The sequence below is a fragment of the Pseudoalteromonas sp. TB64 genome (genome assembly GCF_000498095.1).
In the GTDB taxonomy this organism is placed as follows: Bacteria; Pseudomonadota; Gammaproteobacteria; order Enterobacterales; family Alteromonadaceae; genus Pseudoalteromonas.
On record NZ_AUTQ01000207.1, the window covers coordinates 1 to 41,794 of the forward strand.

Here is a 41,794-nt window from a genome sequence, read left to right on the forward strand (position 1 = left end):
CCGCCGTTAGAATCGGTTTGTATAGTGCATTGATTGCCATTGCCAGCTGGATAACAAACAGTCCCAGAACCACCGCCAACGCCAAAAGAGTAACCATCATTTTCAGTAGGATAAGGACAATCAGGATCTACTTCATCTAAAGGAATTGCACATAAAAAACCTGAAGGATGGCCCTCATCTGGATAAGGAAAAACATGCTCAGGTTTACCGACAGGCGGGCAGCTATAAGAAATTATATCTTCAAGTCGCGCATATACGACAGGGTAATCTTTATATCTATCACTCCAAGAGTCAGTAAATATATTGTAAAGCTCATAACTATAGTGGTGATATGGTTTTCCAGAATTAAAAGATTGATTTTCTATAGAGCATTCAAAGCTATGATTACGTTCCCCAGAATTAGGCTCATAAACTCTTGAAGAAATAGCAAGTTCGCAAGAAGCAAATTCAGCAACTGAAACAGATAAATCGGAACATGCTTTATATGAAGGATTATTTTCAGCTTGTACGCAGTAAGTCACTTTACCAAGGGGCGGGTGAAGGTCATTTAAATTATATTCAGTTGAAAAAACAGAAAAAACGCTAAAAAGCGCCATAAATAAAAGTATTCGCATTTTAGCGTCCTTAAAAAAAAGCGGCTTTTACACCGCAATTTATTAACTGGTTCTTACGCCACTGGAGAAACCTTCTACAAAGCACCAAACCAGAAATGAAGCGAGACCAATTGATGTAACCATTTTAGTTACGTAGTTTTGAAGTAATCATACCAATTGCAAAACCAACAGCAGCAACAACAATTACGCCAGTAATTATGGCTGTATAGTTGGTAGTACCATCAGCAACAGCGGCTTCGATTGCAGCAGTATGGTCAACTGCAAAAGCAGAACCAGATGCAATAACTGAACTTAAAAGTAAACCAGCTTTAGCGCGTTTTGAAACTAAGATATTTTTAACAGTTTTCATAATTTTTATTTCCATGTTGTTATGTTTTGCCCATTGTTCGAACGACACGTCCAATACAATGTGCAGTTATAAAAGCGACTAAAGCCGCCGTATTAATTAAGCCAAAAGTGGCTGCATCAAAAGCAAATAATTCATTAAGAACATTTACTAATCCTGTTTGCTGAAATTGTTCAAATTCAGCTTGTGTAATTATTACAAAGTCACATGCGCCACTAACGACTTTTAAAGTTTGGTCGGGTTGAATAGCTACGCATTGAGACATTGTTATTTAACCAATGAAACGTCAGCAACAATATTGCGTGACATATTTCTAGGGTCTGGCTGTAAAACTAAATCAACTTCACAGATGCCGTTATCATCTGTAATTTGTTTAAATTTGTTGTAAAGCGTTTGGTCTTCAGTCATTTCTACACTCTTAGGTTCAAAGCCACATTTTTGTATATTGTGATCACCTTGGATGTAATCTTGCTCTGGTACTAAGTACGAGATAGACGAAAAAGAGTAAGGTTTTGCAGCGCCTGATTTACTAGAAACACCACGACCCATAGCCGCTGATAATAAAATTACTTTCATGTTGTTAACTCCATTTGGTTGGGTGGGGTAATACAGGCTTGATTAATAGATTTGGGTATATCCCAAGGGTTTAAGCCTTTTGTTAATTGGTTAATTATGTCGGTATCCGATAATTCCTTGATATGACGTAAAAAATTTAAGTATTTTCCGTAAGACTGAACACAATAGCGTTCTAAACGTTCGGCAATTAAAGCGCCGTTATTCTGTCTATTTCTGCTTGTTGTTCTGATTTCAAGACGTTCAGCAGTAATAAAAGCAAAAGCGGGATAGGCAGCAGCAAATACTGCATCGGTATTGAGAAGTGCATCCAAGGAGATAACACGGTCAACACTGCGAAGCTCAAGCTCAGCACGAACCCAATTAGGCTGGGATTCACTTTCCATTTGCTTACCTTTTTCATACATACGCGACATTTTTCCATTTTTACGACTTCCTACGTAAAGGGTGTTACCGCCATTGGCTACACAGTCATAACGCTTTTGCCAGCCGTGTTTTTTTCTCCATAGAGCTTGTTCTTCGGTACTTATTTTTTGTAACTCACCTGTTTGAATGAAAGACCACTTAGGTTTTTGATTGGTTTTACAAAAAGCGCCTTCCTCTAAATTTTGAAAATAATCCAGTACGCTTCTTTTACCTTCGTAATCATCGTAGGCAATATCTAAACGAGTAATTTTCACGTTAGGTATTTTTTTTAGCATGTCGTGTAATTTAGGGATATCTAAACCAGCACAACCAGTGCCTGTAAATGAAATCATTACACCGCCATTGTTAGCGCCCCAAGCAATAACACCAGAGTTAACATCGTGACGATAAAGCGTTGCTGATTTTTCATAAGTGAACATGCCGCCTGAATTGTCACGGTAAGACCAGCTCAATGTATCACTGGTTAAACGGTCAGCAGCGGTTGCAACTTCTGTGTTTAATAGGTGCATAAACTTAGAGATATCACCTTCAATTAATGATGTAAGTGTTTTATAACGCTTTGTTTTTCTTACTACATTTTTTAAAAAGTGTTTGCGTTCATCGGCTGGTATTTCATCAATTGATTTGTATTGACGATACTTTGAAGAGCCTGAAAGGTTAATATCAAATAATTCGTTACAGTAATAATCAGAGTTGAAAACAACGGTTTCGTTTACATCGATTTCTAAATCTGTAGAGTTATCATCAAAAATATCAGCGCATAACATAGCGTTATAGGCTTCTTTGTATGATGAAAAGTCACCATTACCAAATGCTAACCTTGCATTAAAACGAAGTCGGGCAACTTCATCAGGTGTAAATACGATAGTTAAGTAGTCAATTTTTGTTATTTGCTCTACTGGGGTTTTAGCATTCAGGTTCATAATCAAATACTCCTGAATCAAAAAGTTCTTGCCAGTTGCTTTCATCTACATCAATAATTTCAAAGTTTTCACCGTTACAGTAATCAATGCAAAATGCCATTGCTTCTGAACGTGAGGAATACATAAGCGGGTGTTCAATTTTATTGAAACCTAATGCGTATTCTTCTATGCCTGAAATGTAATGAAGGTAGAATTTCAATTCCTGAGTCCTTTAGAAAGATAGTGCACAAGTTTGTGCAATAGCTCAGAATGTAGCGCACAACATTGTGCAACGTCAAGAATATATTTTAAATTTTTGTGCGCTATAATTGATTTAGAGAGGAGATATATATGTCATTTAGTTACCAACTCATTGAAAAATACAAAGAATTCAAAGGTTATTCACAGGACAAACAAGTTGTTTCTGATTTGGATGGAGTTACGTCGGGTTCATTGTCACAAATTAAGCGAGGCGAGAGACATTTAACTGCTAATCAGTGTATTTTTTTGGCTAATATTGTTGGAACTGACCAAAAAGAAGCTTTATTAAACTTAGCAATTGAGAAATCAAAAACTAAAGAAGAAAGTAAAATATGGTCGGATATTGTAAAAAAGATTAGCGCTGCATGTATTGCGGGCATTATTGCAGCTGCGTGTCTAACTGGTCCAGTAGTGACCCCGCATTTGCGGTATAAGAGATAGCCCATAAATTACGTTATGTTAAATAGGCTTGGTTTTAATAAAGCGAGCGTGATTATACAAACCAGCTCGCTTTTAGGAGAGTAATTTAGGGGCTAATTAAGCTCTGAATCGACCCAAAACTTAGTTCCTTTTAAAACGGCTTGCAATGCAAGTCCATTTTCGGTTAAAGAATATACAGTTACTTGATCTGCAATAGCTTCGGCAACTACAGCGCCACCTTTATCACCATATTTAGCAGCAGCATCTGCATTGCCACCAAATGTCCAACCGTTTTCAATAAATCTATTTAGTGCTGCTTGGTTATGAAAAACCATTACAACATTAAAATCTTTTACGCCTAAACCAAGCCCTAAACCGGCTTCGCCCATATTCATGTATGTCGATTTACCCGTAAGGTTATTTCTAATAACACCATAGCCACCACCAAAACTAGCAAGCACTACATTTACATTCGCGTTATCGAATACAGCATAACCAGCCGAGTTAGCAATTTGTTTTTTAACATCAGGTTTTTCAGCGTATAATTTATCTAATGTGTTTGCTTTCATACTTTGTACAAGTGAACGTTTTTCGCTTGGTGAAGCACTGCCAGTTGTAGCGCAGCCCGACAATGTAACACTTAAAGCTAATACGCTTAAAATAATAAATTTTTTCATAATTTTTTCCTTAATAAAACATAGCAACTAATAGGCATAAATTTAAAATAATAAAGCTATACTATGTCCAATACTAGACAGTATCGGACTTTACAAGTAAAATGTAAGTCTCTTATTTAATTGAATATTTATATATTATGCTTGTCGCTTTAGTTGATACGTTAAAACAATTAAGATATCAAATTGCTCATCTTGATGATGATACTCTAAATTCAGAATACCCAGAACTTGCGTCCTTTATACAGGAAATCGGCTTGACTGTAACTGAATCAAAAGCCGATCTGGTATTCTTGTATCAGTTTTTATATGTTTATGGTCGAAAATCTGAAGCAACCTATAGTCGTTTTCGAAATGAGCTTGAACGCTTTCATTTATGGTCTTGGTTAGTGGCAGAAAAATCAGTTTTTAATTTAAAACGCGAAGATATCGAAGCTTACGTAGATTTTATGGTTGAACCAGATAAAGCATGGACAGCAACTTCAGTGCAATGGCGCTATAAAGATGAGCAAGGAATTCGTCGACTTAATAAAAGTTGGCGCCCTTTTATGCTTAAAGAATCCATTGCAAGCCAACAAACATTATCGTCTATGTTTACAGCATTAAATGTTTTTTATAAGTTTGCCTTACTAGAAGAAAAAACGTTTGCTAACTTTGTCCCTGTTGTTAAAAAAAATAGTCCTTACTTAGTCGTACAATCACAAATTCAAATTCCAGACACATTAAGCGATATACAATGGGAATATGTTTTTGGTGTTACGCGTGATATGTGCGAACAAAAACCAGAGTTAGAGCGGAATTTATTTACGCTCGCATGTTTAAAAGGATTATATTTACGAATATCAGAATTATCTGAACGCCCACAGTGGTCTCCAGTTATGTCTCATTTTTGGCAAGATAATGATGGATTTTGGTTTTTACGTATTATGGGTAAAGGAAATAAATTACGTGATGTAACGTTAAGCGATGATTTCGTTGAATATTTAAAGCGTTATAGAGTGTATAGAGGTTTACCTGCCCTTCCCCGTGTTGATGAATCAGATCCTTTAGTTCATAAAATACGTGGTCAAGGTGGTATGACTGTAAGGCAAATTAGACGTTTAGTTCAACAAAGTTTTGATTTTGCACAACAATCATTACTTGATGATGGTTTTAAAGATGACGCTGAACAACTTGGTGCAGCAACTGCGCACTGGCTTCGTCATACGGGTGCTACACATGACGCACAAACCAGACCGCTTAAACATTTATCAGAAGATTTAGGTCATTCTAAAATTGCGACTACCGATCAAATTTATATTCAAACAAATATTAAAGAGCGAGCAAAGTCAGGGCTAAAAAGGAAAATTTAATGGAGTACTTAGTAATAGCATTTATTGGCGGACTATTTTTAATTTATTCTATAACATTTCGCCAGCTAGAAAAAACAGAAGTAACAGGTCCAATGTTTTTTGTTGTTGGCGGAATATGTTTAGCAATGTTACTCCCCAATGAAGAGCAAAAAATAAAAGAAGGTGTAGATCTTCTATTGCCGTTTATAGAACTAACGCTAAGTATATTTTTATTTTCTGATGCAGCTAAATCAAAATTAAGTGTATTAAGACATAGTTTTCAGTATCCAAGTTTATTATTGTTTGTAGCCCTGCCCTTAACTTTGTTACTTGGTATTGCTGTTGCGTTATTTTTATTTGCTGAGCTTTCACTTATTCAAGCGGCGTTACTTGCTATTATATTAACACCTACCGATGCAGCATTGAGTAAAGGATTACTAGCAAGTACAAAGGTGCCCGAAAAAATACGCGAAGGAATAAATACTGAAAGTGGATTGAACGACGGTTTATGCGTACCCGTATTTTTGATATTTATATTACTCGCAAAAAATCCTGAATCAGCTATTACTGCAACGCAAACATTAAGTGTATTTGGTCGAGAGCTTGGACTTGCTTTATTAGTAGCAATTACAAGCATTGTTATTTTTATACCGTGTTTAAATTTTGCAATGAAACGACATTACTTTGCACAAAATACAAGCCCATTTTTATTACTTGGTTTTGCTATGGCTGTGTTTTCTGTTACGCAATATTTTCATGGTAGTGGGTTTATTGCGGTATTTGTTGCAGGTTTATTATTTGATAAATTTTCGACTGAAGAAGTAAGAACAGAATTAATTGAAGACTCAGAGCATATTGCAGATTTTACATCTCTTATGATTTGGTGCTTGTTCGGGTTTGTTTGCGCTTACTTAGTCATTCCTAAATTAAATACTGAGATTATAATTTACGCTTTATTAAGTACAACATTAATTAGAATAATTCCAGTTATGTTGTCACTGCAGTTTACGGCACTGAGTATTAAAGAGCGTTTTACATTTGCGTGGTTTGGACCAAGAGGATTAGCATCGATTGTTTTTACATTGATGGTAATAGACACACAAATAGAAAATAAATATCAAATTTCGACGATAGCTATGACGACTATTTTATTTAGTGTATTCATACATGGAATTAGCACTAAACCTATTGCAGATAGTTTTGTTAAAAAATAGTTTTTAAAACAGTTATTTAAATTAGATAATTAAAATAATACATTAAAAAAGGCGTAACGGTTATTTTCATCACTGATGAAGTTAATCGTTACGCCTTTTTGTATTTAATAAATAATTTATTGAATTGTGATTTAGGTAAAATAATTTAAGCACTTTTATTTAAGTTCACATATTTATTTAAGTGCACTTATCTAAGTACTCTTATTTTATAAAGTTATTTAAGAACCTGTGCTAGTAGTTCAATTGGGTGTTTTGGTTTAAATTGTTCAAAACGTTTTACTTGGCTACGACAAGAAAATCCAGTAGATAAAAGTTGCTCTGGTTTATTTTTATCAACAATTGGTTTCCAACTCATTTCGTAAAGTGCACGTGAGTTATCTTGATTTTGTGCTTCGTGTCCATAAGTCCCCGCCATTCCACAGCAACCTGTATTTGTTGTTTTTAATGTTAAACCAATATCATTAAAAATTGTTTGCCATACATTTGCCGCTTTTGGCAGTGCAGTTGTTTCAGTACAGTGACTCAGTAATGTAAATTCGGTATCTGTATTTTTATTTGCGCTTAGTGATTTAAACGATTGTGTTTCTAACCACTCATGCGCAAGTTGCACGTTAAATTCACCACGGTTACTTTCTAAAATTGTATTATATTCATCGCGATAACACATAACGAGTGAAGCATCTAAACCGACTAACGGCGAATTTATATCATTTAATTTATTTAAAAACTCAGCAGCATTTTTAGCTGTAACTTTAAATTCATGCAAAAAACCTTTTACGTGTTGCGGTTTACCATTTGGTTTAAAAGGTAACAACATTGGTTTTTTGCCAAGTTGTGTTATTAAAGTAATAAAGCTTTCTACTAATTCGGCTTCGTAAAAACTCGTAAATGGGTCTTGTACTATTAATACATAGTCACTTTGTTGTTCTGCGTTTAATTTATTTAGTAAATCAAAATCGAATTTTTGTGCTTTAGTAATACGTTTTGAAAGTGCAGGAATACTTAACTGTGGTGTATCAACATAACCAACTGTTTTTTTAATAACATTGCTTACTAATGATGTTTTAACAATTGGATTTATAACTTTAGCGAACTTTGCCATTAATGGCGCGCTGTTTTCTATATTGCCAACAAGGTAATCTTTTAGCGGGCGTGCATAGTAACTATGATAATAATTTAAAAAGCGCGAACGAAAAGTGGGTACATCAACTTTAATTGGGCATGCAGTTGTACATGCCTTACACGCTAAACATTCATCCATTGACGCTTTTACTTCGTGAGAAAAATCGTAAATACCTTTTCGTTTTTCGCGGCTATGAACAAAACGTTCCCACCAGGTAATTACTTCACCTTTGTTCAGTTGCTTTTCTACTTCGAGTAAATCTATATCTTTTGACTCTTGTAGTCGCAGCCATTCACGCATTAAACTTGCGCGACCTTTTGGTGAGTTTCGTCGGTCGCCGGTCACTTTATACGATGGGCACATTGGCGAGTTTTCATCGTAATTAAAGCATATGCCATTACCATTACAGGTCATTGCGTTGTTAAAACTGGTTTTAACTTCTATTGATATTTGCTTATCGAAGTGCGCTCTCTTTTGTCCATCCACACTAACTAGTGAGTCTTCACTATCAATAGGAGTGCATATTTTACCAGGGTTGATACGATTATTAGGATCGAAAGCTGTTTTTATTTTTCGAAGTTGCGTATATAAATGCTCACCAAAAAACTCAGGGCTATATTCACTACGGTAACCTTTACCGTGTTCGCCCCACATTAAACCACCGTACTTAGCGGTTAGTTTTACGACCTGATCTGAAATAGTTCGCAGTAGTTTTTCTTGTTCTGGGTCGCACATATCAAGTGCCGGTCGCACATGTAAAACGCCCGCATCAACATGACCAAACATACCATACTGTAAATTATGGCTGTCGAGTAATGCTCTAAATTCGACAATATAATCTGCTAAGTTTTCAGGCGGTACAGCGGTGTCTTCTGCAAAGGCGAGTGGTTTTTGACTGCCTTTTACATTACCTAATAAACCCACTGACTTTTTACGCATTGCGTAAATTTTTAGTATATCGCTTTTATCACTGGTTAACTGATAACCAATAACGCCATTAGTTTGATTTGCTACGCATTCGTCTAGAAGCTTACAAAGCGTGTCTACTTTGTCTTTTATTTCATCGTTTGATACTGCATTAAACTCGACCATGTTAAGGCCTTGCATATCTTTATTTGGCACGTCGGTTATTAAGTCCGATACTAAATTCCAAATGATATCTTCACGCGCTAAGTTTAAAACTTTGCTATCAACGGTTTCTACCGATGTTGCGCGTGCATCGACTAAAAATGGTGAATGACGAAGTGCGGAATCAAAACTATCATACTTAATATTAATAAGTGTTTTAAATTCGGCAATAGGCGTTAGGTTTAATTTAGCTTCAGTTACTATACCTAATGACCCTTCTGAGCCAGTTATTAAGCGGCTCATATCAAAAGTAAGTAAGTCATCACTTAGCACGTGCTCTAGGTCGTAGCCGGTTAAAAAACGATTTAACCGAGGAAACTTAGCTAAAATAGCATCACGTTCATTAACTGAAATATCTAAAACTGTTTTATATAAACTACCAATTAATGAGTCTTGATTAGCTATAATTTGCGCTTTGTCGATGTCTATTGGGGAGGTACACATAGGTGTGCCATCAACTAAATAAGTTGTTAGCCCTAAAACATGATTGCTTGTTTTACCATAAACTAACGAGCCTTGCCCCGATGCGTCAGTACTTATCATGCCACCAATAGTTGCCCTGTTACTGGTAGATAAATCGGGTGAGAAGAAAAACCCATAAGGCTTTAAAAAATCATTAAGCTGATCTTTTATTACGCCGGTTTGAACACGTACCCAGCCTTCTTTTACATTTATTTCGAGGATTTCGCGCATATAGCGAGACAAATCTACAACAATACCAGGCGTTAACGATTGACCGTTAGTGCCTGTTCCACCGCCACGAGGACCAAAAGTTAATGATAAAAACGGGTCGCGAGATGCAGTTTGCAGTGCGAGCTGAATATCTTTTTCATTTTTTGGAAAAATAACACCTTGCGGTATTTGTTGGTACACACTGTTATCGGTTGAAGCAGTAATACGCGTCGCATAACTTGCGTCGGTATCTCCGCTAAAACCTTGGTTTGCAATAGTATTTAGGTAGTTAGCGACAAGTTCTGTCGCGGCATCTTGCTGTGTAATTGTTGCTATCATGACGGCGATATTTTAGGGCATTTGCCTAATTATATCATGGTGATGGCGAATAGAAATTGAAGATTTTACAGTTTGTAACACTCTTTTAGTCGATTTTAATGCAGCTTAAATTATACTCATACTAACGAGTAATGAGGTGCGTTATATGAAAAAATTACTATTACAGATCAGTGGCGTGTTATTTATTTTGCTAGGATTATTTTTTGCGATTGTACCTGGCCCTTCACTTATATTTTTTATGGCGGGTTTATTGTGTTTTTCGTTTTACTACCCTAAAGCGCGACTTTATTTATCACTTTGTCAAAAGGCGTTAACTAAATCATGTGCTTATTTAGATAAAAAATTAGCCCGTTAATTTACTTTTAATTGAGCATAAAAAAATGCCAGCAATAAATTGCTGGCATTTTTTATAGCTTACATATTTGTTACTTTGCTAATTTTTTAGCTAGGTACAACCATGTTTCTATTACTGTATCTGGGTTTAACGAAACAGAGTCAATTCCCTGCTCTACTAACCATGCTGCAAAGTCTTCATGATCTGAAGGACCTTGACCACAAATACCTACATATTTACCTTTTTCTTTGGCTGTTTTAATAGCCATAGAAAGTAGCTTTTTAATTGCAGGATTACGCTCATCAAATAAATGTGCGATTAAACCTGAGTCTCGGTCAAGACCAAGCGTTAACTGCGTTAAATCGTTAGAGCCGATAGAAAAACCATCAAACATTTCTAAAAATTCATCAGCAAGTAATGCATTTGAAGGCAGCTCACACATCATAATTACTTTAAGACCATTATCGCCGCGTTTAAGGCCATGCTCTTCTAGTAATTCAATTACGCGTTTACCTTCTTCAAGGGTACGTACGAATGGGATCATGATTTCGATATTAGCCATATCCATGTCGTTTCTTACGCGTTTTATAGCTTCACATTCTAGTGCAAAACAATCGCGGAAGTCTTCAGAGATATAACGGGCTGCACCACGAAAACCAATCATTGGGTTTTCTTCTTCTGGCTCGTATTGCTGACCGCCAACTAGGTTTGCGTATTCGTTTGATTTAAAATCAGACATACGAACAATTACACGCTCTGGTGCAAATGCACACCCTAGAGTAGAAATACCTTCAACCAGTTTTGTTATGTAAAACTCTACTGGTGATTCGTAACCGGCAATCATGTCAGTAATTTCTGCTTTTAATGCATCTGTTTGAGCATCAAAATTTAATAACGCTTTAGGATGAACGCCAATCATACGGTTGATTATAAATTCAACTCGCGCAAGGCCAACACCTGCATGCGGTAAGCGTGCAAAGTCAAATGCACGATCGGGGTTACCCACGTTCATCATAACTTTCATTGGTAGTTCTGGCATTTTATCAACGCGTGACGTTAGTATTTCAAAATCTAAAATACCTTCGTAAATAAAGCCGGTATCGCCTTCGGCGCACGATACAGTTACTTCTTGTCCCGCTTTAATTAAATCAGTTGCGTTACCACAACCTACAACAGCCGGAATACCAAGTTCACGTGCAATGATTGCCGCGTGACACGTACGTCCACCACGATTTGTAACAATCGCTGCAGCACGTTTCATGATTGGTTCCCAATCAGGGTCGGTCATATCGGTAACTAAAATGTCGCCTACTTGTACCTGATCCATTTCTTTGATTGAATCAAGAACACGAACAACACCGCTACCAATTTTATGACCAATTGCACGGCCTTCAACAACAACGTTGCTTGTACCGTTTAATTGAAAGCGCTCCATTACGTTAGAGTCTTCGTTTGAGCGAACAGTTTCTGGACGTGCTTGAACTATATATAGTTTGCCGTCGTTACCGTCTTTTGCCCATTCGATGTCCATAGGACGACCGTAATGTTTTTCGATGATTACAGCTTGCTTGGCAAGTTCTTGCACTTCTTCATCTGTAATCGAAAATTTATTTGAAAGCTCAGGGGCAACATCAACGATGTCTACTTGCTTACCGTGCGCTTTATCTTCTGAGTAAATCATTTGAATGGCTTTAGAGCCAATATTACGACGTACTACTGAAGGTTTATTTTTAAGGAGTGTTGGTTTATGAACATAAAACTCATCAGGGTTAACTGCGCCCTGTACAACCATTTCACCTAAGCCGTAGCTTGATGTAATAAATACAACGTCTTCAAAACCAGACTCTGTATCAATACTAAACATTACGCCAGATGCTGATTTATCTGAACGTACCATGCGCTGAATACCAGCCGATAACGCCACACCACGGTGATCGTAACCTTGGTGAACACGATAAGAAATTGCACGGTCATTAAATAATGAAGCAAATACGTGTTTAATAGCGACCATTACTGAGTCAATACCAACTACGTTAAGGAAAGTTTCTTGCTGACCTGCAAATGATGCATCAGGCATGTCTTCAGCGGTAGCTGATGAACGCACTGCAAATGAAACATCTGCTGTTGTATCGCCGTGGAGTTGGCTATATGCGTCGCGAATGGCTTGGTCTAAGTTTGGTTGGAATGGTGTGTCGATTATCCATTGGCGGATATCGGCACCGACTTTAGCGAGTGTATTTACATCATCAACATCGAGTGTATCTAAAATGTTGTGAATTTTTGCTGTGAGTCCTGATTGATCTAAAAACTCATTAAAAGCATCTGCGGTAGTTGCGAAACCACCCGGTACTTGCACACCAGCGTTTGCTAGGTTTGAAATCATTTCGCCAAGTGAAGCGTTTTTGCCGCCAACTCGAGGAACATCTTGCATACCAAGCTCTTGATACCAGAGAACGTATTCTTGCACGGATCTTTCTCCAAAAAAAACAAATTGTAGGTCTAACTGTGAGAGTTAAGAAAGAAAACCTTTTATAAAGGTCACCATCATTCTACACTGGCAACAGTCCTCACGTAAACCGTGAGAAACCCATTTTAGGGATTTAAATAAAATAAAAAGGTTAATTATGAGAACTGCTTTTTATATATCAGATGGAACGGCTATTACTTCAGAGGTATTTGGTCATGCAACATTGTCGTTGTTCCCTATTGATTTTAATCATAAAACGATTCCTTTTGTAGAAACCGAAGAAAAAGCACAAGAAGTTAAAGCATTAATTAATGCTACTGCTGCGAGAACAGGAGAAAAGCCTTTTGTATTTTTTACTTTTGTTAATCACAATTTGAGTGAAATTATTAATTCGGCTGATGCGGTTACATATGATTTTTTAACAACATACAGCGAAAAAATTCAAAAAGAGTTAGATGTAGCACCTGTTCCAAAAATGCACCGTACGCATTCTATTCACGAAAAAAGCTATGACTTTAGAATTGATGCAGTTAACTATGCACTTATGAACGATGATGGCGGAAATATTAAGAATTTTTCCGAAGCTGATATTATTTTAATAGGTGTTAGCCGAAGTGGTAAAACACCAACAAGCTTATATTTAGCACTGCAGTACGGGATTAAAGCTGCTAACTACCCTATTACTGAAGACGATTTGGATAATGAAGGATTGCCAAAATGTTTAGTGCCTTATAAGCATAAATTATTTGGTTTAACAATTGACCCAGAAAGGTTAGCTGCCATTAGACACAGGCGTATGGCTAACTCTAAATATGCTTCTATAAAGCAATGTCGTATTGAGGTGCGTGAAGTTGAAATGCTTTATAAACGCCATAAAATTGCATGTTTTAACTCTACTCACCATTCGGTTGAAGAAATATCTGCAAAAATAATGATTGAGGCCGATTTAGAGCGCCGTAAGTATTGATAAAAGCTTTATTGGAACATGATTATTGAATTAAATAACTCATTAAGCGTGTTAAAAATTATTTATATACAACTCGATGTATGCAGAAGATAGAGCAATGCAGGGAGTAATTGCCGAAAACAGTCTTGTTAAAGTGATATTTTATTGTTGTTTTAATAACTCATTAATTTAATGTGATTTGTATAAACTGCTCATTTAATCTAAAACAAAAAAGCCGTAATTAAACGGCTTTTTTAATGTTTTAAATACTATTTACGTGCGTTTTTTAGTAAATCAGCAACTAAAAATCCTAGTTCTAATACTTGGTCTGCATTAAGACGTGGGTCACACTGCGTTTTGTAACGCTGTGCTAAGTCATCGTCAGATAATCCATAAGCACCACCAGTACATTCAGTTACGTGTTGACCTGTCATTTCAAGGTGAACACCACCGGCGTAAGAGCCTTCTGCTTTGTGTACTGCGAAAAACTGACTGATTTCGCGCATAATGTTATCGAAGTTACGCGTTTTGTAACCTGATGTCGCTTTTTCAGTATTGCCGTGCATTGGATCCGAGCTCCAAATTACCTTACGACCTTCTTGTTGAACTTTACGAACGAGTGCTGGAAGCTTTTCTGGCAGCACATCTGCACCCATACGTGTAATTAACGTTAAACGACCAGGAATGTTATCTGGGTTTAGCGCGTCAATTAAACGAATTAAATCGTCAGGTTCCATACCTGGACCCACTTTTACACCAATTGGGTTTTTAATACCTTTGAAAAACTCAATATGTGCATGGTCTAACTGGCGTGTACGCTCACCAATCCATACAAAATGGGCAGAACAATCGTACCAATCACCAGATAAGTGATCACGACGAGTTAGTGCTTCTTCGTAGCCAAGTAATAAGGCTTCGTGAGAGGTATATAAATCGGTTTCTTTTAAGCTTGGTGCAATTGTAGAATTTATTCCACACACTTCCATAAATTCTAAGGCGTCTTGAATTTTATCAGCAAGTTGTTGGTATTTTTCTTTAAGTGGATTGGCTGCAACAAAGCCCATATTCCAACGATTAACTTGGTGAAGATCGGCAAGACCACCTTGTGCAAATGCACGTAGTAAATTTAGCGTAGCTGCACTTTGATGATATGCGGTCATTAAACGTTGTGGATCTGGTATACGCGCTTCTTCAGTAAACTCAATGTTATTGATGATGTCGCCACGGTATGATGGTAAAGAAACACCATTAATTGTTTCTAAGTCTGCCGAGCGAGGTTTAGCATACTGACCTGCCATACGTGCAATTTTAACTACTGGGCATTTGCCACCGTAGGTTAGTACAACTGCCATTTGCAAAATTGTTTTAAATGTATCGCGAATATTAGCAGCATTAAAATCACTAAATGATTCGGCACAGTCACCACCTTGAAGTAAGAATGCGCGACCCTCACATACATCTTCAAGTTGTTTAAATAAGCTTCTTGTTTCTTCAGCAAAAACTAAAGGCGGAGCTGTCTTTAATTGGCTTTCTACTGATTTTAGTATGTCTTGATCTGGGTATTGTGGTTGCTGCAGTATTGGCAGCTCTCTCCAGCTATTTGGGTTCCACGATTTCATGTTCTTTCCTCATTCCTACTTTACCTGATATAAAGAAATTAACGTATGGAGCCCCCTTTGTTCAAGGACTAAATTCACTATTTACTAATTATTTAGTTATGAGATAAGTATAAGTGTAAAACTATGAAAGTAAGATGTTCGTTTTACATACGATTAACTGCAACTTATAAAATTACAAAATATTTAAATACAGTGAGTTAGGGGTACTTACTTATAGTTTTGAAGCGTTAAAGACTATCTATCTACAAGGCTAGATTATACATGCTTTACTTAAGAACACATCATACATTAATTAAGGCCAATGTAATCTTAACTTTACAGTGGTTTGTAAGTAAAAGTAAGCAAGGGCTATGTGCTATTAAAAATTTGTGCTATGGCGCATATAAATAGAAATATTGTGGACTACTGTCAGCGCCGATAAATTGTTTATAAACAGGGTTACCTCCTATTTCAGTTTCAATATGCAAAATTGAATTTGGTAAATACTGTTAAAAATGATGGCATTATTTTAACAGTAGACCTTTTTGGAGTAAGTTAACTTAATTAGCTGCGGCGTTTGTACAAGAGGTATTTATACTTTATCTGGTGGTTCCTCAAAGTGCTGATCTCGCTCTATAAATAGTTCTGTATACATCACTCACAGTTTACCAGTTCCCTGCAGTAAAAGAGGCTATGGGCATCAGTTGAATGCATTGGCTTGCTTTACATTAGCCAATTAAAGTTAGTATGACTGATGTAAAATAAGCTTTAGTTGTTAGTTACTTTAATCAATTTACTTTGTGTATATTTAATCACATAACTCTAAAAATATTCATACTTTGATTGGGTAGGCATAAATATACAACATGATAATGAAGTTGCTTCCTCTCTACTTAAAACGTAACACCTATATATTATATTAGTATTCTCTACTCTATTTCAATCGCAAATACTCTCCGATATGGTCATTCGTATATTCAATGTGTTGTTTAGTAAAGGTAAACAATCTCCTTTAGCTACTAATTAATTATCGGACTTTTCTAGATCAGTATATTGATATTTCAGACTTTAGTTCATTTCACACATACAAAGAACACATCATACTTAAATTAGTTATAGTACTAACTTAGCCCTGAGTAAATATTCATATTAGGATAGCCAAAGCAAAGCGCGTGGATTATAATTAGATCTGTAAGATGTGTTCTTTAGGATTGTAATGGTAACCAAAGTACAAATTAGAAGTCAGTTTGATTTAATGAACGAATTAACCATAAGGTTAATTGAAGAACTAAAAGAATGTGAATTCTCCAAAGCCGAATATTATCAGTTACCTGATGTAAGTAGCTTAGATGAAAAAAAAGTTCCCGAAACTATATCAGTTTCAAAAATATCTGGTGAGCTAGCTCAAAAATCTATACTTAATTCTTTCTCAGATATCTATACTAAATCAGGACTAAGTAGCCGTGTTTTAAAAAGACACCCTGGTATATTAGTTATTAAAAATGCAGATAAACAAGCTCTAAATAACCGCATAGCCCAAGTAAATAAAGCTAAAGCAGCATTTAAAGAGTGTATTTTAGCCATAGATAACAACGATGCCAGATTTGAAGCTGTTCATAATGCAATACCAAATTTAATAACCCTTGCCGCATATCGGAAAATCCATAGCGAGAGTGAATCCCCATTTTCAGTTAGATTCACATGGATGCATAAACATGCAACTAAAACACTGACAAAAAAAATGGCATTGGAAATGTTAGAAAAATCGGCAGGTTATCGAAATCCTAGAATGATAGATCAACAAAAGTGGCAAACACTTGTAGCACAAGAACAATTACGGGTATCGAGTTTAGCCGAAAAAGAAAAATTAAGAATTAGGCGCCCTACTCGCGTAAGTCCGCAAGTAAACGTCAGATACACAGCTCAAAATAGGTATCATGTTAGTGCAGCTTTACCATTTATTCTGATTAACCCAGAACCCGATGTAAAACTAGGTATATTGCCTAACTACGAAAAACCGTTAAGTCATCCACGAAAACGAGATTATGATTTTTTAGTTGATAGGCTTTACTTAGAACAAGTTGATAAGTAATTATGTTAAAAAGACCACAATATGTGGTCTTTTTGGTTTAGTGCTTAATTAATTTAAAATAGAGTGTGTATTACTTCTTTACAATCTCATCTAATTTATCTTCATCAATTAATACTGCATTTTCTACAATGCGTTTACCACCTTGAATTTCAATACGCTTGTTATGCTTATTCAATGTGAGTATTTCATCGCAAAACTGATCAGATGGATGCATCTCATAAGTGTAATCAATAATATTACCGGTTTTATCATCTTTTACGTTTGTTATGCTGTATTCTGAGATAGCACCTTTCTCAATTAGATCTTTCATTGTTGTAGTCATATCACGACGTAAAGCTTTTAGCTTATTTTCTGTAATATTGTCGGTTGAATATATCGAACCATATTTTTCCATTATAGAAAGTAATCTAAAGTGATATGTTTTACCTGGTGCCGCATAACGCCAAAGATGATACAAACGTAGCATCATCCAACGCGACAATCCGCGTTTTAATTCTTGCGCACTATTAAAGTAATATCCTTTGTATTCAAGGTTATCGATCATATTATGCACAAAAGCATTTAAACATGCTACGCACTTAACATTGCCACCTTGACCTTTTTTACCACTAAAATGTAATGATGATAGAAAATTCATATTTGACTCATAAAACGAGTCATCAATATCAGAATTTTTAGTGTCCGTTGCAGAATATTTAAAAGAAAGCTTAGAACCTTGAAGAGCTTCAAGCGATTCTTTAATTGCTGGGTAAGGCATTGACTGCCCTACTGCTTTTAGTTCTTGAGCTAATTCGTTCATAGAAAAAACCACGGCATATTGAATACCGGACTTAAAATTAATTTTTACTATTTTGCCTTTAGAGGCTAAACGAATAAGCGCGCGCTCTACTTTTTCTTCTCTATCTGATGGCCAAACTAAGTATTCAACGTCTTCACCATCTTTTCGGGTACTTACTACTGCAGGTGTTATTTTTATTTCACCATCATATAAAATACCATCTACTTTTTCTGATATTCTTCGCGTTATGATTGTTTTTTTAGGAGCTTCTTCCAAAGGCAATTTTTTATGACCTGAACGAACAAAGCGTCCCCATAAATCATAATGGTTAAACGTGTTTGAATAAGCACGTAGACCATGAGCTGCATTTTCGATTGAAATTCGCACATCTTTATTGTCTGTAAATAGCGCTAAACTTTCATTATCGATTGCACTTTCCACCCCGTGGATTTGGCCCCTAAGTGTATCGGGCAAGTTATCTACCGAGATGTTGACCTTTCGGCTCATTGTTCTTATTTCCATTTTTATTGCGACAGCTAATAACAACACATTAAACAACAAAAGTTAAATGTTTAAGTTAGTATAAAATTGATCTGACTTTAAATAAAATGCTCAGATCAATATTTTACTAAGTGTTGTCTGTTTATCGTTATTTCAGATCAATATTTTACTAACAAGCAGTGTATAAATCTAATTTTTACTAACTCATCAATTATTTTGTCCATTGTAATCGTTATTTTATAAAATAAAACACGACAATTATTAAATAAAAGCATATGCCCTGTGGATAAACACATATTGAGTTGGAATAGATCTGATCTGTACTTACTACAGATCAGATCTATACTAATTAAACGCGCTATCTTAGACAAACAACAGTGCATAACTTTATAATTTACTTAGTAAAAAACTGATCTACACGTGTAATTTTGTTTATAACTAACTGCGTAAGTTGTGCATAACTCTACATTTAAAATAGAGGTTAGTAAAAAGGTGATCTGAGTGTTAATAAAGATCTGATCTTAACCAAGTATAAAGGTGATCTGCTTTTTTATATATTATTCATACTTATCATAATGTTATGAGCTAATTATACACCCTTAACCTTTATTACCTTATATATTTAACCAACTTTAAACTTCTTTATTTATACTAAGCAATCTTAAAGGTGTAAAAATATTATTAGATGTCTTCTTTTTAAAAAGCATGTCGTCTTAAATAGTTGTTTACAGCTAATTGAATGGACATTATACTAACTGCCTAACTTTGAGGAAGGAAAGTATGTCTATCAACAATAATGCGCTAAATACCTATCGGCTTTTAAAAGCTACTGCCGAGGTCGCTGAAAAATCATTAGAAGGACGTATTCAACACTATCGCGCTCATCTTAAATCAGAAGAAAAAGAATTACGAACTTACACCCAAAAAGCAGCAGCTGATTTATTAGGTTGTAATAATCGTACATTAAAAAGACGCCATGATAATGGTGATTTTGATGGTTTAAACATAAAACGTGGTGCAAATGGTCATTATGCTTACACATTGGTAAATATTTTTGCCATGGCTGATATCATGGATATCAAAGCAGATCACCGCTCTGATGACGATAAACTACAAGTTATTGTTATCAACTCCCTCAAAGGTGGTTGTGGCAAAACGACCAGTATGGTTAACATTGCTGCAGCCCTTGCTACAACAAATATTAAACGTTACCGCATTGGTATTATTGACTTAGATCCTCAAGGTTCTTCTTCAAGCTTTTTCCCTTCAAGTGAACACGATCCAATTACGGTCGGTGACTTAATGCGTGACTGTATAGATTTAGATGAAGGTGAAACCTGGTCTGAATTTGTATCTAATTCTTTTTTACCAACTCATATTCCTAATATTCGTGTTTTACCATCAGGCATGGATGATTTTTACTTTGAGCACGAAACAGCTACTTTACTCAAAGACACTTCAAATTATGAGCAAACTCGCCATTATCATAAGTTACTTGAAAAAGTTATAGAACCAGTAAAAGATCAATTTGATATTTTACTGATAGACACAGCTCCAACTCTTAACTTTATGTTTTACAATGCTTTAATGGCTTCAACAGCCATGTTAATTCCTGTTCATCCAGAAGCTGTTGATTTTGATGCAAACAATAAATACTTAAAACGTTTAGGTGAAATTTATCATACCGTTGCGGCTCTTGGTCATGAAGGCTGGGACTTTATGCAATTTTTAGTTACCAATTATGTAAAAGGTAATCATTCACAACGCGATATTGTTAAAGATGTTCGTAGTGCCTTTGGTCGTCAAGTAATGAGCTATCCAATCAATCACAGCTCAGCAATTACGGCTAGTTCTTCATCTTTTAATACCATATTTGATCAAAAAGCATCTGATAGCTTAGCAAGTCGAGAATCGCTTATGCGAGCACAAGAAAACATAAAAGATGTGGTCGATGAACTCGAAATGCTAATTAGATCAAACTGGAAATCTACACAATCAAAAATAAACACGCCTAAGTAAGGATGTTAAATAAAAATGGCTAAAAAACGTAAAAACGACACCCGCTTAGATCCCTTTGCAACAGCCGTAGGCAGTAGCAGCCTAGATGCCCTCTTAGAACAAGCCAATGCTGGCGATGTAATAAGAATGCCAGCACCAAGCGATCAATCTCGCGAAATAACACTTGTGTGTAAAGTTATATCGCATAAAGACATAGAATCAACTACCGGTGTTTATGGTAAAAACCGTCGTGTACAGGCGCTTTTAAACGAGAAGTCTGTATCTGATATATTGCCAGCAATTGCGCATGATGGTCGTAATCAGCATCCCGCTCTACTTTGGGACCAAGGAGATACAAGCTTAGTTTTAGCTGGTTCTCGTCGTCGTATGGCGTGTATTTTAGGTAACGCTGATTACTTGGTGCTTAGCTCTAGTGATTTTACAGATCAAGACGCTAAAATTTTAGCAGTCTCGTCAGATCAATACATTGCTCCAAGCTTATGGGAGCTAGGACAAGCTTATCAGCAAACTAAAAATGATCTGATTGAACAAGGAAAAAAAGGTTCATACAGAGAAATTGCTTCAATAGAAGGGGTTTCACATACCGCAGTTGCCGACGCGATAAAAGCGTATGAGCAAATTCCTGCAAATGTAATAGCACTTTACCCAACCGCTAATCACGTAGGCAGAGAAGTCGCTAAAAAGCTTGTAAGTGCAAAGGAGCGTGATCCTAAGAGCTTTAATCAACTCGTAGCTGACCTAGCTAGTAATGTTGAGATAAATGCTATTGAAGCTGACGACAAGCGCGCAATGGCTATTACTAAATGTTTAACGGCTGAACCTCAAACAGCCTCAAAACGAGAAGCTGTACTAGAAAATAACTTTGTTTCAGTTCAACGCAATCTTAAAAGCGGTGATGTTTCGGTTAAAATAGACAATAAAGTTATGACAGACAAGCGCTTAGAGCAACTTACTAAGTTATTAAGTGCATTTAATTAGTTAGTATAATAATGATCTATTTAACTCCCTGTGTTAGTTAAATACTGATCTTATTAAGTTTTAAGTTAGTAAAAACTTGATCTTTAACGCCGTATATTTCGCTAAATTGGCCAAATTAATACCAAAGGATCATGTTTTTACTAACTGACCTCTCTTTTTTAATCATATATCTTCATTTTTAATATTTGTTAGTAAAAATCTGATCTGTGAAGTTCTTAGTAATGCTAATAAACCTTCTGTTAATTTACCTTTATTATTTTAGTCGAACTTAACTTAGTAAAATTTTGGTTTACATTGCCACAAACCGCTTTTTTACTAACCTATCAGCTCCAACCAGTTTATATAGTGTTAATATTGCTTTAGCTCAGAGCACATAAGGCATATACTGGCAGAATTATTTTTAAAAACTAATCCTTAGAGTGACATGTCTGCTAACTTATCAAAAAATGATTTACTCGCTATTTTTGAAGAAATTAAAAATGAGCAGGCTACCCAGTTTCCTCTTTCTGAACGTTTTATTAAAAAGCTATTTAGGCCCAATGTTCTTGCTAAAGCCAAAGAGTATTATAAAAACGGCAAAATCACTTGGTTAGAACATACTCCCAATTTTTCGGTGGTCGACTCAACTGTCTTAGGTGATAACGGCACCCCGTTTAACCAACGTATTGAGATCATAAAATTACCAACTGGTTATTCGGTTGATACACACTGTACGTGTAATATAAAAACTAAATGCCGCCACTTAGCTGCTATTTTATTAAAATTAAAAATAGAGCACTCAGGTGAATACGGTGAAGACTACTTTATTAATGACTGGTTTAGCGAATTAAGTGCTCTTAAAAGCGCAGAAGAAAACGTACCATCTCAAGTATTATTGTTTGTATTAGATATTGAAAATAATAAAGTATTTTTATCTCCTAAATTAGCCAACCACGACAAAAATCAAAATTACACGTTAGGTCGTAACCTTACAGATCAACAACTCAACAGCTTTATAACGCCAAGCGATTTACTCGAAAGCGATTTTAGGCTGTACAGTTGGATCCGTTCTCAAAATGCTGTGGGTAGTCTCGAACTTAAAGGTCAGTGGGGCTTTAATGCTTTACAGCAATTAATAGCCACAGAGCGACTATTTTTGCAACGTTCTCGTGTCGCAATAAAACCACAAAGTGGTCAGGCTCTGAGTTTTAACTGGAAGCAAGAAAAAGACGTGACCCAGTTAGGTATTAATCTAGATCAAAGTAAAAACTGGGCGTTAATAAAAACAACCCCACCTACTTACCTAGACCTAGATCACTTAAAAATTGGTCGTATACGTACACCATTAAGTGCAGACGAAATATCGCATTTACAAACCATGCCTGCTTTACACGATACTAATTTTGATCGAATTTATAAACAGCTTGCTGATAACTTTGGTGCGGGAGTTATTCCTCACCCTACCAACTCTAAAACAACGTTACCAAAAGCAGCAAGTAATGCAGTTTTAAAAGTAACGATGGAAGAACGTGGTTTAACACTGTCGTTATTATTTAAGTATAAAAATAAAAATTATTTAGCTGGTTCTGCACCTGAAAATCTAATTAATAATGCGTTCGAGAATACCGTTACTAATGAGTTAGTAAATTTAGGTTTTGAGTTTTGTAAAGGGGGTTTACAAAGTGAGTTTATATTTACTAAGCAATCGCCTATTCATTTACATTGGTTAATTTACGAGTTATTCCCAAGCTTTAAAGAACGTGGCTGGAAAGTCAGTGTAACCAAAGTAAATGTTGCTAACCCACAAAGTGAAGTAACACTAAATGTTAACAGAGCTATTGGGCACCAAATGCACTGTAAAGTGCTACTGCATGATGCCAAAGCAGCGTTACTGTTTAACAATGACGACTTAGCTTATCAATCGTTAAACCGTCAAAGTGAGTTGTTTCACTATTACCCAGTTGGTCGTCAATTTGGTGTTATTAATAAATCGGCTATAAATTTACTTAACGAATTTAAGCAACGTTTTGAATTTGTAAAAACCCGAGATGAATTTAATATTCCGCTCTCGTATTTACCTCAATTAGTTAAACATACTGAAATTAATGTAGAGTTGCATGACGACACACTAGAGAGTTATTTAGAAGAATTAAATAATTCAGATAGTACAATGCCCACTGTATCGCTACATGGCTTGAATGACTCAGTTGTACTACGTGAATACCAACAACAAGGCGTAGATTGGTTAAGCTTTTTAAAGCGCCATAAATTAGGTGGTATTTTAGCGGACGACATGGGGTTAGGTAAAACACTGCAAGTTATTGCATTTTTGACTAGCACGTATAATCGCCCTCAAGCGGGTCCTACACTTATTGTATGCCCTACAAGTTTGGTTAGTAATTGGGAAAACGAAATTACTAAATTTGCGAAAGGTTTAAAAGTAACGACTATTTTTGGATCGAATCGTAACGAACCGCTGCAGCATTTAGCACAATCGCAATGTATATTAACAACCTATCCATTACTAAAACGTGATATTGCTTATTATTCGCCGCTGTATTTCGAAAATATAATTTTGGATGAAGCGCAATATATTAAAAACGATACAGCACAAGTATCGCGTTTAGTTAAACGCCTTAATGCCGACTTTAAATTATGCTTAAGTGGTACGCCAATCGAGAATAATTTATTTGAGCTTAAGTCGTTACTTGATTTTGCAATGCCATCGTTACTTGGTTCTCAGGCGCATTTTAAACAGCATTTTCAAACTCCTATCGAACGTGATGCAGACATGGAACGCGCTGAGCAACTAAAAGCGTTAATAATGCCGTTTATATTACGCCGTACTAAAGCACAAGTAGCGCAAGAACTGCCTGAAAAAACCGAGCTAACTAAAGAGTTTGAATTTGAGCCTAAACAAAAAGAGATGTACGAAGGGATCACGCGCTCACTAGAAGAAAAATTGACTGATTTGTTTGCTGAACAAGGTGTGCAAAAAAGTAAGCTTGCTTTTCTTGAGGCGTTATTAAAGTTAAGGCAGATTTGTTGTCATCCAAAATTAATTGAACCAGATACGCATGCTGGATCTGCAAAGCTTGAATGGCTCGCAACTCATTTACCACTTATGTTAAGTCTGGGTCGTAAAGTTATTATATTCAGTCAGTTTACATCGGCGCTTGATTTAATAGCCCAACGCCTTGCTGAAATAAATATAGACTTTAGTTTGCTCACAGGGCAAACACGTCATCGCGATAAAGTAATTGACGAATTTACTAGCGGTAAAACATCGGTATTTTTAATTAGCTTAAAGGCGGGCGGCACTGGTCTTAACCTTACGCAAGCCGACACTGTTATACATTTTGATCCGTGGTGGAACCCTGCTGTAGAAAAACAAGCTACTGATAGAGCTTATCGTATCGGGCAAACCAACCCTGTATTTGTATATAAGCTAATAATGAGTAATTCAATAGAGCAAAAAGTGTTTAAAATGCAAGAGGACAAACAAGCACTCGTAGATGCATTATTTACCGATAAATCAATGAGCTTTACTAAATTTGACGAGCAACAAATGCTTTCGCTCATTAAAAATTAAATTAGTTTAAAAAAGTTTTTATTTTTTTGAACTTAATTAAAAATAGGTCGTCTACTACTATGCTTGTTGATTAATTGCAGTTAATTCAAGCATCATGTTGATTTCCCCCATTTAGTTACTAATTTTAGTAATGATTAAGCCAGTTTATTTTAAACTGGCTTTTTTTATGCCTAAAACTTAGCACTAAAATATTATTTAAATAGTTTCGAATTTATTATGAACTTAATCAAAAATAGGTCGTCTACTATTATGCTTGTTGATTAATTGCAGTTAATTCAAGCATCATGTTGATTTCCCCATTTAGTTACTAATTTTAGTAATGATTAAGCCAGTTTATTTTAAACTGGCTTTTTTTATGCCTAAAATTTAGCACTAAAATATTATTTAAATAGTTTCGAATTTATTATGAACTTAATTAAAAATAGGTCGTCTACTATTATGCTTGTTGATTAATTGCAGTTAATTCAAGCATCATATTGATTTCCCCATTTAGTTACTAATTTTAGTAATGATTGAGCCAGTTTATTTTAAACTGGCTTTTTTTATGCCTAAAATTCACCGTTAAATTATTTTTTGAATTATTTGAACTAAATTAAAAACAAACCGTCTACTATTATGCTTGTTGATTAATTGCAGTTAATACAAGCTTCATGTTGATTTCCCCCATTTGGTTACTAATTTTAGTAATGATTGAGCCAGTTTATTTTAAACTGGCTTTTTTTATGTCTAAAATTTACCGCTAAAATATTATTTAAATAATTTCGAATTTATTATGAACTTAATTGAAAAGAGACCGTCTACTATTATGCTTGTGATTAATTGCAGTTAATTCAAGTTTCATATTGATTTCCCCCCAATTTGATTACTATTTTTAGTAATAATTAAGCCAGTTTATTTTAAACTGGCTTTTTTTATGCACAAAATTTATATCCATATCAAACACAATCCAAGTAAATTTACTTTATTTAACGTTATAAAATTATTTTGAATTAATTATCTCGTTTGCCGGTCTACTGTAGTGCCTGTTGTATACAACTTCGCATAATAATTTAATTTATTTTGTGAACGGGTATTTAAGTTGCAGCTTACTCAGGCACATGTTGATTTTCCCTTTGATTACTTAATTTAGTAATATTTAACCAGCTTATTTTGAGCTGGTTTTTTTATGCCTGTAATTTCTGTGCTCCCCTACTTCTATTGGTTGTTATTGGTTATGATGTCATGTCTCTAAATTTTATAAGTTTATTTTTATGTTCACTCAAATACTCACTAATATAGATTGGTTAAGCGCAGGCTCTGGTATTGCTCTAGGCGTTGTATTTTATGGTGTTGTATCATCGCAGCTTCGCAAAAAATTAAATCAACAAATAAGCGATCAACAACAGCAGCTTTCACTATTAAAAAATCAGTTCGATAATAAACAATCGCAATACACCACGTTGCTTGAAGATCACGAATTACTTGAACATACCCATCAAGAGCAGCGCGATGAAGCGCAGCATTTTAAAACGCGCGTTAGTGAACAAGAAAAACAAAGTATTCAATACAATCAATTTTGGCGTAAGGCTGAAAGTGAACTTACTGCCCTGCGTGAGCAATACAATCAACGCGATGTTGAACTAAATAATATGCGCACCATGCTTGAGCAAAAACAGCAAAACTTTACTGAGCAACTTGCACAAATTGAGCAAAGTAAAAATATGCTCAAAAAAGAATTCGAAAACTTAGCCAACAAAATTTTAGAAGAAAAATCGCAAAGCTTTAAAACGTTAAATCAAGAAAGCATTGAGCAATTATTAAAACCAGTTCAAGGCGAGCTAAAAGGCTTTAGAGAAAAAATGGAGTCGATACACGTTGAAGATATAAAACAACGTACGGCACTTAAAACAGAGTTACTGCATTTGCAGGCTAAAAGCCAAGCTATTACCGATCAGGCCGATAAGCTCAGTAATGCGCTACAAGGGCAAAAGAAAACCCAAGGCAATTGGGGAGAGCTAATGCTCGAAAACGTGTTAGATAGCGCAGGCTTACGTGCAGGCGTTGATTACAAACGCGAAGTGTCGTTTAACACCGAAGAGGGTCGTCTTCGCCCTGATGTAGTTGTGTACTTACCACAAGGTCGCCATTTAGTTATTGACGCTAAAACATCGCTAAACGCTTATACTCGCTACGTAAATGCGGAAAACGAGTTAGATGCTAACCAAGCAATCAAAGAGCATGTAAACGCTGTTACAGCTCGTATAAATGAGCTAGCAAGCAAATCGTACGACCGCTTACCTGGTCTTAACTCGCCAGAGGTTGTGGTTATGTTTGTACCAATAGAGTCGGCTTTTGTTGAGGCGCTTAAATATCAAAGTGATATTTATCAGCAAGCAATTGAAAAAAATATACTCGTTGCTACTCCAACTACGCTGCTTACTAGTTTAAATATTGTTAAACAACTTTGGCGATTTGAAGAGCAAACCAAATACTCAAAAGAGTTGGCAAACCGTGCCGAGCGTTTTTATAACAAACTTAATGGTTTTTTATTAAGTATGGAAGGCGTAGGTAAGCAGCTTGATAAAGCAAAAGAAAGTTACGACAAAGCATTTTCACAGTTATATCGTGGTAAAGGGAACTTGATTAAACAAGCGTCTGAGTTTAAAGAGTTAGGTGTATCGGTACAAAAAGAGTTACCCAGCGAAAGTGTTGAGCGTGCTCAATTAGAATTAGATTAATCCTGATTTATTTTTATTTCGTTTATACAAATTAAACCTTAAGGGTATTTATGAATAATAAGATTATAGGAATTGTTTTAATCGTTATAGGTATTGCACTAATAGTGTGGGGCTATGATGTTTATAGCGCAGCAACGTCGCAATTAAGCCGTGCGTTTAGCGGTGACACGCCAATAGAAGCATGGGCTGGTATTATTGGCGGCGCTGTATGTGTACTCGTTGGTATTAAAAAGTTTAAGTGATCAACATTACATGCACATGGTTATTTTATTTGAACTCATTTTTTGACGCTCTTCTGAAATAGGAGAGCTGTTATAACAGTTGTATTGAACAATTATTTCGTTAGTTTCAATCTTAAAGTGCTTATTTAAATCAAGCGATGCTAAATAAGTTTGTCCTGTTTCAAGTTTTAGGTAATCGTCAGGGAATTTAGGTGCGCGCAGCCTTAAATGTTTTAATCTTGATATTTTTTTTCCCGCCAGATCATAAATATCGAGACATGCGACAGTGTACCTTTCATTTTTAAATATACGCATATGATCTATAAAACATACTTTGTTATATTTATTCGTAAAACTTATCAATAATTCATTTGTTTTAGCATCTTGATCAAGTATTACTTCAATCATTTTATTACCTCTATGTATTTATAAATCATTAGGTTTAATTTGCTCTATAATTTTATGATGATCAAGAATCTGATTGAGCTAATAATTGATGTAAAGTAGTACTTGGCAGGCATTGTCCTTTTGACCAATGGCTATTAAGTAATGTAATTAAAGAACTTAGGCGTTCTGATTTACGTTTAACTTGCACAATGAGCTCATCGGCTTCTTTTTGTTTTTGCTCTAAGCGTTTAATTATTACGGTGTGGTCTAACTCATCGTTTTCGTTACGTAACATAGGAATTTCATCTAGAGAAAACCCCAAGCTTTGTGAGAACTTAATTAGCTGAAGCTTTTCTAGGTTTTGTTGTGAGTATTGTCTATAGCCGTTTGCACTGCGAGTGCTCGGTTTTAGTAAGCCCTTGCTTTCGTAAAAGCGAATTGTACTGGTGGGGGTGTTGGTAAGTTTAGCAAGTTCGCCTATTTTCATAACTAATAATTACTCCACTTTACATAAACTTAGTATATTGACCTTAAAGCTAACTTTAAGGTTATAGTTACTTCAATGTCAATTTAATTAGCTAATAATTATGCATAACCCTGTGTTTACCTCGTTTACCCTACCTAGTGGTTTAGTATTAAAAAATCGTATTGCCAAAGCCGCCATGGAAGAAAACCTAGCACAAGAGGATCAAACGCCTTCTCAAACACTTAAAAATATTTATAGTGCGTGGGCTAAAGGTGGTACCGGACTTATTATTACGGGTAATGTAATGGTTGATCATTTAGCCATGACTGGTCCTGGTGGTCTTGTGCTTGAGCAAAATACTGATATTACTGCATTTGCAGAACTTGCTCGCTTATCAAAACAAAACAACTGCAAAGTGGTTATGCAAATTAATCACCCAGGTAGGCAGGTGTTTAAAAAAATGGGCGGAAAGGTTCTTTCAGCCTCAAGTGTTGCACTTAATATGGGTAAGCACTCGCACTTGTTTGGCGTACCAAAAGCAATGACGCAGAGCGAGATTGATGATGTTATTACCCGCTTTACACAAACAGCACAACAAGCCGAAAAAGCAGGTTTTAATGGAATACAAATACATGCTGCACATGGTTATTTACTAGCTCAGTTTTTATCGCCTCTTACCAATCTGCGTAGCGATAAGTGGGGAGGAAGCTTACAAAACAGAGCGCGTTTATTGCTGGAAATTACTCGCAATATAAAAGCACTTTGTTCGCCTACTTTTTCGGTATCGGTAAAGTTAAACTCTGCAGATTTTCAACGAGGCGGGTTCGAACCAAGTGATGCGCAAGTTGTAGTCGATTTACTTAATGAGCTCAATGTTGATTTTGTAGAGCTTTCAGGTGGCAGCTACGAAGCGCCGGCAATGCAAGGCAAAACCGGCGATGAGCGCACACTAGCCCGCGAGGCATATTTTTTAGAGTTTGCAAAAGTAATTAGCCAGCGTTCTTCAATACCCATAATGACAACTGGCGGCATCAGTCGTTTATCTATTGCAAATAATGTAATTGAAAGTGGAGTTGCTTTAGTAGGAGTCGCTACTGCGCTTGCATATCAGCCCAATTTACCAAATAAATGGCAAAATGAGCCATTGCAATTAGCCGTGTTACCCAATGTTACTTGGCGAGATAAAACCCTTGCTGGGCTTGCTATAATGGCATTGGTTAAAAGGCAAATACGCCGTGTTGGAGAAGGTAAATCGGTAAAAACAAACGCATCCCCTTTATTTACGTTAATAACGGATCAGCTCAGATCGTTAAAGCTAACTAAACGTTACCGCAAGCGTTTTTTGGCTGAGTTAAACTAAATGTGCATTCGGTTATAAAGTTCAAGAAACGATTGTCTAAATTTAATGTAAACCCCCATTACAGCTTATCTTTAGTTTTGCGGTTGAAATACTAATCGCTCGTTCCCATTATATTTTGTAGGTGCTAAGTTTTTAGGCACCTATCTCTATAGTTTTCACATTATTCGAATTTAATTCTTGTAGATTAATGATTCTAATTTTAGACAATTTTAATTGAGAGCTTGATAATTCTTGAGCGATCGTTCAAAGTGATGCGTAGTTATCTTGGTAACTTTTTTATTTACTATTACCTAAGCCTTAACGTGTAAGTATTCTTATTTATACTGGAGAGTCTCAATGATTAAAGTTTCAGTACTTTACCCAAACGCAGCCGATGCTCAATTCGATTTTGACTACTACTGCAATGCACATATTCCGCTTATTGCCGATTTACTAGGTGATGCATTAATTAGTGGCTCCGCAGATGCTGGGCTTGCTGGCGGTACACCAAATGAAGCACCAACTTATATTGCAATGGGGCATCTTGTTTTTGAATCGGTAGAAGTATTTCAAAATTCATTTGCACCGCACGCAGATAAAATTTTGGCAGACCTAGTTAACTTTACAAATACCCAGCCACAAATCCAAATTAGCGAAATTAAGCTATAAATTTAATTTAAAATAACAAGGGCAAACATGGCAACTACACTTGCATTTGACGTATACGGTACGCTAATTAACACCCATGGCGTACTGTCCTTACTCGACGACATGATTGGCGACAACGCCCAAGCATTTTCAAACACATGGCGCGAAAAGCAATTAGAATACTCATTTAGACGTGGGTTAATGCAAAATTATATTCCTTTCTCGCTATGTACCAAACACGCGCTCGACTACGCTTGCTTAGCGCACAAAATCGAACTGAGTGACGAGCAAAAAGCACAGCTGCTAGAGCTTTATAAAACACTTCCTGCGTTCGACGATGTAAAAGCCGGTCTTGAACAATTAAAAGCGAAAGATTACCGTTTGTTTGCATTTTCAAATGGGGCTGCCGATGCGGTTCATACCTTATTAAAAACNCGGCTGGTATTGATGAGCTTTTTGAAGGGGTAGTAAGTGCCGACGATGTTAAAACTTTTAAGCCAAACCCAGGGGTTTATAGTCACTTTTTACGCGAAACAAATTCAACAGGTGCAAATACATGGCTTGTATCAAGTAACCCGTTTGATGTAACCGGTGCTATATCGCATGGCATGCGTGCCGCTTGGATTCAACGCTCAAAAGAATCTATTTTCGATCCGTGGGAAATACAACCAAATACAATCGCAACCGACTTACTTGATTTAAAAGCAAAATTAGAAAGCGTTAACTAATTTTATATCCCCTTTTGCCTATGGTGTAACGTGCCATAGGTGTAAAGGGGGTTTACGCTTTAACTACTTACACCGCGTTTTGTTTATAAACGTATACCTAATTACTAATTCCCGCCTTAATTAACTCAATCACAGTATTCATGCGTTTTGCCAGCGGTCGATTTCGATGATGGCACACATAAATAGATTCACTAACTGGATTTACTAAATGATGCGTTTTAATAAGCTCAGGCTTATTAAATGCTCCTACAGCATGAGCAGGTAATACCGTAAAGCCCAATCCTAAACTTACAGGCTCTAGTATTAAACTAATTTGGTTAGAAAACCCCGCCCGTTTTATTTGGTCAATATGTTCAAACTCACTGTAGTTTTCGCTAAGTAATAATTGCGCGTGGTGTTTTGCGTCGGGATGACCTATAAATCCTAAGTTACATAATGTTTGCCACGTTGGCGTTTTAATTGTTGCAGGTGTTACAAGTAATAGCGCCTCTTTACCTATTTTGTGGCTTGTTACTTCGCCAAGCACAGGCGGATGAGTTAAAAAGCCAATGTCGGCGCTATGATTTGCTATTGCTTGTTCCACACTTTCATTAGGCGCAAAACGGTAATCAATAGTCAGCCCTTCATGCTCAGATTGCAGTGTTAGCAACTGGCTATAAAATTTTAAACCACAACTGCCCGGTGATTGAATTTTTATAGATCCCCTATAGGGTGAATCATCTTTTAACTGTTGCTCTAAAAACTGCCAATTTTTAAGAAGTTGACTGCCCTGCTGATATAAATTTTGGCCCTGTGGCGTAAGCGAAAACTGCTTACCGTGGCGCTCAAGTAAGGCGCAGTTAACTTGCTGCTCTAGCTTTTTAATATGCTGACTCACGCCTGATTGCGTCATGTAAAGGCGCTGGGCAGTTTGGGTAAAATGATTTACCTCAACCAAAGTGCAAAATGTGTTTAACCATGTAGGATTTATCATTACAAAGCATACTCAAAATGATGATTAATGATAATTTTACTTAATACTTCCCTGTTCGTAAACTAACTCCATCAACTAGTCATAAGATTAGTCACAAGCTAAGTCACAAGTTAAAGAGGAAGTATTATGAGTCATACATATCCACGTAGTTTTTCGCACATAGGTATTTCGGTTCCCGACGTTGAAAAAGCCGTTGAGTTTTACACTAAGGTTATGGGATGGTACACAATAATGGAACCTACCTTAATTACCGAAGACAAAAGCCCAATTGGCGAAATGTGCACAGAAGTATTTGGCGAAAAATGGGAAAAATTTAAAATAGCGCACCTATCTACAGGCGATCGTATTGGTGTAGAAATCTTTGAATTTAAAAACCAAGAAAACCCAAAAAATAACTTTGAATACTGGAAAACAGGCATCTTTCACTTTTGTGTTCAAGACCCAGATGTAGAAGGCTTAGCGGAGCGTATAGTAGAAGCCGGCGGTAAAAAACGTATGGAAGCACCACGTTATTACTACCCAGGAGAAAAACCATACCGCATGATCTACATGGAAGACCCGTTTGGTAATATTTTAGAAATTTACAGCCACAGCTACGAGCTTATTTACAGCGCTGGCGCTTACTAAGTTTAGGTGAGTTAAATATTAAGTCTAAAAGGTCGCAGTATATTTACTGCGACCTTTTTCGATTAGCTTCACTTTTATATTTAATAAAATAACTTTAACGATCTTTTTTTGGAGGACCTGTTGGCGCTTCATTTGCGCTTATGTATCCATCTTGGTTTTTGTCGAGATGTTTAAAGCGTTGATCCGAAGCCTTAAACTCTGAACGTTCTACTTTTCCATCATTATTCTTATCAAATCGTTTAATAAAATTACTGTTTTTATTCGCTGGTGTTGCTTGAGATTTTTGAGAGTTGTTTGTTTGGGTTAAGCTAATATCAGCGTATTCACTTTTACTCTCTAACAAGGTTCCTGTTGCTACATCAACTACGCCGCCTCTTACCATACGAACATAATTATTCACTCGAATTAAATCGCCTTGCGGACCTCTCGATGTAGGTTCTCCTACTTTAGGATCGCTGCGTTGAGAGCCCGCGCCGTGCACATCAAGTGTTATACCGCGCATTTCACCCAAAGCTTTACCAAAGGCAATATATACCGCGCCCTCTTCTGGCACCGGACCATCAAGGTGAGTTGTAGAGCTCCAATAGTATGAGTAATCTTTTTCACCGGCCTCATTTATAATTGATGATGTTTCAAAAATAGGATCTATCGCAGCAGAATCAGATGTAGCTGGCGAGCGAGTATAATCAACAATACTTTGCAGCTCTTTGGCATTGGGTAAGCGCCAATCGTTATAACCGCCTAAAGTTGACTGCTCAGCGTATTGCAGTGCTTGTTGCCAATTTAGACCCTTGTTACTGTCGGCTTTTTGCCACGTTAATCCTGTAGCGGTATCTAAAATAGTGCCGTTACTCTTATCAACAAAATCGTTTTTTCCGTAATCAGTGTTTCCTCTAACAAACCTAAAGTACATTTTGTTAGGCTCTTGAGTGCGCGGATTATATTTTGGGTAGCCTTTAATGCGGCCATCAACAAAATTTACGCCAAAAACAGTGTCATCGCTTTTCATGGTCTTAGCAACGTATTCGGTGCTTGACCACGTTTGCGCGTCTATTTCTCGCTCCCCTGCACTTGTGTTACCAATAGGCTGATTAAAGTAATTGGTGTCTATAAAAGGATAAAGCGCTTTATCTCCTTTCACGCTGCCAGAAAATTCAATTAAAGAATAAAGCTCTTTAATAGTCGGTATTCGCCAGTCGCTGAAGCCACCTAATTTTACACTATTAACTTTTTTTAGTGCTTCTTCAAAAGACAGTTTACTACCCATCTCTTGTTGCCAGGTTAATCCCGTTACATTATCGGTAACTGCGCCGTTATGATTATCAGTGTACGAAGGCGGATTAATAATGTAATTCGCATCTTGACCAAAAAAAGCATCGTCGCTTTGCGGTAATTCAATAACGTCATTGTTGCTATAAGCAACTCTTTGGTTAGTATCAACAATGGTATAGTTGTTTGCTACTTTAGGAGAAGTAGTTTGAGGCGTATTTTTTAGCTCCATTAAATCTTCACCAAAAATTACATTGCCGCTGTAATTTTTTTGAATTTCTTTCATGCTTGCTACGGTATCAACAACCGTTGAATTAAAATGGGTGTATACCAAATTTTTAACGTTCGCTTTATTAGCCATAGAGCTTGAGTCAGCTAGGTTTAGATGCGCATTTCCTTTGGGCTTTTTATTTTCTCGACTTTGAGACGACTTATTGCCGCTTTTATTTTTACGGCGTCCGTCTTTCATTATCATGCCGCCCGAATCAATGATCATATAATCGGCATTTTTAGCAAATGTAGGTAGTTTGTCAGAATAAGTAAGGTCACCAGTAATAACGATAGACTGCCCTTTATAATCAAATCGGTAGGCAATAGTATAAATTGTATGGGGTACTTTGAGTGTAGTCACAACAATATCGTCTATTTTAAACGACTCACCACCCTTTAAATCTTTTACTTCAAACGCATTTTTACGCTCATCAAGTGTGCGGTTTGTTTTGCTTAAACGATATGAAATGTCTTCGTTGTATAGCTCTAAATTTAACTCTGTGAGCTTAACGGTATTAGGCGGACCCATAATAGTGAAGTTATCCTGACCTAAAAGAGAGCCAATAAACATAGGAACAAATTCTTCGTTATGATCAAGATGATGATGGGTTAAAAATAGTGCTGATATATTTTTAGCATTAAAGCCTAATTTATTTAAGTTGGCTTGCGTGCCGTTTCCCATATCAACCAAAATATGTGTGTCACCTAGCGAAATTAACGTGCTTGCACTCGCTCGGTTCTCATTATAAATGGGTGAACCTGACCCAATAATAGTAGCCGTTAATTGCTCTGCAGCATTGGCTACAGTCAATAACTCGCAACCTAATATTATTAGCGCAACGATAAGTTTTTTCATAGTAAACATGACCTTTTATCGAGATATAATGACCTTGTATATTGCGCACTATACAAATCTATTTGAGTATATTCATAGAATTTACAATACTTTACCCATGTTATGAGGAGCTATCGAAACACTTAATTAGAGTGCTTAATAAACAATGTCGCAAAGGTTAGGATGGATTTTAGGGTTATTTACCTTGATAAATATAAGCTAAATAAACAGTGGCTGTAAGATAGCCTAAAGATAAGCAACTATTTAAACCCCAAACGCAGTACCAAAACTTACCTGAGAAATAACTACTGGTACGCAATTTTTTATTTATTAATGCTAATGAAGATGGGATTTGTAATAAGGCGGAAAATCCAAGCAGCGGTGCAAAAAAAAACATTAAAACTAAGCCTGATGCACTCGTAGCTGGTCCGCTACTTTGTGATGTTATTGGCGCTAACGTCCAATATAACAAAGTAAATGCGGCAAGTGAGCAGATTAAACCTAAAAGTTGAATTGAACGCATATTATCCTGTGCATATTAAGAGATCTGCTTGCTTAAATTTATACCTTTTTTAACAAATTACTTAAGCGATTACTATCACTAAGTTATTTAAAATTTTAGAACAGTGACAGGTTTATTTTTTATGCGTGCAATAGGGGTTTAGTAGTAATAGAGACTTACTTTAATGGGTGGTGTGCGAGTGACGGCATAAAAATAGATGAACGCTTAACCAAAAAGTAAATTTAGTGGCATCGTTTTATTTGTAGATAAGGGGCGTGAGCAGGACGCGGAAGCATTGTTCTACTTTTACCGAGCTCACTAGATTATAAACCCTAGATGAGTTAAAAAAAGTTCAACCTCATTACCTCCATTGTTGGTTGCTTCATAGAGTTAAAACGAATAAACGAAGCTACCCACTATAAATACGTTTTAATGGCACTTTTAACATAACGTTTTAGGTACATTTGTTCGTCAATCATAGTTAGAAAAGGTGATTTCATGATATGAACCTCTAACAAGTAATGGCTGTGTGTATAGGCAGGCTTGTTAGAGGTTCAATATTATTACTCTGCGCCTTTTTAGCGCACTTCCGCACTAATAAAAAGATTTTAAGTTAACTAAACGTTTACAGATATTTATTCGGTGGTTAAGATAAATGCATTGTAATATATGGACATTTATCGCTTTATAAAACGATAAATGTCGTAGAAAAAATTGTTATCGAGCAGTCTTACTCATAATTAGAAGGGAAGCAATTTATGAAAATTGAGCAAATTTGGAGCGAGTTAGAGGTATTCTTAAAGGATAATGCAAAAGGAGTGTTAGATACTTTGAACCCTCCTGTATCAGATAAAGAACTAGAGATTTTCGAACAAAAAATAGGTGGTAAACTACCCGAAGATTTTAAAAGCTATTTAAAAGTTCACAATGGGCAAACTGAAACCTCGCATAGAAATGTACTATGTGAGGAAGGTCAGCTGTATTCAATTGAATCAATGATGAAGTGGTACGAAGCGACTAATAATTTCAATTTATCTGAAAAAGGTGGACTAATAAATGGCTGGTCAGCTTTACTCGTGCCATTTGCAGATGGAAATGGGGGGGATTATCTTTGCATTGACATTTCTACGGGAAAGATAATTAAATATTGGGGTGATGATCTTGAATGTGAAGAGGTATTTGAAAATTTCAGTGTTTGGTTTCAATCAAAGTTGACCGTCTTTCAGCAAAAAGAGTTTGGTGTGGATGAAGGGTTCTTAGATTTTTGGGAATATCTATAAAAGCTCTTAACAAGCTGTTAAACAATGCCTGAAAACAGCGGGCTGTTCGCTTTACTCCATTTCAGCTAACTATTTTTTGCCTCTTTTTGAGGCGTTGAGGCTGTAGAATTACTCTTTTTTAAGAAAATCAGCCTGTTTTATGGAGTTCAAATGCATTACCTAATGCTTTAACAACGCTTAGAATTAATTGCATGAGCTCGTTTTTTAATTGAATTTGGTTGTTGGAGTTATTCTACAGTTTCGTTATATACCAAAAGGATTATCTAGCATTGGCGATATGGATTAGAAGAGTTGTTGATGATAAATCAGAAAATGTTCTAAAATTGGCAGAAGATATTTGGGACATTAAATCTCAATTTACTATTTTCGAAAAGTGGCTTAAAGATGCCCCTGCAATTCTTGCTACAGGCGAAGGTTGGATCGCAGATTTTGGTTTTTCTGTAAGGGAAGATGCTTGTGGAGGTGGACCTATAATTTCTTTAGAATTAATGGAAATATGTTTAAAGCACAAAATAACCATTTTCCTTTCAGAGTATTCCGATTAAATTGGTATATAACAAGAAATTTTACTGGAATAAAAACGGCAGACATCGCTACGCGATTATAGCCCGCCGCTTTTATCCAGTTAATTAGGCGTTGAGGTTGTAGAATTACTCTTTTTTAAGAAAAACAGCCAGTTTTATGGAGTTCAAATGCATTACCTAATGCCTTAACAACGCTTAGAATTAATTGCAGGAGCTCGTTTTTTAATTGAATTTGGCTGTTAGAGTTATTCTACAGCCTCGTTAGGTGAATATGCGTTTAAATGAACCTTCTGATGCAAATTTTATTGAAATCATGTCTTGGTTTTCGACCGAGGAAGAATTAAGTATTTGGTCTGGACCTGGTTTTAGATATCCATTTGATTTAAGTTCTTTTAAGAGCGACTTAAAACTTGATTCACTAAAGTCATTCTCTCTAGTTTCGGTTGAAGGAGATTTATTGGCATTTGGGCAATATTATTTAAGACTTGATAAGTGTCATCTTGGTCGATTAATTGTTAACCCTAATTTTCGCGGGCAAGGTATCGCTTCCCACTTAATACAAAAGTTGGGTGTTCTGGGTAAAACAGAGTTAAAAACTGATTCATGCTCACTGTTTGTATTAGGGCATAATAAAAGTGCAATTCAAGCTTATACAAAACTTGGTTTTTCTATGGCTGATTATCCGGAAGAAATTCCACTGGAAAACTGTTTCTATATGGTACAAGTATAAATTCACCATACAAGCCAATTAAGCAGGACTAAAAACAGTTTGCTGTTTCGTTCCTCAACATTTTAGCAAACAATTTTTAGCCCCTTATTGGAGCGTTAGTATTCAATATGAAGTATCGAGTAGTCGTCAAAAGCATTAGTCCATGTAGTTGCGAAAATGAGGGTGAAGCTGAAGTTTATTTTCCCGATTTTGACCTTACCATTGTTTGCTATTTTATTGGCAATGTTGATTGGTTTAAAAATTGCTTTCCCCTTAACGAATTGAAAGACGCCAATTTAAGGTATTGGCACGCTGACTGGCAGTTGACCGATAAAAATAACAAATCCTTATCAAAAAGTGTTGTTGGTACTTACGAAGGTTTCGAGCTTGACGAAGACAATGATAAATTATTTATGGTTAATTCGTTGCTCCCAATAATATCGGACAACGAATTGGGTAATTATCAACTAGACGTTCCCAACGGAAGTTGGGTGGAATCATCTGGGCAATTTGTTATCGAGGAAGTTGAATGCTAACAACACGCCCTGAGGTGGACGACTAGTAAAATTTAGCTATTAACTGCAAATTTTAAAAGTGGTGAGCCTCTGTGTTTTAAGGCAGCTAAATACGTCGATTCATCGTAGGGTGTATTCGTTTTCCAACACCTAAATACAATCCTTATCCATTTAAATGCCAGTGATCTAATAATGCTGTTATGCGGCTTACCCTTGGCTTTTTGTTGCTCATAATACGCTTTAGCCCAAAACGAATAACGAATAGAAAAGCCTGCCCATTCTACAAATGGTTGCCTTAAAAAGTGGGGTAACTATAACGCCAATGAGTCCACATTTTTTGATCATTGCGCTCAATAACAGTCCTTTAGGTTTATACATTATAGTCTCCAATGCTCGGTTATCGTTCAAAGCGAAATATCACTTAAGTATAAAAGTTTTTAAGTTGTATCACTAAATACATAAGCCATTAAAAAATACAAATCGCTGATGAGTAGCCCAACATAATTGTGCTTTTTATTAAGTAGCGATGCCATTAAACCCTATATTACTAGTCACTTTTAGCCTGCGCTATGTGTTTATCCACAGAAAATTTAATTTATTGCAGAGTTACTTTGTTACGTGCAGCTAATATTAAACACGGCTAATTTGTTTTTAAAAGGTTGTTACCGAATGATTTTTACACTGGCGGGCATGTTTACATCACGTTAGTATAGAGATCTATTAAGTTACCAAACGATAATTACATGACTTTAAATACAAACGCATTAATTTATTTTTTAGCCTTTTGCAGTGGTTTTTGCATTATGGGAATTGAGCTTTTAGGCGGGCGAATTCTCGCGCCTTTTTTTGGAAGTAGTGTGCACATTTGGGGAAGTATAATAACCGTGTTTATGCTTAGCTTGTCGTTTGGGTATTTACTTGGTGGTAAGTTAAGTACTCAAAATGCGTCGTTAACAAAATATGGTTTAATATTTTTAGTCGCCAGTATTATGGTGGTGCCTATTACATTATTTTCGCAGCCAATAATGGAATTTATATTTACCCATATTGAAGATAGTCGCTATGGCTCGCTTTTAGCTTCAACTGCATTATTTTTCATTCCAACAATTATTTTAGGAATGATTTCACCCTACTCTGTACGTTTACTGGTAACCGAAAGCGAAAAAAGCGGACAGGTAGCGGGAAGACTTTATTTTGTAAGTACGCTTGGTAGCGCACTGGGTACTATTATCACTTCTTTTTACTTTGTACTCGCGTTTGATGTAAACACAATTATTAGCGCCTTTGCTTTAACACTTGGATCGCTCGGCTTGCTAGCTATTGTTATTAACACTTTGGTTAATAAAAAGGAGCTTGCTCATGCTTAAATACTTATTACTGCCGTTAATTGTGCTTTCGAGCTCTGCGTTTAGTGAGGTTGTTCATGAAGAACGCTCGTTATATCGCAATATAATTGTTGAAGAAACGCATGACTTACGCTGCCTTAAGTTTAATTCTAAAAGTACCCAAACCAGTCAAAGCTGTATGTATAAAAACGACCCCGACAAACTCGTTTTTAATTATACCAAGCTGACTTTTGCGAGCCTTTTAGTGATCGAAGATCCTAAAAATGTGCTTATTATAGGGTTAGGTGGCGGTACGCTTTCTAATGTTATTCATGAGCTATACCCTGCTGCGAAAATTCATAACGTAGAAATTGATCCGGCGGTTACTAAGGTGGCACGTGATTACTTTAACTTTATAGAAAACGACGCGGTTACATCAAGTGTGCAAGATGGTCGTATTTTTATAAAACGCGCAGCGATTAAAAAAGAAAAATACGATTGGATTATTTTAGATGCCTTTAATGGTGACTACATACCTGAACATTTACTTACCAAAGAGTTTTTTGAAGAAGTGCAAAGTGTATTAACTGATGGCGGTGTAATTGCGGCTAATACATTTTCGAGCAGCAAATTGTACGAACATGAATCGGCAACCTATCACGCTGTATTTGGCGACTTTATAAACGTAAATCGTGAAAATCGCAGCAATCGTATTATTTTAGCGGGGCTTAAAACGCCGCCTACTAATGAGCAAATAAACGCTCGCGTAACAGCATTAGCACCACGGCTAGTAAAATACGGTATAGACATACAAGCAATAAGTGAGTTTATGGATTTCACTAAAGACGGACAAGATTGGCCAGCTGACACCAAAGTTCTGACAGATCAATATTCGCCAGCTAATTTATTAAACTTTTAAAGCATTTACATAACAACTCTAAGTGAAAGGTTAGTTAGGTGAGCGCGATGTAAAATCGCACCTACGGTTTTGTTGAGTGCGGTGTTTGTTTTGATGTAAGTGAGGTTTTATACCTCGCTTTAGGTAGATTATTACCACCACCAAAAAGTGATTAATTGTGTTCAATCTGCGCCTCGGTGTTTAGTGGTTAAGGTTAGATGAGCGCGATGTAAAATCGCACCTACGGTTTTGTT

35 protein-coding genes and 3 pseudogenes are annotated in these 41,794 nt (G+C 36.2%); 21 read left to right on the plus strand and 17 right to left on the minus strand.

Going from position 1 to position 41,794, the window contains the following annotated elements; genetic code table 11:
* From L647_RS01000000124490 to L647_RS1000000125905, 6 genes and pseudogenes are all read right to left on the minus strand, one after another.
* Positions 1 to 614: pseudogene (locus L647_RS01000000124490) on the minus strand (hypothetical protein); the annotation flags it as partial.
* Between the two features lie 124 nt (positions 615 to 738).
* Entirely contained in the window at positions 739 to 963 is a 225-nt protein-coding gene (locus L647_RS0117150) for a hypothetical protein (RefSeq protein ID WP_024612135.1), read from the minus strand.
* A gap of 19 nt (positions 964 to 982) precedes the next feature.
* Entirely contained in the window at positions 983 to 1,225 is a 243-nt protein-coding gene (locus tag L647_RS0117155) for a hypothetical protein (RefSeq protein ID WP_024612136.1), read from the minus strand.
* 2 nt (positions 1,226 to 1,227) lie between these two features.
* Complete coding sequence (locus L647_RS0117160; protein ID WP_024612137.1) at positions 1,228 to 1,536, minus strand: hypothetical protein; 309 nt, start codon at positions 1,534 to 1,536, stop codon at positions 1,228 to 1,230.
* Positions 1,533 to 2,882, minus strand: coding sequence for a replication initiation factor domain-containing protein (locus L647_RS1000000125045; RefSeq protein ID WP_024612138.1), 1,350 nt, complete (start codon positions 2,880 to 2,882; stop codon positions 1,533 to 1,535). Before L647_RS1000000125045 ends, L647_RS0117160 begins: the two co-directional genes overlap by 4 nt.
* Positions 2,866 to 3,081, minus strand: a complete 216-nt coding sequence (locus L647_RS1000000125905; protein WP_024612139.1) for a hypothetical protein — start codon at positions 3,079 to 3,081, stop codon at positions 2,866 to 2,868. Before L647_RS1000000125905 ends, L647_RS1000000125045 begins: the two co-directional genes overlap by 17 nt.
* Positions 3,082 to 3,212: 131 nt before the next feature.
* Here L647_RS1000000125905 and L647_RS0117175 point away from each other — a divergent pair, with 131 nt between their 5' ends.
* Positions 3,213 to 3,563, plus strand: coding sequence for a DUF3693 domain-containing protein (locus L647_RS0117175; RefSeq protein WP_024612140.1), 351 nt, complete (start codon positions 3,213 to 3,215; stop codon positions 3,561 to 3,563).
* 92 nt (positions 3,564 to 3,655) lie between these two features.
* Here L647_RS0117175 and L647_RS0117180 read toward each other — a convergent pair whose 3' ends face one another.
* Positions 3,656 to 4,219, minus strand: a complete 564-nt coding sequence (locus tag L647_RS0117180; RefSeq protein ID WP_024612141.1) for a YSC84-related protein — start codon at positions 4,217 to 4,219, stop codon at positions 3,656 to 3,658.
* Positions 4,220 to 4,356: 137 nt separating this feature from the next.
* On the opposite strand from L647_RS0117180, the gene L647_RS0117185 reads away from it, so the two are divergent.
* Positions 4,357 to 5,568 (plus strand): tyrosine-type recombinase/integrase, encoded by a 1,212-nt coding sequence (locus L647_RS0117185; protein ID WP_024612142.1) that lies wholly within the window; start codon positions 4,357 to 4,359, stop codon positions 5,566 to 5,568.
* Positions 5,568 to 6,761: a cation:proton antiporter gene (locus tag L647_RS0117190; protein WP_024612143.1), complete on the plus strand. Its 1,194-nt coding sequence runs from the start codon at positions 5,568 to 5,570 to the stop codon at positions 6,759 to 6,761. The genes L647_RS0117185 and L647_RS0117190 overlap by 1 nt, the downstream gene beginning before the upstream one ends.
* Positions 6,762 to 6,975: 214 nt before the next feature.
* Here the strand turns inward: L647_RS0117190 and L647_RS0117195 are convergent, their stop codons facing one another.
* Positions 6,976 to 10,023: an FAD-binding and (Fe-S)-binding domain-containing protein gene (locus tag L647_RS0117195; protein WP_024612144.1), complete on the minus strand. Its 3,048-nt coding sequence runs from the start codon at positions 10,021 to 10,023 to the stop codon at positions 6,976 to 6,978.
* Positions 10,024 to 10,168: 145 nt separating this feature from the next.
* Here L647_RS0117195 and L647_RS0117200 point away from each other — a divergent pair, with 145 nt between their 5' ends.
* A complete protein-coding gene (locus L647_RS0117200; RefSeq protein WP_024612145.1) occupies positions 10,169 to 10,378 on the plus strand; it encodes a hypothetical protein in 210 nt (69 codons plus the stop codon).
* A gap of 70 nt (positions 10,379 to 10,448) precedes the next feature.
* On the opposite strand, the gene ppsA is transcribed toward L647_RS0117200, so the two are convergent.
* Positions 10,449 to 12,824: a phosphoenolpyruvate synthase gene (gene ppsA / locus L647_RS0117205; protein ID WP_024612146.1), complete on the minus strand. Its 2,376-nt coding sequence runs from the start codon at positions 12,822 to 12,824 to the stop codon at positions 10,449 to 10,451.
* 157 nt (positions 12,825 to 12,981) lie between these two features.
* Between ppsA and L647_RS0117210 the strand changes: the two genes are divergently transcribed.
* Positions 12,982 to 13,791 (plus strand): pyruvate, water dikinase regulatory protein, encoded by an 810-nt coding sequence (locus L647_RS0117210; RefSeq protein WP_024612147.1) that lies wholly within the window; start codon positions 12,982 to 12,984, stop codon positions 13,789 to 13,791.
* 248 nt (positions 13,792 to 14,039) lie between these two features.
* On the opposite strand, the gene L647_RS0117215 is transcribed toward L647_RS0117210, so the two are convergent.
* On the minus strand, positions 14,040 to 15,389 hold the full coding sequence (locus L647_RS0117215) for a 3-deoxy-7-phosphoheptulonate synthase class II (protein WP_024612148.1): 1,350 nt from the start codon (positions 15,387 to 15,389) through the stop codon (positions 14,040 to 14,042).
* Between the two features lie 1,195 nt (positions 15,390 to 16,584).
* Between L647_RS0117215 and L647_RS0117225 the strand changes: the two genes are divergently transcribed.
* Complete coding sequence (locus L647_RS0117225; RefSeq protein WP_024612149.1) at positions 16,585 to 17,460, plus strand: DNA replication terminus site-binding protein; 876 nt, start codon at positions 16,585 to 16,587, stop codon at positions 17,458 to 17,460.
* 70 nt (positions 17,461 to 17,530) lie between these two features.
* Here L647_RS0117225 and L647_RS0117230 read toward each other — a convergent pair whose 3' ends face one another.
* Complete coding sequence (locus L647_RS0117230) at positions 17,531 to 18,745, minus strand: hypothetical protein (protein ID WP_024612150.1); 1,215 nt, start codon at positions 18,743 to 18,745, stop codon at positions 17,531 to 17,533.
* A gap of 774 nt (positions 18,746 to 19,519) precedes the next feature.
* Here L647_RS0117230 and L647_RS0117235 point away from each other — a divergent pair.
* The 5 genes from L647_RS0117235 (at position 19,520) to L647_RS0117255 (ending at position 28,266) form a co-directional block, all read left to right on the plus strand.
* Entirely contained in the window at positions 19,520 to 20,758 is a 1,239-nt protein-coding gene (locus L647_RS0117235; RefSeq protein ID WP_024612151.1) for an AAA family ATPase, read from the plus strand.
* A 15-nt stretch (positions 20,759 to 20,773) separates the two neighbouring features.
* Complete coding sequence (locus L647_RS0117240) at positions 20,774 to 21,736, plus strand: transcriptional regulator (protein WP_024612152.1); 963 nt, start codon at positions 20,774 to 20,776, stop codon at positions 21,734 to 21,736.
* 424 nt (positions 21,737 to 22,160) lie between these two features.
* Positions 22,161 to 25,307, plus strand: a complete 3,147-nt coding sequence (locus tag L647_RS0117245; RefSeq protein ID WP_024612153.1) for a DEAD/DEAH box helicase — start codon at positions 22,161 to 22,163, stop codon at positions 25,305 to 25,307.
* A gap of 1,250 nt (positions 25,308 to 26,557) precedes the next feature.
* Positions 26,558 to 28,024, plus strand: coding sequence for a DNA recombination protein RmuC (rmuC, locus tag L647_RS0117250; RefSeq protein WP_024612154.1), 1,467 nt, complete (start codon positions 26,558 to 26,560; stop codon positions 28,022 to 28,024).
* Between the two features lie 50 nt (positions 28,025 to 28,074).
* Complete coding sequence (locus L647_RS0117255) at positions 28,075 to 28,266, plus strand: DUF3185 family protein (RefSeq protein WP_024612155.1); 192 nt, start codon at positions 28,075 to 28,077, stop codon at positions 28,264 to 28,266.
* Positions 28,267 to 28,272: 6 nt separating this feature from the next.
* On the opposite strand, the gene L647_RS0117260 is transcribed toward L647_RS0117255, so the two are convergent.
* Positions 28,273 to 28,653 (minus strand): hypothetical protein, encoded by a 381-nt coding sequence (locus tag L647_RS0117260; protein WP_024612156.1) that lies wholly within the window; start codon positions 28,651 to 28,653, stop codon positions 28,273 to 28,275.
* A gap of 61 nt (positions 28,654 to 28,714) precedes the next feature.
* Positions 28,715 to 29,119: a MerR family transcriptional regulator gene (locus tag L647_RS0117265; protein WP_024612157.1), complete on the minus strand. Its 405-nt coding sequence runs from the start codon at positions 29,117 to 29,119 to the stop codon at positions 28,715 to 28,717.
* A 100-nt stretch (positions 29,120 to 29,219) separates the two neighbouring features.
* Between L647_RS0117265 and L647_RS0117270 the strand changes: the two genes are divergently transcribed.
* The 3 genes and pseudogenes from L647_RS0117270 to L647_RS01000000124495 all read left to right on the plus strand — a co-directional run bounded on the left by L647_RS0117270 (position 29,220) and on the right by L647_RS01000000124495 (position 31,813).
* The gene (locus L647_RS0117270) at positions 29,220 to 30,458 is read left to right on the plus strand and encodes an NADH:flavin oxidoreductase/NADH oxidase family protein (protein WP_024612158.1); all 1,239 of its coding nucleotides are present in this window, start codon (positions 29,220 to 29,222) and stop codon (positions 30,456 to 30,458) included.
* Between the two features lie 336 nt (positions 30,459 to 30,794).
* Positions 30,795 to 31,106 carry an EthD family reductase gene (locus L647_RS0117275; RefSeq protein WP_024612159.1) on the plus strand — a complete coding sequence of 104 codons (312 nt, stop codon included), beginning with the start codon at positions 30,795 to 30,797 and terminating at the stop codon, positions 31,104 to 31,106.
* Positions 31,107 to 31,133: 27 nt separating this feature from the next.
* A pseudogene (locus L647_RS01000000124495) lies at positions 31,134 to 31,813 on the plus strand (haloacid dehalogenase type II).
* A gap of 97 nt (positions 31,814 to 31,910) precedes the next feature.
* On the opposite strand, the gene L647_RS0117285 reads toward L647_RS01000000124495, so the two are convergent.
* The gene (locus tag L647_RS0117285) at positions 31,911 to 32,786 is read right to left on the minus strand and encodes a LysR family transcriptional regulator (RefSeq protein ID WP_024612160.1); all 876 of its coding nucleotides are present in this window, start codon (positions 32,784 to 32,786) and stop codon (positions 31,911 to 31,913) included.
* 126 nt (positions 32,787 to 32,912) lie between these two features.
* Between L647_RS0117285 and L647_RS0117290 the strand changes: the two genes are divergently transcribed.
* Positions 32,913 to 33,413 carry a lactoylglutathione lyase family protein gene (locus L647_RS0117290; RefSeq protein WP_024612161.1) on the plus strand — a complete coding sequence of 167 codons (501 nt, stop codon included), beginning with the start codon at positions 32,913 to 32,915 and terminating at the stop codon, positions 33,411 to 33,413.
* A gap of 94 nt (positions 33,414 to 33,507) precedes the next feature.
* Here L647_RS0117290 and L647_RS1000000125910 read toward each other — a convergent pair whose 3' ends face one another.
* Together L647_RS1000000125910 and L647_RS0117305 are read right to left on the minus strand one after the other, a co-directional pair.
* Complete coding sequence (locus tag L647_RS1000000125910; RefSeq protein ID WP_024612162.1) at positions 33,508 to 35,808, minus strand: DUF1566 domain-containing protein; 2,301 nt, start codon at positions 35,806 to 35,808, stop codon at positions 33,508 to 33,510.
* Positions 35,809 to 35,983: 175 nt separating this feature from the next.
* Positions 35,984 to 36,310 carry a hypothetical protein gene (locus tag L647_RS0117305; RefSeq protein ID WP_024612163.1) on the minus strand — a complete coding sequence of 109 codons (327 nt, stop codon included), beginning with the start codon at positions 36,308 to 36,310 and terminating at the stop codon, positions 35,984 to 35,986.
* A 737-nt stretch (positions 36,311 to 37,047) separates the two neighbouring features.
* Here L647_RS0117305 and L647_RS0117310 point away from each other — a divergent pair.
* The 4 genes from L647_RS0117310 to L647_RS0117325 all read left to right on the plus strand — a co-directional run bounded on the left by L647_RS0117310 (position 37,048) and on the right by L647_RS0117325 (position 39,338).
* Positions 37,048 to 37,569: an SMI1/KNR4 family protein gene (locus L647_RS0117310; protein WP_024612164.1), complete on the plus strand. Its 522-nt coding sequence runs from the start codon at positions 37,048 to 37,050 to the stop codon at positions 37,567 to 37,569.
* 269 nt (positions 37,570 to 37,838) lie between these two features.
* Positions 37,839 to 38,114, plus strand: a complete 276-nt coding sequence (locus tag L647_RS0117315; protein ID WP_024612165.1) for a hypothetical protein — start codon at positions 37,839 to 37,841, stop codon at positions 38,112 to 38,114.
* Positions 38,115 to 38,364: 250 nt separating this feature from the next.
* Positions 38,365 to 38,823, plus strand: a complete 459-nt coding sequence (locus L647_RS0117320) for a GNAT family N-acetyltransferase (RefSeq protein WP_024612166.1) — start codon at positions 38,365 to 38,367, stop codon at positions 38,821 to 38,823.
* 107 nt (positions 38,824 to 38,930) lie between these two features.
* Entirely contained in the window at positions 38,931 to 39,338 is a 408-nt protein-coding gene (locus tag L647_RS0117325) for a hypothetical protein (RefSeq protein WP_024612167.1), read from the plus strand.
* A gap of 32 nt (positions 39,339 to 39,370) precedes the next feature.
* Here the strand turns inward: L647_RS0117325 and L647_RS1000000126515 are convergent.
* Positions 39,371 to 39,675: pseudogene (locus L647_RS1000000126515) on the minus strand (IS110 family transposase); the annotation flags it as partial.
* Positions 39,676 to 40,060: 385 nt separating this feature from the next.
* Here L647_RS1000000126515 and L647_RS0117330 point away from each other — a divergent pair.
* A complete protein-coding gene (locus tag L647_RS0117330; RefSeq protein WP_024612168.1) occupies positions 40,061 to 40,684 on the plus strand; it encodes a fused MFS/spermidine synthase in 624 nt (207 codons plus the stop codon).
* Complete coding sequence (locus L647_RS0117335) at positions 40,677 to 41,561, plus strand: fused MFS/spermidine synthase (RefSeq protein WP_024612169.1); 885 nt, start codon at positions 40,677 to 40,679, stop codon at positions 41,559 to 41,561. The genes L647_RS0117330 and L647_RS0117335 overlap by 8 nt, the downstream gene beginning before the upstream one ends.
* Positions 41,562 to 41,794 lie beyond the last annotated feature (233 nt).

Coding starts and splice junctions, on each gene's coding strand:
- L647_RS0117150 (WP_024612135.1), bottom strand. CDS start 963: ATGAAAACTGTTAAAAATATCTTAGTTTCAAAACGCGCTAAAGCTGGT.
- L647_RS0117155 (WP_024612136.1), bottom strand. CDS start 1,225: ATGTCTCAATGCGTAGCTATTCAACCCGACCAAACTTTAAAAGTCGTT.
- L647_RS0117160 (WP_024612137.1), bottom strand. CDS start 1,536: ATGAAAGTAATTTTATTATCAGCGGCTATGGGTCGTGGTGTTTCTAGT.
- L647_RS1000000125045 (WP_024612138.1), bottom strand. CDS start 2,882: ATGAACCTGAATGCTAAAACCCCAGTAGAGCAAATAACAAAAATTGAC.
- L647_RS0117175 (WP_024612140.1), top strand. CDS start 3,213: ATGTCATTTAGTTACCAACTCATTGAAAAATACAAAGAATTCAAAGGT.
- L647_RS0117180 (WP_024612141.1), bottom strand. CDS start 4,219: ATGAAAAAATTTATTATTTTAAGCGTATTAGCTTTAAGTGTTACATTG.
- L647_RS0117185 (WP_024612142.1), top strand. CDS start 4,357: ATGCTTGTCGCTTTAGTTGATACGTTAAAACAATTAAGATATCAAATT.
- L647_RS0117190 (WP_024612143.1), top strand. CDS start 5,568: ATGGAGTACTTAGTAATAGCATTTATTGGCGGACTATTTTTAATTTAT.
- L647_RS0117195 (WP_024612144.1), bottom strand. CDS start 10,023: ATGATAGCAACAATTACACAGCAAGATGCCGCGACAGAACTTGTCGCT.
- L647_RS0117200 (WP_024612145.1), top strand. CDS start 10,169: ATGAAAAAATTACTATTACAGATCAGTGGCGTGTTATTTATTTTGCTA.
- L647_RS0117210 (WP_024612147.1), top strand. CDS start 12,982: ATGAGAACTGCTTTTTATATATCAGATGGAACGGCTATTACTTCAGAG.
- L647_RS0117215 (WP_024612148.1), bottom strand. CDS start 15,389: ATGAAATCGTGGAACCCAAATAGCTGGAGAGAGCTGCCAATACTGCAG.
- L647_RS0117225 (WP_024612149.1), top strand. CDS start 16,585: ATGGTAACCAAAGTACAAATTAGAAGTCAGTTTGATTTAATGAACGAA.
- L647_RS0117230 (WP_024612150.1), bottom strand. CDS start 18,745: ATGAGCCGAAAGGTCAACATCTCGGTAGATAACTTGCCCGATACACTT.
- L647_RS0117235 (WP_024612151.1), top strand. CDS start 19,520: ATGTCTATCAACAATAATGCGCTAAATACCTATCGGCTTTTAAAAGCT.
- L647_RS0117240 (WP_024612152.1), top strand. CDS start 20,774: ATGGCTAAAAAACGTAAAAACGACACCCGCTTAGATCCCTTTGCAACA.
- L647_RS0117245 (WP_024612153.1), top strand. CDS start 22,161: ATGTCTGCTAACTTATCAAAAAATGATTTACTCGCTATTTTTGAAGAA.
- rmuC (WP_024612154.1), top strand. CDS start 26,558: ATGTTCACTCAAATACTCACTAATATAGATTGGTTAAGCGCAGGCTCT.
- L647_RS0117255 (WP_024612155.1), top strand. CDS start 28,075: ATGAATAATAAGATTATAGGAATTGTTTTAATCGTTATAGGTATTGCA.
- L647_RS0117260 (WP_024612156.1), bottom strand. CDS start 28,653: ATGATTGAAGTAATACTTGATCAAGATGCTAAAACAAATGAATTATTG.
- L647_RS0117265 (WP_024612157.1), bottom strand. CDS start 29,119: ATGAAAATAGGCGAACTTGCTAAACTTACCAACACCCCCACCAGTACA.
- L647_RS0117270 (WP_024612158.1), top strand. CDS start 29,220: ATGCATAACCCTGTGTTTACCTCGTTTACCCTACCTAGTGGTTTAGTA.
- L647_RS0117275 (WP_024612159.1), top strand. CDS start 30,795: ATGATTAAAGTTTCAGTACTTTACCCAAACGCAGCCGATGCTCAATTC.
- L647_RS0117285 (WP_024612160.1), bottom strand. CDS start 32,786: ATGATAAATCCTACATGGTTAAACACATTTTGCACTTTGGTTGAGGTA.
- L647_RS0117290 (WP_024612161.1), top strand. CDS start 32,913: ATGAGTCATACATATCCACGTAGTTTTTCGCACATAGGTATTTCGGTT.
- L647_RS1000000125910 (WP_024612162.1), bottom strand. CDS start 35,808: ATGAAAAAACTTATCGTTGCGCTAATAATATTAGGTTGCGAGTTATTG.
- L647_RS0117305 (WP_024612163.1), bottom strand. CDS start 36,310: ATGCGTTCAATTCAACTTTTAGGTTTAATCTGCTCACTTGCCGCATTT.
- L647_RS0117310 (WP_024612164.1), top strand. CDS start 37,048: ATGAAAATTGAGCAAATTTGGAGCGAGTTAGAGGTATTCTTAAAGGAT.
- L647_RS0117320 (WP_024612166.1), top strand. CDS start 38,365: ATGCGTTTAAATGAACCTTCTGATGCAAATTTTATTGAAATCATGTCT.
- L647_RS0117325 (WP_024612167.1), top strand. CDS start 38,931: ATGAAGTATCGAGTAGTCGTCAAAAGCATTAGTCCATGTAGTTGCGAA.
- L647_RS0117330 (WP_024612168.1), top strand. CDS start 40,061: ATGACTTTAAATACAAACGCATTAATTTATTTTTTAGCCTTTTGCAGT.
- L647_RS0117335 (WP_024612169.1), top strand. CDS start 40,677: ATGCTTAAATACTTATTACTGCCGTTAATTGTGCTTTCGAGCTCTGCG.